52 protein-coding genes (2 of these 52 cut by a window edge) are annotated in these 57,671 nt (G+C 58.6%); 19 read left to right on the forward strand and 33 right to left on the reverse strand.

Annotated features, from left to right (window positions below; translation table 11 throughout):
• The 4 genes from OS242_RS14840 to OS242_RS14855 all read right to left on the reverse strand — a co-directional run.
• Window positions 1-1,241 carry the 5' portion of a DUF2157 domain-containing protein gene (locus OS242_RS14840; RefSeq protein WP_267152470.1) on the reverse strand. It extends 25 nt beyond the left edge of the window, so the window shows 1,241 of its 1,266 coding nt (coding positions 1-1,241); the start codon lies at window positions 1,239-1,241; its stop codon lies off the left edge, out of view.
• Window positions 1,242-1,322: 81 nt separating this feature from the next.
• Complete coding sequence (locus OS242_RS14845) at window positions 1,323-2,852, reverse strand: fumarate hydratase (RefSeq protein WP_267152471.1); 1,530 nt, start codon at window positions 2,850-2,852, stop codon at window positions 1,323-1,325.
• 65 nt (window positions 2,853-2,917) lie between these two features.
• Complete coding sequence (locus tag OS242_RS14850; RefSeq protein WP_267152472.1) at window positions 2,918-3,616, reverse strand: response regulator transcription factor; 699 nt, start codon at window positions 3,614-3,616, stop codon at window positions 2,918-2,920.
• Window positions 3,616-4,800 (reverse strand): sensor histidine kinase, encoded by a 1,185-nt coding sequence (locus OS242_RS14855; RefSeq protein ID WP_267152473.1) that lies wholly within the window; start codon window positions 4,798-4,800, stop codon window positions 3,616-3,618. Before OS242_RS14855 ends, OS242_RS14850 begins: the two co-directional genes overlap by 1 nt.
• Before the next feature lie 133 nt (window positions 4,801-4,933).
• Here OS242_RS14855 and OS242_RS14860 point away from each other — a divergent pair, with 133 nt between their 5' ends.
• Entirely contained in the window at window positions 4,934-5,854 is a 921-nt protein-coding gene (locus OS242_RS14860; RefSeq protein WP_267152474.1) for an ABC transporter ATP-binding protein, read from the forward strand.
• A complete protein-coding gene (locus tag OS242_RS14865; protein ID WP_267152475.1) occupies window positions 5,847-6,791 on the forward strand; it encodes an ABC transporter permease in 945 nt (314 codons plus the stop codon). The genes OS242_RS14860 and OS242_RS14865 overlap by 8 nt, the downstream gene beginning before the upstream one ends.
• Before the next feature lie 45 nt (window positions 6,792-6,836).
• On the opposite strand, the gene OS242_RS14870 is transcribed toward OS242_RS14865, so the two are convergent.
• The 7 genes from OS242_RS14870 to OS242_RS14900 form a co-directional block, all read right to left on the reverse strand.
• Window positions 6,837-8,018: a sensor histidine kinase gene (locus OS242_RS14870; RefSeq protein WP_267152476.1), complete on the reverse strand. Its 1,182-nt coding sequence runs from the start codon at window positions 8,016-8,018 to the stop codon at window positions 6,837-6,839.
• Between the two features lie 99 nt (window positions 8,019-8,117).
• Window positions 8,118-9,515: a hypothetical protein gene (locus tag OS242_RS14875; protein WP_267152477.1), complete on the reverse strand. Its 1,398-nt coding sequence runs from the start codon at window positions 9,513-9,515 to the stop codon at window positions 8,118-8,120.
• Complete coding sequence (locus tag OS242_RS14880) at window positions 9,490-10,044, reverse strand: RNA polymerase sigma factor (RefSeq protein WP_267152478.1); 555 nt, start codon at window positions 10,042-10,044, stop codon at window positions 9,490-9,492. The genes OS242_RS14875 and OS242_RS14880 overlap by 26 nt, the downstream gene beginning before the upstream one ends.
• Before the next feature lie 125 nt (window positions 10,045-10,169).
• Window positions 10,170-11,531 (reverse strand): UDP-N-acetylmuramate--L-alanine ligase, encoded by a 1,362-nt coding sequence (gene murC / locus OS242_RS14885; RefSeq protein ID WP_267152479.1) that lies wholly within the window; start codon window positions 11,529-11,531, stop codon window positions 10,170-10,172.
• Between the two features lie 113 nt (window positions 11,532-11,644).
• A complete protein-coding gene (locus OS242_RS14890) occupies window positions 11,645-12,763 on the reverse strand; it encodes an ATP-binding protein (RefSeq protein ID WP_267152480.1) in 1,119 nt (372 codons plus the stop codon).
• 102 nt (window positions 12,764-12,865) lie between these two features.
• On the reverse strand, window positions 12,866-13,819 hold the full coding sequence (locus tag OS242_RS14895) for a cation diffusion facilitator family transporter (protein ID WP_267152481.1): 954 nt from the start codon (window positions 13,817-13,819) through the stop codon (window positions 12,866-12,868).
• Entirely contained in the window at window positions 13,819-14,088 is a 270-nt protein-coding gene (locus tag OS242_RS14900) for a DUF6154 family protein (RefSeq protein ID WP_267152482.1), read from the reverse strand. Before OS242_RS14900 ends, OS242_RS14895 begins: the two co-directional genes overlap by 1 nt.
• Window positions 14,089-14,544: 456 nt before the next feature.
• Between OS242_RS14900 and OS242_RS14905 the strand changes: the two genes are divergently transcribed.
• The 6 genes from OS242_RS14905 to OS242_RS14930 all read left to right on the forward strand — a co-directional run bounded on the left by OS242_RS14905 (window position 14,545) and on the right by OS242_RS14930 (window position 19,793).
• On the forward strand, window positions 14,545-15,270 hold the full coding sequence (locus OS242_RS14905; RefSeq protein WP_267152483.1) for an amino acid ABC transporter ATP-binding protein: 726 nt from the start codon (window positions 14,545-14,547) through the stop codon (window positions 15,268-15,270).
• Window positions 15,271-15,291: 21 nt separating this feature from the next.
• Window positions 15,292-16,131, forward strand: coding sequence for a transporter substrate-binding domain-containing protein (locus tag OS242_RS14910; RefSeq protein WP_267152484.1), 840 nt, complete (start codon window positions 15,292-15,294; stop codon window positions 16,129-16,131).
• Window positions 16,132-16,181: 50 nt separating this feature from the next.
• Window positions 16,182-16,835, forward strand: a complete 654-nt coding sequence (locus OS242_RS14915; RefSeq protein WP_267152532.1) for an amino acid ABC transporter permease — start codon at window positions 16,182-16,184, stop codon at window positions 16,833-16,835.
• Between the two features lie 18 nt (window positions 16,836-16,853).
• The gene (locus OS242_RS14920) at window positions 16,854-17,510 is read left to right on the forward strand and encodes an amino acid ABC transporter permease (RefSeq protein ID WP_267152485.1); all 657 of its coding nucleotides are present in this window, start codon (window positions 16,854-16,856) and stop codon (window positions 17,508-17,510) included.
• An 88-nt stretch (window positions 17,511-17,598) separates the two neighbouring features.
• The gene (locus OS242_RS14925; RefSeq protein ID WP_267152486.1) at window positions 17,599-18,879 is read left to right on the forward strand and encodes a sensor histidine kinase; all 1,281 of its coding nucleotides are present in this window, start codon (window positions 17,599-17,601) and stop codon (window positions 18,877-18,879) included.
• Window positions 18,879-19,793, forward strand: a complete 915-nt coding sequence (locus tag OS242_RS14930; RefSeq protein WP_267152487.1) for a response regulator — start codon at window positions 18,879-18,881, stop codon at window positions 19,791-19,793. Before OS242_RS14925 ends, OS242_RS14930 begins: the two co-directional genes overlap by 1 nt.
• A gap of 93 nt (window positions 19,794-19,886) precedes the next feature.
• Here the strand turns inward: OS242_RS14930 and OS242_RS14935 are convergent, their stop codons facing one another.
• The 7 genes from OS242_RS14935 to trmB all read right to left on the reverse strand — a co-directional run bounded on the left by OS242_RS14935 (window position 19,887) and on the right by trmB (window position 28,140).
• Window positions 19,887-20,513, reverse strand: a complete 627-nt coding sequence (locus OS242_RS14935) for a hypothetical protein (protein WP_267152488.1) — start codon at window positions 20,511-20,513, stop codon at window positions 19,887-19,889.
• Window positions 20,514-20,632: 119 nt separating this feature from the next.
• Window positions 20,633-21,826, reverse strand: a complete 1,194-nt coding sequence (locus OS242_RS14940) for a S8 family serine peptidase (RefSeq protein ID WP_267152489.1) — start codon at window positions 21,824-21,826, stop codon at window positions 20,633-20,635.
• A 227-nt stretch (window positions 21,827-22,053) separates the two neighbouring features.
• Window positions 22,054-23,244 (reverse strand): S8 family serine peptidase, encoded by a 1,191-nt coding sequence (locus tag OS242_RS14945; protein ID WP_267152490.1) that lies wholly within the window; start codon window positions 23,242-23,244, stop codon window positions 22,054-22,056.
• Between the two features lie 320 nt (window positions 23,245-23,564).
• Entirely contained in the window at window positions 23,565-24,773 is a 1,209-nt protein-coding gene (locus OS242_RS14950; RefSeq protein ID WP_267152491.1) for a S8 family peptidase, read from the reverse strand.
• A 30-nt stretch (window positions 24,774-24,803) separates the two neighbouring features.
• Window positions 24,804-25,985 carry a S8 family peptidase gene (locus tag OS242_RS14955; RefSeq protein WP_267152492.1) on the reverse strand — a complete coding sequence of 394 codons (1,182 nt, stop codon included), beginning with the start codon at window positions 25,983-25,985 and terminating at the stop codon, window positions 24,804-24,806.
• Between the two features lie 104 nt (window positions 25,986-26,089).
• Entirely contained in the window at window positions 26,090-27,286 is a 1,197-nt protein-coding gene (locus OS242_RS14960) for a S8 family peptidase (protein WP_267152493.1), read from the reverse strand.
• A gap of 188 nt (window positions 27,287-27,474) precedes the next feature.
• Entirely contained in the window at window positions 27,475-28,140 is a 666-nt protein-coding gene (gene trmB, locus OS242_RS14965; protein WP_267152494.1) for a tRNA (guanosine(46)-N7)-methyltransferase TrmB, read from the reverse strand.
• Between the two features lie 136 nt (window positions 28,141-28,276).
• Between trmB and OS242_RS14970 the strand changes: the two genes are divergently transcribed.
• The 3 genes from OS242_RS14970 to OS242_RS14980 are packed head-to-tail and all read left to right on the forward strand — an operon-like array spanning window position 28,277 to window position 30,920.
• Window positions 28,277-28,675, forward strand: coding sequence for a hypothetical protein (locus OS242_RS14970; RefSeq protein ID WP_267152495.1), 399 nt, complete (start codon window positions 28,277-28,279; stop codon window positions 28,673-28,675).
• A gap of 5 nt (window positions 28,676-28,680) precedes the next feature.
• Window positions 28,681-29,298 carry a gluconate 2-dehydrogenase subunit 3 family protein gene (locus OS242_RS14975; RefSeq protein WP_267152496.1) on the forward strand — a complete coding sequence of 206 codons (618 nt, stop codon included), beginning with the start codon at window positions 28,681-28,683 and terminating at the stop codon, window positions 29,296-29,298.
• A complete protein-coding gene (locus tag OS242_RS14980; protein ID WP_267152497.1) occupies window positions 29,295-30,920 on the forward strand; it encodes a GMC family oxidoreductase in 1,626 nt (541 codons plus the stop codon). The genes OS242_RS14975 and OS242_RS14980 overlap by 4 nt, the downstream gene beginning before the upstream one ends.
• 281 nt (window positions 30,921-31,201) lie before the next feature.
• Here the strand turns inward: OS242_RS14980 and OS242_RS14985 are convergent, their stop codons facing one another.
• The 3 genes from OS242_RS14985 to OS242_RS14995 form a co-directional block, all read right to left on the reverse strand.
• Window positions 31,202-32,149, reverse strand: coding sequence for an aldo/keto reductase family protein (locus OS242_RS14985; RefSeq protein ID WP_267152533.1), 948 nt, complete (start codon window positions 32,147-32,149; stop codon window positions 31,202-31,204).
• Between the two features lie 134 nt (window positions 32,150-32,283).
• The gene (locus tag OS242_RS14990; RefSeq protein WP_267152498.1) at window positions 32,284-33,936 is read right to left on the reverse strand and encodes an MDR family MFS transporter; all 1,653 of its coding nucleotides are present in this window, start codon (window positions 33,934-33,936) and stop codon (window positions 32,284-32,286) included.
• A gap of 15 nt (window positions 33,937-33,951) precedes the next feature.
• The gene (locus OS242_RS14995) at window positions 33,952-34,386 is read right to left on the reverse strand and encodes a MarR family winged helix-turn-helix transcriptional regulator (RefSeq protein WP_267152499.1); all 435 of its coding nucleotides are present in this window, start codon (window positions 34,384-34,386) and stop codon (window positions 33,952-33,954) included.
• Between the two features lie 170 nt (window positions 34,387-34,556).
• Between OS242_RS14995 and OS242_RS15000 the strand changes: the two genes are divergently transcribed.
• Window positions 34,557-34,943 carry a globin domain-containing protein gene (locus tag OS242_RS15000; protein ID WP_267152500.1) on the forward strand — a complete coding sequence of 129 codons (387 nt, stop codon included), beginning with the start codon at window positions 34,557-34,559 and terminating at the stop codon, window positions 34,941-34,943.
• A gap of 125 nt (window positions 34,944-35,068) precedes the next feature.
• Here the strand turns inward: OS242_RS15000 and OS242_RS15005 are convergent, their stop codons facing one another.
• Genes OS242_RS15005 through OS242_RS15020 form a run of 4 tightly spaced genes read right to left on the reverse strand, consistent with a single transcriptional unit; the run spans window position 35,069 to window position 36,777 of the window.
• A complete protein-coding gene (locus OS242_RS15005; protein WP_267152501.1) occupies window positions 35,069-35,254 on the reverse strand; it encodes a hypothetical protein in 186 nt (61 codons plus the stop codon).
• 42 nt (window positions 35,255-35,296) lie between these two features.
• A complete protein-coding gene (locus OS242_RS15010; RefSeq protein ID WP_267152502.1) occupies window positions 35,297-35,686 on the reverse strand; it encodes a hypothetical protein in 390 nt (129 codons plus the stop codon).
• Window positions 35,687-35,737: 51 nt separating this feature from the next.
• On the reverse strand, window positions 35,738-35,917 hold the full coding sequence (locus tag OS242_RS15015; RefSeq protein ID WP_267152503.1) for an Arc family DNA-binding protein: 180 nt from the start codon (window positions 35,915-35,917) through the stop codon (window positions 35,738-35,740).
• 17 nt (window positions 35,918-35,934) lie between these two features.
• Complete coding sequence (locus OS242_RS15020) at window positions 35,935-36,777, reverse strand: SPFH domain-containing protein (protein ID WP_267152504.1); 843 nt, start codon at window positions 36,775-36,777, stop codon at window positions 35,935-35,937.
• Window positions 36,778-36,996: 219 nt separating this feature from the next.
• On the opposite strand from OS242_RS15020, the gene OS242_RS15025 reads away from it, so the two are divergent.
• Window positions 36,997-37,797, forward strand: coding sequence for a polysaccharide deacetylase family protein (locus OS242_RS15025; protein WP_267152505.1), 801 nt, complete (start codon window positions 36,997-36,999; stop codon window positions 37,795-37,797).
• A 48-nt stretch (window positions 37,798-37,845) separates the two neighbouring features.
• Here the strand turns inward: OS242_RS15025 and OS242_RS15030 are convergent, their stop codons facing one another.
• Together OS242_RS15030 and OS242_RS15035 are read right to left on the reverse strand one after the other, a co-directional pair.
• The gene (locus OS242_RS15030; RefSeq protein ID WP_267152506.1) at window positions 37,846-39,822 is read right to left on the reverse strand and encodes a dynamin family protein; all 1,977 of its coding nucleotides are present in this window, start codon (window positions 39,820-39,822) and stop codon (window positions 37,846-37,848) included.
• Window position 39,823: 1 nt separating this feature from the next.
• Window positions 39,824-41,473 carry a dynamin family protein gene (locus tag OS242_RS15035; RefSeq protein WP_267152507.1) on the reverse strand — a complete coding sequence of 550 codons (1,650 nt, stop codon included), beginning with the start codon at window positions 41,471-41,473 and terminating at the stop codon, window positions 39,824-39,826.
• Between the two features lie 184 nt (window positions 41,474-41,657).
• On the opposite strand from OS242_RS15035, the gene OS242_RS15040 reads away from it, so the two are divergent.
• Window positions 41,658-42,152, forward strand: coding sequence for a hypothetical protein (locus OS242_RS15040; RefSeq protein ID WP_267152508.1), 495 nt, complete (start codon window positions 41,658-41,660; stop codon window positions 42,150-42,152).
• A 145-nt stretch (window positions 42,153-42,297) separates the two neighbouring features.
• Here the strand turns inward: OS242_RS15040 and OS242_RS15045 are convergent, their stop codons facing one another.
• Window positions 42,298-43,275, reverse strand: a complete 978-nt coding sequence (locus OS242_RS15045) for an ABC transporter substrate-binding protein (protein WP_267152509.1) — start codon at window positions 43,273-43,275, stop codon at window positions 42,298-42,300.
• A gap of 121 nt (window positions 43,276-43,396) precedes the next feature.
• Here OS242_RS15045 and OS242_RS15050 point away from each other — a divergent pair, with 121 nt between their 5' ends.
• From OS242_RS15050 to OS242_RS15070, 5 genes are all read left to right on the forward strand, one after another.
• Complete coding sequence (locus tag OS242_RS15050; RefSeq protein WP_267152510.1) at window positions 43,397-44,407, forward strand: FecCD family ABC transporter permease; 1,011 nt, start codon at window positions 43,397-43,399, stop codon at window positions 44,405-44,407.
• Window positions 44,404-45,441 carry a FecCD family ABC transporter permease gene (locus tag OS242_RS15055; RefSeq protein WP_267152511.1) on the forward strand — a complete coding sequence of 346 codons (1,038 nt, stop codon included), beginning with the start codon at window positions 44,404-44,406 and terminating at the stop codon, window positions 45,439-45,441. Before OS242_RS15050 ends, OS242_RS15055 begins: the two co-directional genes overlap by 4 nt.
• Window positions 45,442-45,469: 28 nt before the next feature.
• The gene (locus OS242_RS15060; RefSeq protein WP_267152512.1) at window positions 45,470-46,273 is read left to right on the forward strand and encodes an ABC transporter ATP-binding protein; all 804 of its coding nucleotides are present in this window, start codon (window positions 45,470-45,472) and stop codon (window positions 46,271-46,273) included.
• A gap of 188 nt (window positions 46,274-46,461) precedes the next feature.
• Window positions 46,462-47,301 (forward strand): IucA/IucC family C-terminal-domain containing protein, encoded by an 840-nt coding sequence (locus OS242_RS15065; RefSeq protein ID WP_267152513.1) that lies wholly within the window; start codon window positions 46,462-46,464, stop codon window positions 47,299-47,301.
• A 119-nt stretch (window positions 47,302-47,420) separates the two neighbouring features.
• Window positions 47,421-48,257, forward strand: coding sequence for an STAS domain-containing protein (locus OS242_RS15070; protein ID WP_267152514.1), 837 nt, complete (start codon window positions 47,421-47,423; stop codon window positions 48,255-48,257).
• 53 nt (window positions 48,258-48,310) lie between these two features.
• Here OS242_RS15070 and OS242_RS15075 read toward each other — a convergent pair whose 3' ends face one another.
• From OS242_RS15075 to OS242_RS15095, 5 genes are all read right to left on the reverse strand, one after another.
• Window positions 48,311-52,792 (reverse strand): coiled-coil domain-containing protein, encoded by a 4,482-nt coding sequence (locus OS242_RS15075; protein WP_267152515.1) that lies wholly within the window; start codon window positions 52,790-52,792, stop codon window positions 48,311-48,313.
• A complete protein-coding gene (locus tag OS242_RS15080) occupies window positions 52,785-53,525 on the reverse strand; it encodes a DUF6063 family protein (RefSeq protein ID WP_267152516.1) in 741 nt (246 codons plus the stop codon). The genes OS242_RS15075 and OS242_RS15080 overlap by 8 nt, the downstream gene beginning before the upstream one ends.
• Entirely contained in the window at window positions 53,518-55,074 is a 1,557-nt protein-coding gene (locus tag OS242_RS15085; protein ID WP_267152517.1) for a hypothetical protein, read from the reverse strand. The genes OS242_RS15080 and OS242_RS15085 overlap by 8 nt, the downstream gene beginning before the upstream one ends.
• Window positions 55,075-55,182: 108 nt before the next feature.
• Window positions 55,183-56,385, reverse strand: a complete 1,203-nt coding sequence (locus tag OS242_RS15090; protein ID WP_267152518.1) for an MFS transporter — start codon at window positions 56,383-56,385, stop codon at window positions 55,183-55,185.
• Window positions 56,386-56,475: 90 nt separating this feature from the next.
• Window positions 56,476-57,671 carry the 3' portion of a DEAD/DEAH box helicase gene (locus tag OS242_RS15095; protein ID WP_267152519.1) on the reverse strand. 19 nt of this gene lie beyond the right edge of the window, so only the last 1,196 of its 1,215 coding nucleotides appear in the window; its start codon lies beyond the right edge, outside the window; the stop codon is at window positions 56,476-56,478.

Below are 57,671 nucleotides of genomic sequence, written 5' to 3' on the forward strand. Positions count from 1 at the left end.
GCCCGCCGACGGTTGCGCTCCAGCAGAAATGCGACCGCAAACAGCACGATCCCGCCGACGAGGAACCCGGCCGCGCCTTGCAGCAGTTCGCTCGCCACCGCCACATACAGGCCAAACACCGCGAGGCCAAACAGCACCGAACCGTTGTTCAACCGGTAGCGCTCCCCGTTCATCGCGCCGCCCTGCAGGATCCAGAACAGCGCCGCCACCGCCAGCAGCAAGCCTTCCAGCAGCGGCAAGCCCCCGCCGCCGTACCACGCCGTCAGCACGACCGGTACAAAGTACAGCCCGTCAAGCAACTCCCCGTGCGGCCGCTTCCACTTCAATTGCAACCCCCACGTCAGCACGTACAGCCCGGCAAACACACCGGTCGCCACCAGATCGCCCGGCACGACGCGTGTCGAGATCGTGTCGGTCAGCTCGCCCTGCGAGACGAGGTCGGCCAGTACAAACAAAGTCGAGACCCGCACACCGACCAGTTGCAGCCAGATCCCCTCCGCTTCCGATCTGCGCCGCACGAGCAGCCCGATGAAATACAGCAACAGCGCATACGCGGGCACGCCGATGATCGCCGCTTCATACCGAGCGAGCAGGTCGATCACGCCGACCGTCAAGATCACCATGTACGCCGTCAACACCCACTGACGACGACCTTGGAGCCCGCGCAGGAACGGCACGGCGAGCAACATCACGACGAGGAAGATCCAACCGCTGTTGTGATACTCCCACGTGTTGACCAGATCGTATGCCAGCAGTTCACTGAGCGCTGCGACAAACACCAGTCTGGATCGAGTCAGATAAGCGACGAACAGCGTCACCGCCGCCCACGTCAGCAGCGCGTTCGCGTTGAACGCCACCAGATGATACATCTGCCCGATCAAAAAGATCGCCGCCCCGAACGTCAGCGACCCCAGCAACGCAAATGCCGCCCCGCTGCTCTCCCGGCCGCGCCGATACGCCTGCCAACTTCCTGCATAGGCAGCCAACATCACCACATTCAGCAGCACGACTTTGACCACGTTGCTCATCTGCGCCCAGTTCGACGCCACGAACAGCAGCAGCCCGATCCCGACCAGCCCCGCCGCAAATCCCATCAACAGCTTTGGCACCAGCGATCCGGTACCGCTCTCGGTCTCCGCCGGGTATCGTTCCACGATCTGATCCCGCTGCTCGGCGCTGATCAATCCGTCTGTCACCCACGACTGTGACTCTTGTCGCAACCAGCTGTTTTTTTCAGACATCCCCATCCCCCTTTTTCTATTCAGTCTATGGGCGGATCGAAAAAAAAGGAGCTTTCTCGCGAAAGCTCCCTCTCCTTTTCCTTAAAACACTTTTTCTGCAAAATCGGACAGCTTGTTCAGCGAGTGCTCGTCGATCTCCGCATGCAGTGAATTGCCGTGCGAGTCCATCGTGACGATGGCAGCGAAGCCTTCGACTTCGAGGTGCCACATCGCCTCCGGTACGCCAAACTCCATCAGGTCGACGCCTTTGACTTTCTTCACGCAGCGCGCGTAGTACTGCGCAGCGCCGCCGATGGCGTTCAGATAGACCGCGCCGTGCTCTTGCAGGCCTTTCAGCGTCTTCGGACCCATGCCGCCTTTGCCGATGACCGCGCGCAGGCCGAACTTTTTGATGATGTCCGCTTGGTACGGCTCTTCGCGGGAGGACGTGGTCGGGCCTGCCGCTTTCACGTGCCATTCGCCCGCGTCATCTTTGAGCATGACCGGACCGCAGTGGTAGATGACGCCGCCGTTCAGATCGACCGGGGACGTGTGCTCCGGCTCGATCATGTATTTGTGGAACGCGTCCCGTCCGGTGTGCATCTCGCCGTTGATGATGACGACGTCGCCCACTTTCAGGTCGCGCACTTGCTCTTCCGTGATCGGAGCTTGCAGCACGACGGTGCGGGTGCCGGACTCGTTGCCCGCGCTGCGCTTGGTCGTGTCGATCTTCTCCACGTCTTCGCGATACTGCCACTCGGTGATCGCGCCGGTGCCGTCGAGGATGACGCCGAGGCGGCGATACGCCCAGCAGTTGTACGCGACCGAGACGTAGAAGGAAGCCGGGAGACGGTTCATCACGCCGACTTTGCAGCCGAGCAGCGACACTTTGCCGCCAAAGCCCATCGTGCCGACGCCCAGGTGGTTGGCCGTCTCCATGATGTACGCTTCCAGTTTCGCCAGATCCGGGTTCGGGTTGACGTCGTCGGTGCGGCGGAACAGCTGTTCCTTCGCCAGCGTGTAGCCGGAGGTGCGGTCGCCGCCGATGCCGACGCCGATAAAGCCTGCCGAGCAGCCTTGACCTTGCGCTTGGTACACCGCGTGCAGGATGCACTTGCGGATGCCGTCAAGATCGCGGCCGGCCTTGCCGAGGCCTTCCAGTTCGGTCGGCAGGGAGTACTGAATGTTTTTGTTCTCGCAGCCGCCGCCCTTGAGGATCAGCTTGACCTCCACCTCATCGCGCTCCCACTGTTCAAAGTGGATGACCGGGGTGCCCGGGCCGAGGTTGTTGCCGGAGTTTTCACCGGTCAGCGAGTCGACCGAGTTCGGACGCAGCTTGCCAAGTTTCGTCGCTTCGGCGATCGCTTCGTGGATCTCGCGCTTCATCACGATCTGGTTCGCCCCGACCGGCACATGGATGTGGAACGTCGGCATGCCGGTGTCTTGGCAGATCGGCGATACTTCTTCTTGCGCCATCACGATGTTTTCGGCAATCGTGTCCAGCGCCAGCGAGGAGCGGTTGCCGAGCTCCTCTTCCAGACGAGCTTTCATCACCGATTTGCGCACGTCGGACGGCAGGTTGGTCGACGTTTCGATGATCAGTTTGAGCATGCTCTCTTTGAAATGTTGCATGAGTATCTATCTCCTTTTGCACGCAGGATCCGTATGAATTCAACGATGCTATTATAGCACAAAATCTAGATCATGCCCTCTTCCTGCGCCTTCTTGGCGGCATGGATGCGGTCGCGCACGTCCAGCTTGGAATAGATCGAGGAGATATAATTTTTCACCGTGCCCTCCGACAGAAACAACTGCTTGGCGATCTCTTTGTTGCTCAGGCCGTCCGACAGGCACTGGAGCACTTGCAGTTCCCGTTCGCTGAGGCCGTATTGCCCATGCTTGGGTTCCACCGACACACCGCCGGACACGCCCGCCGTGCCCGCCGCTGAAGAAGCGTCGGACGACGCCGTCTGCCCGATCAACTGGGCGACCATCAGCTTGGCGAGGTCTTGCGGGATCAGCGTGCCGCCGCGATGGACCAGACGGATGCCGGCTGCGAGATCCTTCGGGTGGATCGCTTTGAGCAGATAGCCTTCCGCGCCCGCTCCCAACGCTTCCACCACGTAGTTGATGTCTTGGAACGTGGTCAGGATGATCACCTTCACGTCCGGCCAGCGCTCTTTGATCAGGCGGGATGCTTCCACCCCGTCCATCTCCGGCATGTGTATGTCCATCAGCACCACGTTCGGCTGCAGCGACTCGCACAGTTCAATCGCCACCCGGCCGTTCTCCGCCATGCCGACCACTTCGAGGTCCGCCTCCATGTCGAGCACGATGTGCAGGCTCTCGCGGATCAATTCTTGGTCGTCGACCAGCAACAAGCGAATGTCTTTCATCAGAGCTCTCCTCCAGTCGGTATTGTGCACGTCACCACCGCGCCCTCTCCGGCGCGCGACACCACATCCAGCGTCCCCTGATGGGCCGCGATCCGCTCTTGCATCGTCCGCAGGCCAAACCCGAACAGGCTGTCAGCCATCCCGATCCCGTCATCCTCGATGCGCAGTTGCACAGAGTCGGGCCCATAGCAGAGCCGGATCAGCACCGTCATCGCCCGCCCGTGCCGCTTGGCGTTGGTCAGCGACTCCTGCAGACAGCGAATCAAGGTCAGCCGGACCGGCGTCGCCACCTCGTACTCCTCGCCCTCCGTATACAGCGAGATCTTCGTGGCCGTATGCACCGCAAACTCCCCGGCGATCGCCGCCAGCGTATGCCCGAGACGCTCTTCCTCCGTCGGCGCGATCTGGTGGATGTTGCGACGTACCTCATCCAGCCCGCCCCGCGTCACATCGCGGAGCACCTCCAGTTTTTCCTTGGCCTTTTCCGGGACGCTGTCGACCAGATACATCACCGCGTCCATCCCCATGATCACCGAGGTCAGCGTGTGCCCCACCGTGTCATGCAACTCGCGCGCCATCCGGTTGCGCTCCTCCAGCAACGTGACCTGCTCGACCTGCTGGGCGTACTGCATCAACGCTTGGTTCTGCTCTTCGATCAACTGGTACTGCCGCTGATTTTCATGCAGCAGCGTGCGCATCTGCTCGTGCGACGAGAGCACGCGGGAAAACGCATACCCGATCAAAAACGCGACCTGCCCGCCGACCATCATCTCCCACACGCCGTGCCAGGACTGCAACCCGAGCAAAGGCCCCAAGGCAGGCAAGACGAGCACAAACAGCGGCGCCACCCACCAGACCATCCGCTGCACGCTCAAAAATCCGACCAACGTCAACGGCAGGATCAAAAACGTGGAGTGAGCGTCGAGCACCCCGTTCACGTACACGGCAAACAGCCCGCTGGTCAGCGCCTCTGTCCACACAAACAACGTGCGGTGCGTCGCTCCCGGTCGCCAGAACAACAGCGGCAACAAAAAGCAGAGCACCTGCGCCAAACGAAACAGCGCGCCAGACGACACCTGCGGCAACAACTCCGTAAAGATCACCCAATGCCCGAGAAACCAGGACAGGCGAATCATATAAAAAAGCCAATTGGACCAATGCCAATCTCGCAAATTTGTGAGCATGTTCTCAGACTCCTGAACAGTCTTTTCCTTTATACTGCTATTGTACGACAAATGATCCGGAAAGTCGTAGTGTCATTCCTCACCCTGTTCATATGACAGTCATATGACTTTTTCCAAAATAAAGGAGGCCTCTATGACTCAGCCTGCCGTTCAGATCCGTCATCTCACCAAACGGATCGGCTCCAAAACTCTCGTCGAAGATCTGACGTTTGACGTGCCCCAAGGTCAGGTCTTCGGTTTTCTCGGTCCAAACGGTGCCGGCAAAACGACGACGATCCGCATGATCATGGGCTTGATCTCGATCACAGAAGGTCAGGTGCTCGTCCAAGGGCTCGACGTGTCCCGCCAGTTCGAAGAAGCGATGCGCCACATCGGCGCCATCGTGGAAAACCCGGAGATGTACAAATTTTTAACCGGCTGGCAAAATCTCGTCCACTTTGCCCGCATGTCGCAAGGCGTGCCAGAGTCGCGCATCCGCGAAGTGGTCGAACTCGTCGGCCTCGAACAGCGCATCCATGACAAAGTCAAAACGTACTCGCTCGGCATGCGTCAACGCCTCGGTCTCGCCCAAGCTCTGCTCCACCGCCCGTCGGTGCTGATCCTGGACGAGCCGACCAACGGGCTCGACCCGGCCGGCATCCGCGAACTGCGCGACCACCTGCGCCGACTGGCGGAGCAGGAAGGCATCGCCGTGATCGTCTCCTCGCACCTGCTCACCGAGATGGAGTTGATGTGCGATCAAGTCGCGATCATCCAAAACGGCCGCCTCGTCTCGATCAAAGACCTGCGCGAGATGATCGGCGACGGCGACGAATTGACATTGCGCATCGAGACCTCCCGGCTCGCCGAGGCGGAGGCGTTGCTGCGCGAGACCTGCCAACGCCAGGTCCTTCGCGACGGACAAGCTCTGTCGATCACCGTCACGCGCGCGATGATCCCGGAGATCAACCGCACGCTGGTCCAAAACGGCTATGACGTCTACAGCCTGCACACGGTCTCCCAAACGTTGGAAGACCGATTCCTGGAAGTGACGGGGAGGGGTCCGATTGCTTAATCTCGTTCGCAATGAAAACATGAAAATCTACCGCCGTGCCCGCACATGGGTCTTTTTCGGCCTGATCCTGTTCGCCCTGCTGATCCAAGCGGCGTTCACCCTGCGGACCGCCCAAGGCACCGAGCACCGCGACTGGCAGCAAGAGATCGCCCGGGAGACGCAGATCATCGAAGAGCGGCTGCAAAATCCCGAGCTTCAGATGCCGCCGGAACAACGCCGCGAGCAAGAGCTCCAGCTCGCCGTCAACCGCTATCATCTCGATCACGAGATCTCACCGTTCGCGCACAACGCGTGGAAATTTACCAAAAACTCCGCCGCCATCGTCGCGTTGATCACCTTGTTCACCATCGTCGTCGCAGGCGATATCGTCGCAGCCGAGTTTGGCTGGGGCACGATCAAACTGCTGCTGATCCGCCCTGCCTCGCGAACCAAGATCCTCTTCGCGAAATATCTCGCCGTCCTGCTTTTCGCCTTCCTGATGCTGATCATGCTGCTCGGATGCTCCTTCCTGATCGGCGGCGCACTGTTCGGCTTTGCGGGGGGTGACCAGCCCTACCTGTCCCTGCGCGACACCGGGATCACCGAGACCACCGTGGCCAAAAACGCGCTGCTCACCTTCGCCTTGGAGCCTGTCTCGCTGGTGATGTTCGCCACCGTCGCCTTCGTGATCTCCGCCGCGTTCCGCTCGTCGTCGATGGCGATCGGCGTGTCGATGCTGACGATGTTCCTCGGCCAGATGATCGTCGGCCTGCTCGCCCGCTTCGACTGGGTGCAGTACCTGTTGTTCGCCAACCTCAACCTGATGCAGTACTTCGAAGGAGCCCCCGTCGTTCCGACGATGACGTTGCCGTTCTCACTGGGAATCAACCTGCTCTACTTCGTCGTCCTGCACGGGATCGGCTGGCTCTTGTTCACCAAACGCGACGTCGCCGCTTAAAAAAAGACCAACGGGCTCCTTCCAAGCCGGTTGGTCTTTTTCACATCAAGACACGGTCGGCACCGCGCACGTCACGACCAGCCCGCCGCCGTCCTCGCACCACAGCCGAAGTTCGCCTCGCAACGATTGCAGCCGCTCCTCGACCGACCGGATCGTCAGCCCGGTCGTGCCTTCCGGGTACGTGCCGTTGTCCCGCACGGTCAGCCGGACGCCGTTCTGCTCAAACTCCAGCGCGACCGACACACGGGTCGCATGTCCCATCCGCTTGGCATGGGTCAGTGACTCCTGCAGACAGCGGATCAGCGTCAGTTGCAACTGGGCCGGCAGCATCCGCTCTTCGCCGACCGTGTCGACGTGCACCTGCGTCGCCGTGTGCAAGGCAAACTCCGACGCGATCTTGGCAAAGTGGCACGACAGCGTCACGTCCACCGCATCAGGCGCCATCTGGTGGATGTTGCGACGCACCTCTTCCAGCCCGTTTCGCGTCACGCCGCGCAGCACGTCCAGCTTGGTTTTCGCCTGCTCGGGTGCCACATCGATCAGACAGATCACCGCGTCGAGCCCGACCGTGACCGAGGTGTACGTATGTCCGATCGTATCGTGCAGCTCGCGGGCGATCCGGTTGCGCTCCTCGTGCAGAGTCATGTCTTCGATCTGTTGCGCATACTCGACCAACGCCTCGTTTTGCCGCTGGATCAACGCCGTCTGCCGCCTGTTTTCGTCGAGCAGCTTTTTCGTGCGCCCGTACGCATCAAACGCGCGGTTCAACGAGATGCCAAGACCGTAGAGCAACGCGTTGTTGAACACGTAAAACACGCCCTCGATCACCGGGAGCCCCGCGAGCAGCGCGCCTGAAAACGGCAGCACCACCACGAACGCCAACACCGACCACAACAGCGTTTTGCGGTGAAAATAATACCCGGCCACCAACGCCGGCACCACCAGCAGGGAGTTTCCTTCCCCCATCGCGTGCGCCGCATAGAGGGAGAGGCCACCGGTGATCACCATCTCCGCCAGCGGATAGCGCCACAGATGCACATAGCCCGGCCGCCAAAACAAATGCGGCAACAGAATCGCGACCGCCGTCAGCCAAAACAGATGCTCGGGCTGATCGGCGTGCTTGGGCTCCACTTTCAAATCGATGGCATGAATGCTTAACCAGATCGAGCGGATGATCATCATCAGCGTCGCAATCCCGGTCCATCGACCGATCCAACTCTCGCTCATCCCAGATTGTCTCCTATTCCGATACACAGATTCCTCGTCTCTATTGTACTGGAAACGGCGACCGGGAAAAGCCCCCTTTTAAAAAAAGGGGGCTGGACATTAAGGATTTTCCGAATAGGGCGTGACTTCTTCAACCGTGCCGTTCGGCACATGATAACGCAATTGCCATTTTTGATTGGTCCGCGTGCCGATGTAGATGTCTTTCTCAACCACACCTTCGGCAAACGTCTGCCGCAACAGCAACGAGTCGCGGTAAAGCACGCCTTGCTTTTGGAAAATTTGCTTCGGCTCCTCCCCGATCGCCACCCGCCACAGCGTGACCGTGCCTCTTGAGTCGGTCCCCGGCTGTTCGCCCGGCTCCATCACAAACGAGGAGATCACAAACTCCTGAAGGCCCTCGCTCTGCAGATCCATCACCAGCGTTTGATTGCCTTCGACGCCCGGCAACATCGGCTTGTTCTGCCCGGTGGCCAGATCATAGCGATACAATTTCATCGAGCCGTTGTTGTACGTTCCCGGCCCAGGCTCAATGCCGTTCAGCCCGGCACCGGTCGCATAGAGGATCTGATCGCGCGACTGCATCACGATCTCAACGCCGCCGCTCTCCGACTGCGCGACAGTCCGCCACTCGTCGCCGCTGCGCAGGAGCACCTTGTACCAGTTGCTGATCGTCAACTGCCCTCCGACCGACGAGACCTTGTTGAACATCATATCTTGGTTTGCCAAGATGACCCTCGACTCACCCGACTGCAGATCATAGCTGTACACCATTTGTTCCTTCGAACCAGAGTTGTAGCCGAGATAGATCAGCGCAGACCGGCCCTGCTCCTCCCAGATCGTCAACCCGCTCGACCAGTTGCCTTCCAACATCAGCTCTTTGACAGACAGATCCTCCGCGTTGACCAGCCAGACCGGCTTTTGCTCCTCGTACTGCACCGCACCGATGTATTGGAACACCAGGTACGTGTCTTGGACTTCGACCAGATTGATATCGCGAGTCGGCGCATCGAACAGCCGATGCTTTTCCTCGCCGTCGCGCGCCAGATAAAACGCATCTCCGTCGCGGACGACATCATAGCTCAACTCTGGATGGTAATAGACCAACTCGTACCCTTGCTCGCGATACAGCTTATCTTTCATCTCGCGGACATAATACTCATTGACGACGTCCTGCTGCGGTGCCCCCACCGCATCCTTGCCCTCCTCCTGCTCCGGCTGCGACAACGACGGGAGACCCTGTTGTGACCCGTCCGAGGGAGCTCCCTCCTTCACCGAACCGCCCCAGTTCGGGACCAAGATCAGAGCTGCCACTGCCGCACTCGCCAGCACGCCCGCCATCGGCATCCGGCGTCCAAACCGCCGCTTGCGTTTCGCCTGCCGCATCAGCTTCTCCCAGCCTCGCGCTCTTTTTTGCGCCAGTTCATAGTCGGACGGGCTGTATTTGCTCGCTTCAAACGCTTGTTCCAACGACTCAGGTACCGGAAGTCGATCCGACATAGAGAAATTCTCCTCCCTCTTCCCAATTTTCACGCAACTTCAGAATCGCTCGATGAGCCAACAGCCGCACGCGCCCTTCGTTCGTGCCGAGGATCGTCGCCGTATCGGCCACGGAAAACTCGTGGATATACCGCAGCAACACCACGTTCCGATAATGCTCCGGCAGCCGCTGCAGTTCGCTCATCAACTGCTCGTGCAACACTTTGCGCTCCCACTCGCCGTCGAGGGTATACGCGCCCTGTTCGACGGTGCGCACCTCTTGCTCGTACTGCTCATAGATCTTTTTGCGCCGGAAAAACTTCCGCCACATCGAGTTGAGATGATGATGCGCGATGGCAAACAACCACGTCTTGTACCCGCACTCGCCTCGAAACTTGCCAAAGGAGCGATAGGCTTGCAAAAAGATATCCTGCACAAGATCTTCCACTTCGTCTGTATTTCGAACCGATTGCCAAATGTATCGGTACATGTCGCCGTAGTACGTATGATAGAGCTCGCGAAACACGTCTTCCTGACTCTGATTCCCCACACCCGTGCCCCCTTTCTGACAGAGTAGTGGTCACGACTTCACTCTGCGTTTCAATTTTATACCAAAAAAGACACAAAAAAGAGACCGGAACCACTCTCCCGGTCTCTTTTTGGCCGTCCCTGCTCTTAATACGCTTTGATCTTCAACAGGTGCTCGCCCAAAGAGCGCACGTCGCCCGCACCCATCGTCAGGACCAGTCCGCTGCGGCGACTGAGTTCGCCTTGCAAACGCTCCGTGCCTTCGTCGAGCGTGTTGACAACATGCACCTTCGTGCCGAGCTCCTCGATGCGGCGTGCCAGCGTCCACGTCAGCTCTTCCGCACGGTCGCCCGTCTCGCGGGCCGATTGGAAGACCTTGACCAGCATCACTTCATCAGACAGCGTCAACGCCTCTGCAAACTCCTCCAGGAACGCCAGCGTGCGCGATACGGTGTGCGGTTGGAAGACGGTGAGCAAATGATCGGTCGGGAACGACTTTTTCACCGCTGCGAGCGTGGTTTCGATCTCGCTCGGATGGTGCGCATAGTCGTCATAGACCTCCACGCCTTCCACTTCGCCCAAGTAATCAAATCGGCGATAAACACCGCCAAAATTGCCAAACGCCGCCTGCACGTCCGCGAACGGAACGCCCTGCAGACGGGACAGCGCGATCGTCGCCAGCGCGTTGAGCACGTTGTGCGTGCCGAGCGCCCGCATCGAGACGGTGCCGAGTGCCACGCCTTGCTCCCACACGGTAAACGTCAGGTGGCCGCGGTGCTCGGTGACATCGGTGGCATAGATGTCGTTCGTCGCTTCCAGACCAAAGTACACCGTCCGGCCCTTGGTCACGAGACGACGGCAGAGCTCTTGATCGCCCCAGGTGATCAACGCCCCGTCCTCCGGCACTTTATCCACAAACGTTTGGAACGCGTCAAACACATCGTCGATCCCCTTGAAATAGTCCGGGTGATCAAAATCGATGTTGTTGACGATGGCGATATACGGCTGATAATTCAAGAAACTGCGGCGGTATTCACACGCCTCCGCCACCATCGGACCTTCACCAAAGCGAGCGTTGGAGCCGATGTTGTAGTTTTTGCTGCCGATGATCGCCAGCGGGTCGAGCTGCGCGTGCAACAGCAGCGTGGAGATCATCGACGTCGTGGTCGTCTTGCCGTGCGTGCCGGAGACGAGCACCGCGCGACGCCCATCCATCAGCGTCCCGAGCATCTCCGGATACGTGAGCACCGGAATGCCTTGCTCCTTGGCGGTTTTGATCTCGATATGGTCATCCCCGTAGGCGGGGGAGTGGCAAACGATTTCGACGCCGGTCAGATTGGCTTCTGACGGCGACACGATGCGGGTGATTCCGGCTTCGCGGAGAAGGCCGTCCGTGAAGAAGACAGCATCGGTATCGGAGCCTGTCACTTCATAGCCCATGCGCGCAAACACTTGGGCCAACGCGCTGGTGCCCGAGCCCTTGATCCCCACAAAGTGGATTTTTTGCATGAGGTGAACCTCCCTTAAGAATCTAGGCAATCTCTGTCCAATCTAGCAACATGGACAACAGTACTAGTATGGGGAAAAGTGCGGCAAATTGCAAATGACGAATTCTTACATCCTTATAATGAAAACGTAAAGCGGAACCGCGTGCCCTTCATCGGTTCGCTCTCCACCGTAACCTGCGCATAGTGCTCATGCATCGTGCGGTAGACCATCGTCAGGCCCAGTCCCACGCCGTTGTCTTTCATCGTGAAAAACGGCGTGCCGAGCAGAGGGAGCTTTTCTTTCGAGATGCCTCTCCCGCTGTCCTCCACCTCGACGATCACCTGATCTCCCGCCCGCTTGTGGCGCAAGATCAACCGGCGCTCCTCCCGGTCTTGCATCGCCTCGATGGCGTTGAGGATCACGTTGAAAAACGCCTGCTTGAGCGTCTCTTCCCGCCCTTCGACGCGCGTCTCCAGATCGTCAAATTCATAGCGCAGTTCCACGCTGTACAGTTTGTCTTGGAACAGCTCCACCACGCCTTGCATCAGGTCGCACAGGGACACCTGCTTGAGCGGACCGAGCGGCGCGTTCGGCTTGGCGACGTCGAGCAGCGTGGCGATGGTGCGGATGCCCCGGTCGAGCTCCTGCATCGCGATCTCCAGAAAACGATGCGGCCGCTCCTCTGCCAGCAGTTGCAAAAAACCGCGCGTGGCCGTCAGCGGATTGCGCACCTCGTGCGCCACCCCGGCCGCCATTTCGCCGATCGAGGCCAGCCGTTCGATGTCGGAGCGCTTTTTCTGTTCGTCGAGATAATCCTGCTGAATGCTCATGTAGTGCGTCATAAACAACTGCATCGCCAGTTCGCACTGATTGGTCAGCATCTCGGCGATCCGCAGCGAGTCGACCGTGCCGAGGCGTTCGCGCTCGGCAAACAGGGTAAACGAATCGTGCAGCACGCGGCGGAACATCCGAAACCGCTCCACCGCTTCTTCGGCGGGCACTTCTTGCAAGGCTCGCTTGGCACTGCAACGCTTCGCCCACTCATCCATCCCCGTCCCGCGATCACCCAAGCAGGCGGCAAAGATCAACTCCAGCAACTCCGCTGCCTCCGCACGGAGTTCCTCTTCATAAAATGTATCATCAACATGACAGAAGAAATTTTGCTCCTCCAAAGAACGGTCGGTCCACCAGCGATAGGTGAACTCCTCTACTTGAGCGAGCAGTTCTTCACGAAAACGCTCCACGGTCACCATGCAATCCATACGACCCCTTCCATGTGACCAATATACAACATCTGCACGTCTTTGCAAGAGACGAAAATCCCCTTGGCGTAAAACTTCCAAGGGGAAGGAGCGTCAAGACACCGGCTCAACGTGGATATGGACATACTCAACCTTTTCCCGAACATACAATAAATGTTCGATTTCCTCCGTGATCGCATGGCTCTCCCCGACCGTCAACTGCGGGTCGACGCCGATCACCACATCGACAAACACGTTGCTGCCGTACGATCTCGCCTTGATATCTTTGATCGCCCGCACATCGTGGACGCTGAGGATCATCCCTTCCATCTTCTTCAGATGCACCTCGTCATAGCCGTCGGTCAGCGCGTGCGCCGCCTCGCGGAAAATCTCGTACGCCGTCTTTAAAATGATCACTCCGACCAAGAGCGCAGCCGCCGGGTCCAGCCAATACAGGCCAAACTGGGCCCCGAGGATGCCGGCAAACGCGCCGAGCGACACCATCGCATCGGAGCGGTTGTCTGCCGCCGCCGCCAGCAACGCCTGCGAGTTCAGCTGCTTGCCGAGCCGGGAGTTGTAGGCATACACCCCGAGCATCACACCGGCCGCAAACAAAGCGACCCACATCGAGATCGCGCTCGGCACCGCCCGCTCTCCCGCCCAAAAACTGCGCACCGCATCCCACAGCACATCAAAGCCGACGATCGACATGATGATCGCCGCCACAAACGTCGCCACCGTCTCGGCGCGGTAATGTCCGTATTTATGATCTTCATCGGGCGGTTTGCGAGCGATGCGCAGCCCGATCAGCACCGCGACCGATGCCACGATGTCTGTCGAGTTATTCAGCCCGTCGGCAAACAGCGCCTTGGAATTGGCCAGATACCCGACGGAGATCTTCAGCACCGAGAGCAGCAGATACACGCCGATGCTCACCCACGCGCCCTTCTCCGCCGCCTTCAGCCGCTGCTGCTTGTCGAGATTGCCCCTCGCGCCCAAGTCCCGTGCCGCATCGGCCGGAGCACCGCCCTGCAGGCGACCGGCTCCCTTCTCCTTTGCGCTCGCCATCAGTGCAGGACCCCGTCGCCTGCAGGCGGGACGGCCGTGTCGCCGTCATCGCGCCCGACGCCTTCCTGCGCCATTTTTTGCCGCAGCCTGTAGACCAGGTAGTTGCCGAGCATCTCATACAGATCATGCTCGCTCATCTCGCCGATCCATTCCAAAAAATGCTCGCGGTCCAGTTCAGCCAAGATCCCCGACACGATGATCAAAGCGTCCTCCTCGTCGCCGACGAGCTGGTCTTTATACAGGTCGTAGAGTTGATCCACCAGCTTCACAGAGCCTGCCTCCCTCCTGAACATTGCGATTCTGCCCCTAGTGTACCCAGCGCGCACAAAAAAAGACCTGCCACAACATGTGTGGCAGGCAATCGAGAAGAGAACCTCACGAGGTCAAAAGGGAGGTCAAGCAAAAACCTCGCGGGTTAAAAAAGAAATTGCAAGTGACTCCTCGTTGCAATTATATCATTCACAAAAAGTAAAATCAACAACAACTTAGTAAGTTTCCCCAAACTTAACAGTTTCACAAAAAAACATTCACTTTACAGAAAGGGGAACTTATCTGTGAACGACTCAACTATAACGATGCAGACTCTCAGAAAAAAGTTTCGCGGAAACACGATTTTTACAAAAAAATTTTCGAAAAAAGATTTTCTGTAGGTTCGTGTGAGTTGGCGTGGGATTCAGATTAGTATGAACAGACAGGCGACATTCAAGTAAAGGGGGTGTCTGTCCATGATCCGTTTTCATCATGTGAACAAACACTACGGCCAGTTTCACGTCCTCAAAGACATCAACCTCGAGATCCAATCGGGCGAGGTGGTCGTCATCATCGGTCCGTCCGGCTCCGGCAAATCGACGTTGCTGCGCTGCATCAACCGGCTGGAGACGATCACCGACGGCGAATTGACCGTCGACGGCGTCAGCGTAGGCGACCGCAAGACGAACATCAACGAACTGCGCCGCGACATCGGGATGGTGTTCCAACACTTCAATCTCTACCCGCACATGTCGGTCTTGAAAAACATCACGCTCGCTCCCATCCGCGTCTCCAAAGCATCTCCCAAAGAAGCGAGCGAGACGGCCATGTACTACCTGCAAAAAGTCGGCATCCCGGACAAGGCGGACGCCTACCCGTCGCAGCTCTCCGGCGGCCAGCAACAGCGCGTGGCGATCGCCCGCGGCCTTGCGATGAAGCCGAAGATCATGCTGTTTGACGAGCCTACCTCAGCTCTTGACCCGGAGATGGTCGGCGAAGTGCTCGACGTCATGAAATCGCTTGCCAAAGAAGGCATGACGATGGTCGTCGTCACGCACGAGATGGGGTTTGCCCGCGAAGTGGCCGACCGCGTGATCTTCATGGACCACGGTCAGATCGTCGAAGAAGGCGATCCGGCCACTTTCTTCACCCAGCCGAAGGAAGAGCGCGCGCGCCAATTCCTCTCTCGGCTCAATCACTAACCATAAACAGGGGGTATTCAAATGAAATCGTGGAAAAAAGCAATGTCCGTTCTCGTCATCTCCTCGATGGCGACGTTTGCGCTCGTCGGTTGCGGCTCGTCCGACTCCGGTACGAAAGACGGCGGCTCCGGCTCGAAAACGGAAGCGGCCGGCACGCTCGACGCGATCAAAAAGCGTGACAAACTGATCGCCGGCGTACGCTACGACGCCAACCTGTTCGGCCTGAAAAATCCGGGCACCGGCAACGTCGAAGGCTTTGACATCGACATCGCCAAAGCGGTCGCCAAAGACATCCTCGGCGACGAGAGCAAGATCGAACTGAAAGAAGTCACCTCCAAGACCCGCATCCCGATGCTGGACAAAGGCGACATCGACATGATCGTTGCGACGATGACCATCAACGAAGAGCGCAAAAAGCAAGTCAACTTCTCCGACGTCTACTTCAAAGCGGGCCAATCGCTGCTCGTCAAAAAAGGCTCCGCGATCAAATCGATCGACGACCTGAAAAAAGGCACGAAAGTCGTCGCCGTCAAAGGCTCCACCTCCGCAAAGAACATCAAAGAAAAAGCGCCGGAGACCGAAGTGCTCGAGTTTGAAAACTACGCAGAAGCGTTCACCGCGCTCAAATCGGGCAAAGGCGACACCCTGACCACCGACAACGCGATCCTGATGGGCATGGCGGCACAAGATGCGGACTACGTCCTGACCGGCGGCGAATTTACCGACGAGCCGTACGGCATCGCGGTGAAAAAAGACGACAAAGCGATGACCGACGCTGTCAACGCTGCGCTCAAAAAGCTCAAAGACAACGGCGAATACAACAAAATCTACAAGAAGTGGTTCAAAGAGGATCCGAAGTAAGCTCCTCTTTCTTCACCCTTTCGGAAAAGAGGTGAGATCCCATGTCTGATCTGCTCGACATCTCGATCCTGATCGACTACCAGGACGTCTACTGGAAAGGCTTTTTCATCACGCTCAAAGCGAGCGTGTTCGCCCTGATCCTGAGCTTCATCCTCGGTGTGATCATCGCTGTGTTCCGCATCTCGACCGTCAAATCGCTACGCTGGTTTGGCACCGCCTATGTGGAATACATCCGGAACATCCCGCTCCTGATCCTCGTCTTCGTCTTCTACAACGGGCTGCCGTCCATCGGGGTCAACCTCGACAGCTTCATGGCCGGCGGACTTGGACTTGGGATCTACACCAGCGCGTTCATCGCCGAGGCGATCCGCGCCGGCATTCAGTCAGTCCCGAAGGGGCATGTGGAAGCAGCCCGCTCCTCCGGTCTGACCTATCTGCAGACGATGCGCTTCGTGGTCTTGCCGCAAGCGATTAAGATCGTTCTGCCGCCGCTTGGCAACCAATTTATCAACTTGGTCAAAAACTCGTCGATCTTCGGCGTGATCGCCGGCGGCGACCTGATGTATCAGGCGGACATCATCAACTCCGAGACGTTCCAAACGGTCTCCGTCTACCTGTTCGTCGCGCTGTTCTATCTGCTGTTGACCATCCCGCTCTCGCTGTTCGTGAACTATCTCGAACGGCGGCTGGCTCGGGCCTACTAAGAAAGGAGGCGCTCGGTTATGGACTTTGTCGGTGCCTACTCACCGGAAAACCTCGGCTTCCTGATGGAAGGTCTGATGATCACGCTGCGGGTGGCTGTCATCTCGATCGTCTTCTCCTTTGCGATCGGCCTGATCATCGCGGTGCTGCGCTATGCGCGGATCCCCGTGCTCTCCCAGTTGCTGTTCCTCTGGGTCGAGCTGATCCGCAACCTGCCGCTGCTCCTGATCATGTTCTTCACCTTCTTCGCCTTGCCGGAGATCATCCGCATCGATCTCAGCGCCGAAGAAGCGGTCATCCTCGCGCTCGTGCTCTTCGAGTCCGCCCTGATCTCCGAGATCATCCGCGGCGGTCTCGCCTCGATCCCGAAAGGCCAGCTCGAAGCGGCCCGCTCCTCGGGTCTTGGCTACGTGCAGACCTTGCGCTTCGTCGTCGTGCCGCAAGCGTTGCGCCGAATGATCCCGCCCTTGGTCTCGCAGTTTATCTCGCTGCTCAAAGACACGTCGCTCGGCATCATCGTCGCCCTCGACGACCTGATGCACAACGGCCAGATCATCTACAACCACGACTTCGGCTACGTCTTCCCGACGCTGATCCTCGTGGCGACGATCTACTTTGTCATCAACTACTCCTTGTCGCTGCTCGCCGGCCGTTTGGAAAAGAAACTCTCTGTCTAAATCTTTCAAAGCATCTGCCTTTCCGTGGTATCATGGAGAAGGCAGATGCTTATTTATTTACTGTATAAAAGGAGGTGGACGAAAGCAGATGTTCAACCGTTTCGTCCTGCTCTTTCTGATCATGATCGCCACATCCTTTTTCGGCGAACTGAAAATGAACCCGTTCGGTGAAGAGTTTCGCTTTTCGCTCGGCACCGCCTGCTATTTCTTCGGCCTGATCTGGTTTCGCACCCTGCGCCCGCTGGAGACCGGGGTGCTGGTCGGCCTCTTCCTGCTCCTGTTCCGGACCAGCCTGACCGTCTACCAAGGCGGTATCGCCTGGCCCGACGCCATGCTCACCCACGTGCCGTCCGTCGTCTACTACCTCGTCTTTGCCACTCTACTGACGGCGACCCGGCTGCGCAAACGGCTCGACCGGCCGTGGCTGGTCGGACTGATCGGCACGCTCGGCGACTTCGCCGGCAACATCGGCGAGCTCTGCACCCGCAACGCCTTGGGCGCGTCGTATGCGCTCGACGGCGACACGTTGCTGATCCTGCTCACCTTTGGCACCTTGCGCTCGTTCTTTGTCGTCGGCCTCTACAACATGCTGATGATCCGCCAAGTCCGGCTGCTCGGCGAACAGCAGCAGAGCCAGATCGAGCGGCTGACTCTGATCAACTCCTCGCTGTACGAAGAAGGCTTTTACCTGCAAAAGTCGATGCGCCAGATCGAAGAGATCACCCGGGCCTCCTACGATCTCTACAAACAGCTCAAGACCGAACAGCGGCAAGGCACGCTCGCCGCCGACCTGTCCCGCTCCGCCCTGTCGATCGCCGAAGAGATCCACGAGTTGAAAAAAGACTCGCAGCGCATCTTCGCGGGCCTCGACAAACTGATCCGTCAAGAGACGCTCGGCACCCGTCTCACGCTGCGCTCGCTGGTCGACCTCGTGCTCAACGCCAACCGCAACTACGCCTTGATGCTCGGCAAAGAGATCGTCTTTCACGGTTATGTTGACGTCAATCTGACCACCGACCGCATCTACCCGCTGGTCTCGATCCTCAACAACCTCGTCGCCAACGCCGTCGAGGCGATCCACGAGCAGGGTACCGTCGGCGTCGAAGTCCACCTCTCCAAAGGGCTGATCGAATGGCACGTCTGGGACAACGGTCCCGGCGTCGCCCCGGAAGACCGCGACTACATCTTCCAGCCCGGCTACACCACCAAATACGACCCGGAAGGCAACTCTTCGACCGGCATCGGCCTCACCCACTGCCATGACCTCGCCGCCCTGTTCCAAGGTCGGCTGGAACTGGTGACCGGATTGCCCACCCGCTTTGTGATGCGCATGCCGTTGACCGAATTGTTGCAAAAGGAGGGATTGTGATGAGCCTGCAATTTTACTTGATCGAAGACGACCCGGCCACTCGCCGGATGCTGGAGCGCATCGTCCACGACGGAAACCTCGGCCAAGTGATCGGGGCCGCCGCATCGGGCAGCGAAGTTGACGTCGCCGACGTGCTCGCAGCAGACATCATCCTGATCGACCTCTTGATGCCCGGCCGCGACGGCATCGAGACGATCCGCGACCTGCGCGACCGCGGCTACAACGGCCGCTTCGTCATGATCTCCCAAGTCGAGAACAAAGAGATGGTCGGCGAGGCCTACCTCGCGGGCGTGGAATATTTCATTCACAAGCCGATCAATCGCTTCGAGGTGCTCGGCGTGTTGCAGCGCGTCTCCGAACATCTGACGTTGACCCAGTCGCTCTCGTCGATCCGCCGCTCGCTTTCCATGTTGGATGAATTTTCCGCGCCGCGCCCGCATACATCTAGTACGGGCAGAATACAGGACGACTCCTCGTTTGAATCGCACGCGCTCGACCTGCTCGCTCGCCTTGGCATCGCCGGCGAGTCGGGCGCCACCGATCTCGTGCGCCTGCTGACCTGGCTGTCCCGCCAGTCCCATCCGGCACACGGCGAACTGCCGATGCTCAAAGATCTGTACCAGTCGTTCCTCCACTCGGAAAATCCGTCCCTGCAAGGCGACCAGTTGCAGCGCGAGATCAAAGCGCTCGAACAACGCCTGCGCCGCACCATCCTGCAGGCGCTCGGGCACCTCGCCTCGATCGGACTGACCGACTTTGCCAATCCGACCTTTGAACACTTCGCACCGCGCCTGTTCGATTTTCAAGAAGTGCGGCTGCGAATGCAGGAGATCCAAGCCGGCGAGAAAAACACCAAGTGCCGCCTGAACATCAAAAAATTCATCTCCGCGCTGTACGCGGAAGGGCAAAAATAAACATCAAAAATAGGCGGCGGTCGCTCCCCTGATCCATTCAGAAGATACGTCCGCCGCCTGTGGCAGTGGGTGTCGGTTATCGTCTCCATCGCGTCAATTCAAAACCTCCGGCTGTTTGTATGAGAACACTTCCAGCATCATCAACTCGCGGCGCAGTTCCTCAAGGCGCGCCTTCACGCGGATGATCTCGGCTTCCAGCCCCGCTTTCATCGCGTCGGTCAGCGAGACCAGTTCATAGTCCAGTTCGAGACGCAACGCCGGGATGCGCTGTTCGATCTCGCGGTTTTTCAATGCTCGGATCACATCGTCACCGGTGACGCGCACCTGTTTTTCATACACGACTTTTTTACGCGGTCCATGCAGTTCCATAATCTGATACGCCTCCCCGTCTTTGAATCGGAATATGACAATCGGTCCTTCTGAAAACTGTTTCACCACCGCTGTGCCCTTCGTGCGGATCAAGGTGTATTGCAACGCGTTGACCAATCGTTTGTCTTGCAAGACCACGTTGCCCGTCAGCACGAAGCGGTCAGATTCCTGAGTGAAAGTGAACTCCTGCCGCTCGCTGCCCGTCGCGGCCACCAGCACCACGCGGTTTTCGCGTCCTTTCCAATGCAGCGAGACGCCCTCCGCCGCCAACCGGCGAATGAACTGCTCCAGGTCGGTTCGAGCCAAGACGAGCTTCATGTCGCAGTACTCCGCTTCGTGATAACTCTGCATCCTATCCCCTCCTGTATACTCTGATTATACTCAATATTCAGTTATTTCGCTATCTATTCCTGCAAATTTGTCATAAAAAAAGACGACCCCCCAAGCGAGGGATCGTCTTTCTTCTTATATTAGAAGCCGTTGACTGCTTTGTATGCGTTGACTTTACCGTTCAGCCAGTAGGTGCCGGTGCCGGAGATTGCGTCAGCGGTCGACAGGACACGGTTGACTACGGTCGAGTTGGAGTACGCGGTGTTTTTCGACCAAGCGAGGGACATCACGCCCGCGACTACCGGGGTAGCCATCGAGGTGCCCGACATGGTGGTGGTGGTGCCGTTATTTTGCAGGGACAGGATGTTGGAGCCCGGAGCTGCGATGTCAACCCAGGTGCCGTAGTTGGAGAAGGAAGAACGGGTGTTGGTAGAAGTCGTGGAAGCGACCGCTACAACGTTTGCGTACGCTGCCGGGTAGGACTTCGCAGAGGTGTTGGAGTTACCAGCAGCCGCTACGATGATCTTGCCAGCGTTCCAAGCGGAGGTGATCGCGTCTTGGGAAGCTTGGGAGTACGCGCCGCCGCCCAGCGACATGCTCAGAACGTGAGCGCCGTTGTTTTTCGCGTAGTTGATGCCGGAGATGATCGCCGAGTCATAACCCGAACCTTGAGCGTTCAGAACTTTGATCGGCATGATCTTCGCGTTCCAGTCCACACCTGCGACTGCATAGCTGTTGTTGGTTACAGCAGCTGTGATGCCAGCGCAGTGGGTGCCGTGGCCATGATCGTCGTCTGCAACGGAGTCGTTGTTGACATAGTCATAGCCGCCGACCAGCTTAGAAGCGATATCGGAGTGGGAGAAGTCAACACCGGTGTCGATGATCGCGACAACGCGGGTAGTCGAACCCGTGGTGATGTCCCAAGCGAGGTTCGCTTGAATGTTGGTGTGGTGCCATTGGGACCCGTAGGACGGATCGTTCGGGGTAGCGGTCAGCGTGCGGACATAGTCCAGCTCGACGTTTTCAACGTCAGCGTCTGCCAGCAGGGTGTCCATGAAGTCAGCCGCTTTTTTGCCGTTCGGCACGTTGACGAGTTTCCACTCGTTGCCGAGGTCTTTGTCAAGTTTCGCGCCGTGCTTCTCGGATGCAGCTTTTGCATCTTTGCCCGCTTTGAATTTGACCAGAACGCGGTCTTCAGCGTGCTTCGAGACTTTGTCTTTTTTTACTTCCTTGGTCACTGCCGGAGCTTCGACCGTTGCAGCCGATGCGCCTACCGGAGCGAGAGAGACGAGCAGCGCAGCCGCTGCCAGGGTACCGATGAACTTCTTGTTCATTTTGGATAGACCTCCTAAATGTTTCTATATGTTTTGTAAGCTTTGCCACTTACAGCTTTAGTATATACGCAGCTATTAACCATACACAAACGTCATAAATTGACCTAAAATCGTTACTTTTGCCAGTAAATTCATTACTATCTTCTATTATCTCTAAATTTCGCGACTTTTTAAACAAAATATAAAAAGCACCCTGTAAGAAATTACAGGGTGCTTGATAACAGCTATTAGAAGCCGTTGACTGCTTTGTATGCGTTTACTTTGCCGTTCATCCAGTAGGTGCCGGTGCCGGAGATTGCGTCAGCAGTCGACAGTACGCGGTTGATAACGGTGGTGTTGGAGTAGCCGGTGTTTTTCGACCAAGCCAGGGACAGGACGCCTGCGACTACCGGGGTAGCCATCGAGGTGCCGGACATGGTGGTCATGCCGCCGCCGTTAGCGGTTGCGTAGATGCTGGAGCCCGGAGCTGCGATGTCAACCCAGGTGCCGTAGTTGGAGAAGGAAGAACGGGTGTTGGAGGAAGTCGTCGATGCGACTGCGATAACGTTGTTGTATGCAGCCGGGTAGGATTTAGCAGAGGTGTTGGAGTTGCCCGCTGCTGCTACCACGATCTTGCCTCTGCTGTGCGCGTAGTCGATCGCGCTTTGGAATGCGGAAGTAGCGCCGCCGCCGCCCAGGGACATGCTCAGTACGTGTGCGCCGTTGTCAGCTGCATAGTACACGCCGTCGATGATGTCGGAGGTGTAGCCCGAACCTTGAGAGTTCAGTACCTTAACCGGCATGATGCGAGCGTTCATGTCAACGCCGGTGCCTTGGTAGGAGTTCATGCCGATCGCAGCCGCGATGCCTGCGCAGTGCGTGCCGTGGCCTTGGTCGTCGTCAGCGTTGGTGTCGTTGTTGACGAAGTCGTAGCCAGCTACGATCTTGCTCGACAGGTCGCCGTGTTGGATGTCAACGCCGGTGTCGATGATCGCGATGGTGCGAGCCGAGGTGCCGCGGGTGATGTCCCACGCCAGGTTCGCTTGGATGTTCGGGTGGTGCCATTGGGACCCGTAGGACGGATCGTTCGGGGTCAGTTGAACGGTGTGGATATAGTCAGGTTCCGCGAGTTCGACGTCAGCGTCCGCGTTGAATTTCTCCAACATTTCAGCCGCTTTGCCGTTCGGAACTTTTACGAGCTTCCATTCGGATTTGCCGTTGCCCAGCGATTTTGCTTCTTCTGCGCCGAGCTTCTTCGATACTGCTTTGGAGTCTTTGCCCGCTTTGAATTTGACCAGGATACGGTCTTGAGCGTGCGCTTTCTCCTCTTTCTTCACAGCCGGAGCTGCGTCAGCGGTTACTGCTGCGGATGCGCCAACCGGTGCCAGGGATACGAGCAGGGCTGCAGCCGCGAGGGTGCCGATGAACTTCTTGTTCATGTGTGATGACCTCCATCTAATCTGTATTTTTTTGTAAGTTGTTCACTTACAGGTTCAGTATATTCTAAATTTTTACGAATTACAAATCACACTAATTGTCCAAAAATTGCGTTTTGAGCGGATTTTCCGTGATTAGAAGTGAAAAGCTCTGTTTTTAATAAAATATTTAGGTTTTATGGGTTGCAAGTGAAAATAACCGCGAAAAACCCCCATGTCTCGACAAGAGACACAGGGGTTTTCACAGGAAAAGACTCTTATCCGGTGCGGTATGCGCTCAGATGCTACAAGCGTGAATAGGGTTGATTTACCTATCTCAACGTTTAGAACCCGTTGACGGCGCGGTACGCATTGACCTTGCCGCATCGCCAGTAGGTGCCGGTGCCGGAGATCGCGTCTGCCGTCGAGCAGAGGCGGTTGACGACCGACGAGTTGCTGTAGCCGATGTTTTTCGACCAAGCGAGCGTCGTCACGCCGGAGACGAGAGCGGCCGCCATCGAGGCACCGGACAGCGTCGTCGTGCCGCCGGTGTGGCTGAGCGTCAGCAGGCTGGAACCGGGAGCGGCGATGTCCACCCACGTGCCGTAGTCAGAGAACGACGCTTTGGTGTTGCTCGACGTGGTCGCCGCCACGGAGAACACGTTGGAGTAGTTGGCCGGATACGAGGGGGTCGAAGTGTTGCTGCTGCCGACGGCCGCCACGATCACCCGGTTTTTATTCCACGCGTAGTTGATCGCGTCTTGGAAGGCTGTCGAATAGCTGCCTCCGCCAAGGCCCATCACCATCACGTTCGAATTGTCGGCTGCATAGTACACCCCGTCGATGATGTCCGAGACATACCCGGATCCGTTTGCGGAGAGCACTTTGACCGGCAACACTCTTACCTTCCAGTCTACACCTGCGATGCCGATGCCGTTGTTGCCGATCGCCGCTGCGAGGCCGGCCATCGCCGTGCCTTGACCTTGGTCGTCGTCGGCCACGGTGTCGTTGTTCACAAAGTCATAGCCGCCGACGATCTTGCTCGCCAGATCCGGGTGCTGGATGTCTACCCCCGTCGAGATCACGCCGAGCGTCAGCGACGTCGAGCCGGTGGTGATGTCCCACGCATACGGGACTTGGATGTTGTTGAGATACCACTGAGACGGGTAGCCCGGATCGTTCGGCGTCAACTCCGGCGCAATCACACCTTGCACGCTGGAGATCTCTTCCGGGGTCATGCTGTAGACCTGGTCCAGTTCAGCCACCTCCACATCAGCGTCTCCCTGCAGGTTCGCGAGGAAGTCCGCCGCTTTGCCGTTCGGGACTTTGACCAGTTTCCATTGGCTCTTGCCGAGCGTGCGGAACTCTTTCAGGCCGTGCTTTTCCAGCACAGTGCTCGCTTGCTTGCCCTGTTTCAATTTGACCAGCACGCGGTCGACGGCATGCTTGTCCGCTTTCACCGCTTGTACGTCCTGTGCTGCTTGTACATGGCTCGGTGCCAGCGCAGTCAACAGCGCAGCAGCCGTCATCAGAGAAATCATCGTCTTTTTCATGTTTGTGGTAGCCTCCCGATTTGTTTGTTTTTAGTAACCTCTTACCGCTCGAAACGCGTTGATCTTGCCGCAGGACCAGTACGTGCCCGTGCCGGTGATCCGATCCGCCGTGTTGCAGATCCGGTCGATCACCGCCTGATTGGTCGCGCCGGGCATGACCGAACGAACGAGCGTGACCAGACCTGCCACCTGCGGGGCCGCCATCGAGGTGCCGGACATGGTCGACGTGCCGCCGCCGTTTGCCGTCGACAGGATGTTGGTGCCAGGGGCCGCCACCTCCACCCAGGTGCCGTAGTTGGAAAACGACGCCTTCGTGTTGCTGGTCGTGGTGGCTGCCACGGCGACGACGTTGTTGTACGCTGCCGGATAAGAATACCCGGACGTGCTGCTGCTGCCCGCCGCTGCGACCAAGATGCCGCCTCTGCCCCACAGATAGTTGATCGCGTCTTGGAACGCCTGCGAATAGCCGCCGCCTCCCAGCGACATGTTTACGGCATGTGCGCCGTTGTCGGCCGCAAAGTAGAGACCGTCGATGATGTCGGACGTATAGCCCGACCCGCTCGCGTTCAAGACTTTGACCGGGAGGAGACGCGCATTCCAGTCGAGACCTGCGACTTGATTGGCATTGTTGGTGAGCGCCGACGCAGTCCCCGCCACGTGCGTGCCATGCCCCTGATCGTCGTCCGCATCGCTGTCGTTGTTGGCAAAGTCATAGCCGGGCAGGAGCTTGCCGGCGAGATCCGGATGCTGGTAGTCGATGCCGGTGTCGATGATCGCGATCTTGTACATCGAATTGCCTGTGGTGATGTCCCACGCTTGCGGGGCGTAGATGTTCGGCCAATGCCATTGCGACGAGTATTGCGGATCATTCGGCGTGCGGAACATCGTGTGGACGCTGTCCAACTCCGCCGCTTCCACATCGGCGTCCCCTTGCAGTTTCGTATGGAACTCCTCCGCTTGTCCCTTCGGGACTTTGACCAGTTTCCACTCGCCTTTGCCGAGCGTGCGGAACTCCTTCAGGCCGTGCTTGTCCAGCGCTTGCTCCACTTGCTTGCCTTGCTTGAACTTGACCAGCACGCGGTCGTCCGCATGCTTGGCCGCTTGTACCGACTGAGCCGTGTCCGCAGCCGAACTGCCCGCTTGCACCCCGACCGGTGCCAGCGCGGTTAAGAGCGCAGCGGCGGTCAGCAGTGAAATCATCGTTTTTTTCATGTTTCCTTCAGCCTCCCTATTTTTATGAAAATACAAAATTATTATAAAATAATAAAAACACCCCGCCAAGTGACGGGATGCATATTTTCGAAAAAATGAAACTCTTAGAACCCGTTTACCGCTTTGTACGCATTGACTTTGCCGTAGATCCATTGCTTGCCGGTGCCGGAGATCGCATCGGTCGTGTTGAAAATGCGGTCGCGGACGGTCACGTTGGAGTAGGACAGATTTTTCGACCAAGTCAGGGAAACCAGACCTGCCACCAGCGGAGTGGCCATTGAGGTGCCGGACATGGTGGTGGTGCCGCCACCGTTTTTGGTCGACAGGATGCTGCTGCCCGGTGCCGCTACGTCTACCCACGTGCCGTAAGAGGAGAAGGAAGCCTTCACGTTGGACGAAGTGGTCGCAGCAACGGAGATGACGTTGTTGTACGCGCCCGGATAGACTCTCGTGGAGGTGCCGTTGTTGCCTGCAGCTGCGACAACCACGCGGCCGTTGTTCCATGCGTAGTCGATCGCCGCTTGGAAGGAAGCGTTTTTCGAACCGCCGCCCAGCGACATGCTCAGAACGTGCGCACCGTTGTCGACCGCCCAGTACACGCCGTCGATGATGTCGGAGGTGTAGCCGGAGCCGGATGCGGAGAGGACTTTGACCGGCATGATGCGCGCGTTCCAGTCCATGCCTGCCACGTTGGTGGCATTGTTGGACAGAGCTGCTGCGATGCCTGCGCAGTGCGTGCCGTGGCCTTGGTCGTCGTCTGCGTTTGTGTCGTTGTTGACAAAGTCGTAGCCTGCGACGATCTTGCTCGCGAGGTCCGGATGTTGGAGGTCGACGCCGGTGTCGATAATCGCGACCGTGCGGGAGGTCGAACCTTGGGTGATATCCCACGCTTGCGGACCTTGCACGTTCGGATACTGCCATTGCGAACCGTAGGACGGGTCGTTCGGGGTGACCAGTGCCGTGAGGATATGATCCAACTCAGCTTCTGCCACTTCGGAGTCCGCTTGGAACTTTGCGAGGAATTCGGCCGCTTTGCCGTTCGGGACTTTTACCACTTTCCACTCCGATTTGCCGTTGCCGAGGGTACGGTCAGCTTTCGCGCCATGCTTGGAAGCGACTGCGTCCGCTTTCGACTTGTCTTTGAAACGGACCAAGATGCGGTCGGTCGCCGCTGCGGTTTGCACTTTTGCCGCTTTCACTTCTGCCGGAGCAACCGGAGCAGCCGGTGCTGCGGATGCCATCGGTGCGAGAGATGCGAGCAGCGCTGTTGCTGCGAGGGTGGAGATCACTTTCTTGTTCATTCTGGAATTGCCTCCCTTTAACTTCTCTTTTTTTAATTGGTGTAAGCATTTTGTCACTCACACAATCAGCTTATGGGAATCCTGTAACAATATGACGAATCCAAATAAACAGAAAATTAAAACAAAAAACTCACCTCTGATAATCAGAAGTGAGCCTTCATTCCCTGTTCAATTCCGCTTAGTACCCGCTACTCCGAACGCTTCGGCCAAGGACGCGCTTCCACGCGATAGATCGGCATGCCCTGCCCGGAGAACTTCTCTTCGTACTCGGTCATGATGTTGCCTTCGTTCCACGGCGAGTTGTGCAGATCGAACGTGATCTTCTGCATCTTCCAATCATCGGCGGCAAACATATTCAAGGAAAACTCGAACAGATCGCGGTTGTCCGTCTTCTGATGCAGTTCGCCGTCCGGCTTGAGCACAGCCCGGTAGAGCTGCAGGAAGTCGGTATAGGTCAGTCGGCGCTTGGCATGGCGCGACTTCGGCCACGGATCGGAGAAGTTCAGGTAGATGCGCGACACCTCGCCCGGCGCGAAAAAGTCATTCAGACGAATCGCGTCGGCCGGCGTCAAGATCAAATTTTTCCCGACCCCTAGCTCCATCGCCTTGTTGCCCACGCGGCCGAGAAGTTCATGCTCCAGTTCGATGCCCACGTAGTTGATCTCCGGGTTTTGCTGAGCCAGCGTGGAAATAAACCGGCCACGCCCGGTGCCGATCTCGATATGTATCGGATTGTCGTTGCCAAACAACTCGTGCCACTTGCCTTTGTGGTTGCTCGGCAGTTCCAGGATCCGTCCCGCTTCTTTGTAGATATTGTACTGCTTTTGCAGTTTCTCTTTTCCGCGAATACGCATGTGCTCTCGTCTCACCTTTCTTTTTCTAAAGAGAATTATAGAGATAATAGGTAGTGTGCGCAAGATACACGCTGTATAGAAGGAGCTTCCTGCGGAAAAATATGCCTACGACTATCCAGGAGGTGCCTTTGTCCGCATGGTGATTCCTTGGCACGGCTGGCCGCTCGACCGGATCGTGATCCTGTTGCTCGGCTTCATGTACCTGTTGATCTTTCTGCAAGTGACCCTGTACCATTACCGCCAAAACTTCCGCCACTGGTCGATGTGGATCCCCGTGATCGCAACGCCCGTCGACGGTCTGCTGCTCGTCTGGCTGTCCTTCCACAACGCCGGGTGGCTGCGCGCGACTTCGATCCTCTTGATCGCCGTCTCGATGCTGGCCGGCGTGTTCGGCTCCTACATGCACTGGCGGGGCATCGGCGAGCGAGTCGGCGGCTACACGATGCGCAACTTCCTCGTTGGCCCGCCAGCCGCACTGCCAGGGCTGATCACCGGCACCAGCTTGCTCGGGCTGATCGCGCTCTACTGGAGGTGACCGGCATGGAGCGCATCAAGAGCTATTATCAGGACTTCAACGTCTTCGCAAACGAGGACCACTGGGACGACCATACCCGCGAGATCGTCAGAAAGCGCCTGGAACCGACCGGCAGCCTTCAAAAATTGACCGGCGAACAAGTCGACATGCTCCGAAATATCGCCTCCCTGCTGCTCGACGACGGCCGCTCCTCCCTGCTCGACTGGGTGATCAAACACATCGACAACAAACTGCAAAGCGACATCGGCGAAGCGCAGCGCAAAGTGGGCGTCCCCCCCTTTGCCACGCTGCTCAAAGGCGGTCTCTACGCCCTGAACGAACTGGCACAAGGCGAAAACGGCAGCCCGTTCACCGCCCTGACACCGGAGCAACAGACCTCCCTGCTCGTCGCTTTGGAAAATAACACGGTCACCCTCACCGCCGAGGACGGACAGCCGATCCCGCCGAAAGACTTTTTCAACAATCTGCTCAGCGAAGTCGTCTCCGCCCATTACTCGCATCCGCAGGTCTGGTCGGAGATCGGCTACGCGGGACCGGCCTATCCCCGCGGCTACGTGCGGCTGGAGGTCGGGCTGAGCGACCCGTGGGAAGCGCGCATGAGCAAGGAGGGGCCGGAGCGATGAGCCAAGACCCGATCCAACACAACATCTGCCACTACGACGGCCACCGCTACGACGACCTCGACCACCGCAAATACGCCACCGACGCCGACGTCGTGATCGTGGGCGCAGGCACGGCCGGCGGCATCATAGCGTATGAACTGGCCCGCTCGGGGTTGAAAGTGGTCGTCATCGAAGCGGGACCGTTCTGGAATCCGCAGTCCGACTTTGCCTCCGACGAACTGGCGATGGCGACGCTCGGCTGGCAGGACACCCGCCTCACCGACGGCCAAAATCCGCTGCGCATGGGTCACAACAACTCCGGTCGCGGCATCGGCGGCGGCTCGGCGCACTGGACCGGGGTGTGCCTGCGGTTTCACGAGAGCGACTTTGAGATGAGATCGCGCGACGGCATCGGCGAGGACTGGCCGATCTCCTACGCCGATCTTGAGCCGTACTACCGCTACATCGAAAAACAGATCGGTGTCTCCGGTCCGAAGCACTTCCCGTGGGGCTCCTTCCAAGGCCCCTACCCGATGCCGGAGCGCGACCCGATCTCCGCCAACTCGGAAGTGTTTCGCATCGGCTGCGAACGGCTGGGACTCAAATCGGTCGTCACGCCGTTGGCGATCAACTCCGCTCCGTTCGACGGTCGGCCGCCCTGTACCAACCGGGGCTTTTGCAACCAAGGCTGCATGCCGAACGCCAAATACTCCGGCCTCGTCCATCACGTGCCCAAAGCGATCGAGGCCGGGGCGGAATTTCTCACCGACTGCATGGTCACACAGATCGAACTGGACGAAAAAGGCCGCGCGAAAAGCGTCATTTTCAACTACAAAGGGGTCGAATACCGCCAGCGCGGCCGCGTGATCGTGCTCGCCTCCTTCGTCGTCGAAACGCCGCGCCTGCTGCTGGCCTCCGCGCAAAACGGCCACCCCGACGGTCTGTGCAACTCTTCCGGCACGGTCGGCCGCTACATCATGCCGCACTCGTCCCACGATGTCTACGGCCGATTTGAACACGAGATCCGGCTGTACAAAGGCACCCCGGTCATGGCGACCACCCAAGAATTTTACGAGACCCGCCACGACCGCGGCTTCCTGCGCGGCTACACCCTGCACGCGCACGGCTCCCGTCCTGTCGCGATGGCCAAAGGGCTCGCCGTGCAAGCGGGCGTCTGGGGCAGGCGACTGCGCGACGCGATGGTGCACTACAACCACTACGGGCGGATCACCCTCGTCGGCGAAGTGCTGCCCGACGCGGCCAACCGCGTCACGCTCAGCGACGAGCGGGACGAGTACGGACTGCCGGTGCCAAAGGTCACCTTCTCCTACGGCGACAACGACCGGAAATTGATCGACCACGCCGTCCACATGATGAAAGAGATCCTGACAGCTGCGGGCGGCACACCGGAATTTGTCGTGCCCGACACCGCCCACCTGTCGGGCGGCGCGCGGATGGGCGACGACCCGGAGACGTCTGTCGTCAATCACCACTGCCAGACGCATGACATCCCCAATCTGTTCATCTGCTCGGCCGCCGTCTTCGTCACCTCCGGCGGCGGCAACCCGACCCACACCGTGATGGCGCTGGCCGCCCGCACGGCCGACACGATCCAAGACTTGCTGAAACGGCAAGATCTCTAGCCCCCGAGTCAATGGGGGTTCTTTTCCGTTCGAAAATAGTTGAATATTCTGCTAATTCGTGATACACTTTTCCTAAGACAAGATCGTTGACCCTCCCCAAGCAGGCGAAACGACATGGAGGTGAGGTACGACACCGTAGCATGAACACACATAGAGAGAATCAGAAACACCACCAGCGCGCACACACAGTCTCACACGCAAAACGGCAGGCGTCCCACCCCTTAGGACACCTGCCGTTTTTGTGTGCGATTCCACGACGTTTTCGCGCTTCCTTGCCCGACCTACACCAGCGCCGCTTCGATGTCGGCGAGGTCTTCCGGTGTCAGGACAACGTCGAGCGCCTTGACGTTTTCGTCGATCTGATCCGGGCGGGACGCGCCGATGATCGCCGAAGACACGTTCGGCTGGCGGAGCACCCAGGCCAGCGACAGCGCAGCCAGCGTCGTCTCTTTGCGCTCGGCGATCACGCGCAGTCTCTCCACGCGGTCGAGGTTTTTGTCGGTCAACAGGCGTTGCAGGAACGTGCTGCCAGACGGGTCGGTGGCGCGGGAGCCTTCCGGATACGCCTCGCCTTTTTTGTATTTGCCGGTCAGCACGCCTTGGCCGAGCGGCGAGAACACCACTTGGCCGACGCCTTCGCGCTCGGACAGCGGGATCACTTCTTTTTCGATGTGGCGGTACAGCATCGAATACTGCGGCTGGTTGGACACGATGCGGTCGAGCAGATACTTGTCGGCCGTGTGCAGCGCGTCCTGGATCTGAGCGGCCGTCCACTCCGACACGCCCGCGTAGAGGATCTTGCCCTGCGAGATCATATCGTCAATCGCCCGCAGCGTCTCGTCGATCGGCGTCTCCGGATCATAGCGGTGGCACTGCCACAGATCGATGTAGTCGACGTTCAGCCGCTTCAGCGAATGGTTGACCTGCTCGATGATGTGCTTGCGGGACAACCCGCGGTCGTTCGGACCATCGCCCATCGGGAAAAAGCCTTTCGTCGCCAAAACATACGAATCACGCTCATATTTCGCCAGCGCTTTGCCGACCACGACCTCCGCGTCACCGCGACGGTACACGTTCGCCGTGTCAAAGAAATTGATCCCCAGTTCATACGCGCGGTCGATGCACGCGGTCGCCGTCTGATCTTCCACCGACCCGCCATAGGTCAGCCACGAGCCGAGCGCGATCTCCGACACCTTCAGGCCGGAGCGGCCCAGTCTTCTGTATTTCATCTGCGTCATAGAAAACACCTCCGAAAATATGTATCTGTGCAGACACTTCGCCTTTTTGCCTGCGATTTCCTTTCTGCACCTTTTTCAATGATTTTCTAAAAAAGACCACCGGATACGCTCCGGTGGTCTTCGTCTTACGGTTGGTGCTGCGGCTCCGCATTGACTTTGGTCGCATCCGCACCGTCCGCCGCTTCCTTGTTGCTCGTGCGCAGCGGAATTTCCTTCAGCAGGAACGTCAGCGCGAGGCCGACCAACGCGATGTAGAAACCAAAGTGGAACACCGCATCAAGCCCTGACGTAAGCGCAAACTTCAACGCTTCGATCAACTGGTCGAAGATCGGCTGCACCTGTGCCGGCATGGCAGCACGGATCTCCCCGAGTTTATCCTGATTGATCAGGATCTGCGGGTTCATCAGGTTTTTCGACTGCTCCGCCACGCCCGGCTGGGCGAGGAACTGCTTCACAGCGCCCGGCAGATGGGCCGTCATCTCTTCGTTGATCTTGTTGGTCATGATCGTGCCCATGATCGCCACACCGACCGTGCCGCCGACCGAACGGAACAACTGCACCGCCGACGACGTGACGCCAAGCAGCGACGGCGGCAGTGCATTTTGCACCGCCAGCATGAAGATCGGCATCGTAAAGCCAAGGCCTGCACCGAGGATGATCATATAGAACGTTGCCGTCAGATTGGCCGTGTCGACCGTCATCGTCGAGAGCAGATACATCCCGACGACGAGGATCGCGTTCCCCATGATCGCCACCCATTTGTAGCGGCCCGTGCGGGTCGTCAGCTGCCCGGCGAGCGCCGAAGCGATGACCAGCGACACCGTCATCGGCATCATGACGAGGCCGGACTGCGTCGCCGACGTCCCGATGACGCCCTGCACAAACAGCGGAATGTACATGATCGCCCCAAACATCGCAAAGCCGGTCAAGAAACCGACGATGTTCGAGATGTTGAAAATGCTGTTCGTAAACAGCCCGAGCGGCAAAATCGGCGAGGTCGCACGCGACTCGGCGAGCAAGAACAGCAGCAGCGAAACGGCCGATGCGACGAACAGCCCGACGATCTGCGCAGAGCCCCACTCGTACTTGCTGCCCGCCCAAGAGAACGCGAGCAGCAGCGTGACGATCACGACGGTGACCAGCACCGCGCCGAGATAGTCGATCTTGCCTTCTTGCCGTGCCGTCTGCGGGAACAGGCGGAGGATCATGAAGAACGCGATCACCCCGATCGGCAAATTGACCCAGAACACCCATTCCCAGTTGAAGTAATCGACGATATAACCGCCGAGGAACGGCCCGATCACCGAGGCGAGACCAAAGACCGCGCCGAGCACCCCTTGCCATTTTCCCCGTTCACGGGGTGAGAACAGATCCCCGACCGCCGCCATCGACGTCGTCATGATGATCCCGGCCCCGAGGCCTTGAATCCCGCGGTGAACGATCAACTGAATGATCGTTCCCGCCGTGCCCGCCAAAAAGGCGCCGACCATAAACACGGCCATCCCGATCAGCAGAAACACCTTGCGTCCGTACATATCGGACAGTTTGCCCGCCAGCAGCATCGTGACGCTGGACGTGAGCATGTAACTGGTAAAGACCCATGAGTAATATTCCATGCCGCCCAGATCGGCGATGATCCGGGGCAGCGCCGTGCCGACGATCGTTTGATTGAGCGCGGAGAACAGCATCCCCGCGAGGATCGCGATCATGATCGTCACTTTTGTGCGCGGGTCGAGATCTTCCATCCCCTTCGCCGTGAGCGTGCCAGATTGCGCCATGCCAGATAACCTCCCTTACTCCTGCGTACTTTTCTCTGAGGCCGCCAGCATCTTTTCGATCAGGCGGCCGAAATGCTCCAATTCCTCCGGGTTGAGCGCCCCAAAATAGCGGGAGAACACCCGGTTGCGGATCGCCCGCGTCCGTTCCACCAGCGCGTCTCCCTCGGCCGTCAGCGACAACAGCACCACCCTGCGGTCCGTTTCCGACCGTTCCCGTTCGATCAGATGCGCTTTGTGCAGCCGGTCGGCGAGCAGCGTGACATTGCCTACGGTGACATACATGTGCTCCGCGAGCGCGGAGGTCTTTTGCGGACCGCGCGACCTGAGCAGTTCCAGCAACACCAGTTGCGGACCCGAGATATCCTGATCCACCATCAACGCCCGGTACTCGCCGCTGATCTGCCGCAACAGCCGGAAAAAAGACTCGTGCGCCTGCGTTTTTTGATACACGTTGGATGTCCACCTCCCAGATACATTATATAGCGTCTAAAACATTTAGTCACTAAAACTTTCGCATCTCGTGCCGAAAAGTTTGTGTCGTCTCTTTGAGTTTTCGCGTTTCCGGCGTGTGTATGCGAATCGTTGTGCTACAATAAATGTCGAAAGGAGTTGTCCACTCAATGTTTGATCCGCAAAAAACCATCTACGACATGATCGGCGGCGGCGACACCCTCCGCAAACTGGTCGACGCTTTTTACAAGCGCGTCGGCGAGCACCCGGACCTCGCCCCGATCTTCCCGGACGATCTCACCGAGACGGCCGATAAACAGCTGCTCTTCCTCACCCAATTCTTCGGCGGCCCGACCCTCTACTCCGACCAGTACGGCCACCCGATGCTCCGCGCAAGACATATGCCCTTCGAGATCACCCCGACCCGCGCCAAAGCCTGGCTCGCCTGCATGGCCGAAGCGATGGACGAGATCGGCCTCGAAGGCCCGGTCCGCAACTATATGTACGAGCGATTTATTCAGACCGGGAATCATATGGTGAATACGGCGGATTCATAAGACACCAAAAACAGCACCCTCGTCAGGTGCTGTTTTTGTACATCTTAATTCCTCCGACTTCTTCGGCACACGCCCCTCTTCGCAATATGCTCTGGCGTAATGCGGTTCATCACACATCGTGCTGTCTACTTTTTATACTTTTCCAGAACTTCCTTCTTCACTTTCATGAACTTTTCTGCGGAATGTTTGTCACCCATAAATTCCACATGGGGATCTGCGTACGCGTTTTTCATTCCTTGTTGTGAGTCAGGGTGCACGGGCACTTCCTTTTCGATGTTGAGGTCATACTTCCCTTGATAAGCACCCAGCATCACGTAGGCATCGTCGACGTTGTTGGTTCTGAGGAAGAGCAGCTAGCGGCCGCGCTCATTCATCAGCTTGTAGCCTTCTGAATGGTGATACCGGTCACCTTTGATGTACGCTTCCTCGTAGACGGTCGTCTTCTCCTTGTTGGACAGCGTGCCCTTATGTATCTTCAGCACATCGACCGCAGATTTGGAGAGCGTGCCGATGACAAAACCGCTCTGCTTGACTTCGATGTTCTCCCGCTCGCCTGTGAATTTGACTTCGAGAATCACTTCAGCGTCCTTCTCCAAGTCCGCAAGAGTGGTGTATTGCGGATAGTTCGCTTGGCCCGCTACGAACTCCAGTTTGCTTGCCTGTTTTGTTTTCGTGGAATCATAAATCATGAACCCACCCAGAGCCAATGCCAAGGCAACAACAACTGCCAGTGTCTTTCTCATCGTTTCGCCCTCCGATCAAAAAAACCTCACCGATCACCGGTGAGGTTTTTCCTATTCCTCTCCTCGCTCCCCCTCCGCCTTCTTCGGCACACGCCCCGCGCGTTTGAGCGCGTCGCGCAGGAGAAACTCGATATGGGAATTCACACTCCGAAACTCATCCCCCGCCCACTTTTCCAACGCTTCGTACACGGCCGGATCGAGCCGCAGCGGGAACTGCTTCTTCTTTGCCATTCTGTATCGCCGCCCGTCTAATACAGCGAGCCGGCGTTGACGATCGGCTGGGTGCCGCGATCCGAGACGATGGCGACCAGCAGGTTGTTGATCATCGCGGCTTTCCGTTCTTCATCCAATTCCACCACGTCGTCCGCCTGGATCTTCGAGATCGCCTCCTGCACGAGACCGACTGCGCCTTCGATGATGATCGAGCGGGCGGCGAGGATCGCAGCCGCTTGCTGGCGTTGGAGCATCGCCTGGGCAATCTCCGGGGAGTACGCCAGATGGGTCAAGCGCGCCTCGATCACTTCCACGCCGGCGACAGACAGACGACGTTGCAGGTCTTGTTGCAGCACGTCGGCCACTTCGTCGGAGTTGCCGCGCAGAGACATGCCGTCGTTGCCGTGCGAATCGTACGGATAGTACGTCGTGATATGACGCAGGGCCGTCTCGCTCTGGATCTCGACGAACTGCTCGTAGTTGTCAACTTCCAGCAGTGCCTTGACCGAATCGGTGACTTTGAACACGACGACGGCGGCGATCTCAATCGGGTTGCCGTCAACGTCGTTGACTTTCAGTTGCTTCGAATTAAAGTTGCGCACGCGCAGCGACACTTTCTGGCGCATCGTCAGCGGCACCGTCCACCACAGTCCCGCCTCGCGGATCGAGCCGAGATAGCGGCCGAACAGCGTGATCACATACGCTTGGTTCGGTTGCACGACGACGATCCCGCTCGCGGCGACCAGACCGATCACCGCCAGCGCACCCCCGATCACCAACTGCTCACTCAGCACCATCAGCCCGCCGCCTGCGAGCAATGCCAACACGACCAAGATGCCGACAAATCCATTGATTGCCCATACTTTTTTCTCTTGCATCCCTGACCCCTCCTCATTTCGTTTCAGTATCAAAAGTATATCATAGTGATATCACTTTTTACAACATCTGACTTTCGAAATAATACTCCCCGAGCATGATTCCACTTCCGGCAACAGATGCTAACCTGAAAGTGAGCCTCCCGCTTCCCCAATCCGCACGGCTGATTCTGCAAAGGCAACTGCAAATGGTTCAAATAACACCTAAAAGGACGTGATCTTTTGAAACGATCCTTCACGCTCGCCGGGCTCACCGGCGTTCTGCTCCTGACCACCTGCGTCGCACACGGTCAAACTCCGGGCCTCGCCGAGAGCGACCTCGCCTACAAACAGCAACTGATCAAAAAACACCAAACCCCGCAGGAGTGGGGCGAGTCGGTCACCGGCGTCAAGACCCGGCTCCAGACCGACGAAAAGATCATCGCCCTCACCTTCGACGCATGCGGCGGCACCGGCGGCAGCGGTTACGACGCGGAGCTGATCTACTTCCTGCGCCAACAGCAGATCCCGGCCACGCTGTTCATCAACTCGCGCTGGCTCGACGCCAACTACTGGACGTTTCTGGCGCTGTCCAAGATCCCGCTGTTCGAGATCGAAAACCACGGCACCGAGCATCGTCCGCTCTCGATGAACGGCCGTGAAGCATGGGGGATCAAAGGCACCGCCAACGTCGGCGAGATCGTCGACGAAGTGCTGATCAACCACCGCAAGATCGAAAAGCTCACCGGCCGCGCCCCGAAGTTTTTCCGCTCGGGCACCGCATTCTACGATGAAGTCGGCGTCCGGGTCGCCAACGACCTCGGCGAGCACGTCGCCGGGTACAACTTGCTCGGCGACGCCGGAGCGTCCTTTACCACCGACCAAGTCTACAACGCCTTGATCAACGCCAAGCCCGGCTCCATCGCCCTCCTGCACATGAACCACCCGGAGAAATGGACGTCGGAAGGCGTGAAAAAAGCGATCCCCGAGCTGAAGCGGCGCGGCTACCGTTTTGTCAAACTGGAAGACATGCCCTTGATGTAAAAAAGCCCACGGTCCGCCTCCCGGACCGTGGGCTTTCTCTTGTTTCCGTTACCCGACCAACTTCTCCAACTCATCACGCACAGCGATCCACTTCTCCACATCGACCTGCGCGGACAGAGCCTCGATCAGCCCGGCAAAATACTCCTCCACCTGCGCCGTCGACTCCCGCTGCAGATCCTCGACGAGGCGGACAAACGCCGCGCCGTACGCGTCATGCAGCGTCGAGCCTGCCTGCGCCAGATAGCCGTCGACCGGTGCGTGCAAGCCTTTCTCCAGCGCATCTTGCATCGCCTGCTTGCCGTTTTTCTCAAAGAAGTCCTTCGCCGACTTGAACAGCGACAGCGAGCTGCTCAGTTCCGACGCGCTGCCCGGCAGCGACTCGGCAAACTCCGGCGTGTCAAACTCCCGCGCCTGATACGTTTCCAGTTGCAGTTTCGGCGCTGCCTGTCCTACCGTGTCGGCGAGGCGGTCGGCGGTGCGCTTGCCGCTCTGGTTGACGTATTTCTCCACGCGCAGAGCGGTCGCCCGCATCTCTTGCCCAAGGTCGTAGCCTAGGAAGCGAACCAGTTCCTCCAACGAACCGCGCAGAGCCTGTTTCATGTCGCGGCCGTCCTCTTGCAGCACCGCCGGGTTGAACGACTCCTTGAACATGTCGCCAAATCGGAAGAACACCCGCTGCTTGACATAGTACAGCAACTCGTCGATCTCCTTGGCGATCGCCTTGCTCTCCGCCGACGCGTCGAGCCCGGCCACGCCTTCTTTGGCCCGGCGCAACGTCTCGTCGGTCACCTTCAGCTTTTCGGCGCGTGCCGACTCGTCTGCCGTCGCCGTCTGGATCAGGTCATCGAGCGTCGCCACGCCGCGCTTAATCTCCGCGACGGCCGCTTGCACGGCGATCTCGGTCAGCTCCTGGATCGTGAAGGAGATAAAGTCCTTTTCAAACGCGCTCATCCCGGCCAGTTCGAGCGCCTCTTGCGCCGGCATCAGGTCGCCCTCCGCGCGTCCCGTGCGCTGGCGGTACACCTTCTCCGCCGAGCCTTGCAGCTGGCCCTTTTCATGCAGGCGGGCGAGCAAGGCCGTCTGGGAAGACACCGGATAGATGCGCGGCATCGAGATCCGGCATTGCACGAGGTTTTTGCGGACGTGTTCCACCACGCCGCGCAGCTCTTCTTCATCCTTCGCGAGGTCGGCCGCGTTGACGAGGAAGAACATTTTATCCATCTCAAACGTATCCTTCACCCGGCCGAGTTGGATCAGAAACTCGCGGTCGGCATTGGAAAACGCGTGGTTGTAGTACGTCACAAACAGCACCGCATCGGCGTTCTTGATGTAGTTGAACGCAACGCCGGTATGACGGGCGTTGATCGAGTCCGCCCCCGGCGTGTCGACCAGCGTGATGCCTTGTCTCGTCAGCGGGCAGTCATAGTACAGCTCCACCCACTCGGCAAAGCACGCCTTTTCCTCTTTCGCGACAAACGCCTTAAACTCTTTCAAATCGACGAGCAGCTCGTGGCCGAGGTGTTCGCGGATCGGAGCGAGACCTTTGGCGACCGCTTTCAGGAAGGAGAAATGCGGTTTGGCATTCGGTTGCACCTGCGTGACATCCAGCTTCGCGATCTCGTCGAGCGCTGCGTCGAGGTCGCCCGCGCTGTGCCCGAACACGCCGAGCGACTGCTGCACGTCCAGCGTGATGTCCGCGACCGACTTGATCTTGACGCGAACAGAGCCGTGCGCGTACGTCTCGGTCGGCGGCAGGATCTTGTTGATCGCCGCCGTCGTCGGATTGGGCGACACCGGCAGGACCATCTCGCCCATCAGCGCGTTGGCAAACGAAGACTTGCCCGCCGAAAACGCGCCAAAGAGCGCGACGGTGAACAGATTTTTCTCCAAGCGTTCCGCACGCCCGGTCATCGCCTGCGACAGCCCTTTCAGACCGGTCACTTCCTGCACCGCACGGGCCGCTTGCCGCAGACGAACGGCCGTCTCGCCCAATTTCCCTTTAAAATCGCCTTGATACGCTTCCATCCTACTTTTCCTCCCCGATCAACAGGCCGAGTAGCTCAGCCAGATACTTCTCTTCTCTCTCGGCCAGCCCGGCCAACGCCGCCTGTGCCTCGATGATCTCCTGTGCAGCCGCCACTTGGGCGCGCAGTTCTTCGCCTTGACTCGACTCCTTGGCGCGCACCGCCTCCACCGCTTTCGTGACAAAGCGCATCGCTTCGTGGCGGTACAGCTCTTTCACGGCGGCGGAGAGGTCTTTGGCAAATTGGTACATATATTCCTCGGACGACAGCCCGCCCTCTTTCACGACGCCCGCGATGAACGCCTCGTCGTAGGACACGGCATATCCGTCATACACAGCCTTCGCATACGCTTCGTCGCGCACGCCCGCCTCTTCCGGGATTTTGACGAGGAGTTCGCGGATGTGCCAGTCGATGTTGGCCTGCACCTTGTCGCGCAGATCGGCCGCCAGCGCAGCCAGTCGAGCAGCCCGCTCCTCTTCCGTCTTTTTCGTCGAGCCAAACAAGAAGCCGACCTTAAACCCAGGCTTTCGGCTCTGCAAATACGCTCCGGCCAGTTCGGTCGTCTGGAATGGCGTGATCTTGGCATTGTCGAGCAACGACTGGATCTCTTTTCGCATCCGCTGCTCCAGTTCGGCCGGTGCCGCCGCATAGCGGTCGAGCTTCTCCTGCGCCGTGCGGGCTGCCTCCAGCAGGTCCTCCACGTTGTCAGCCGCGTCGATCACCGCCTCATAGCGGCGGCGATGCTCGGCGTTTTCCTTCGCCTGCGTCTTGCGATGCTCGTCGATCAGATAGGCGGCCGACGAGACGACGCTTTTGACGAGCAGTTCGTCTTTCTCGGCAAACAAAGCGCCGATCTTTTCCTGCAACGCTTCGAACATATTTTCCTCATGATCCGGCTCAAACAGCGACGTGAAATACAGGCCGTCCGGCTCGATCCCCCACGTTGCAAATCCTTCGATCACCGACTCGCGATAGTCGTCAAACGACAGCTCGAAGTCCATATGCTTGTCGATCATGTTGACGACGAGATAGACCGGTTTCCCACGGTCCTTCAGCGTCTTCGTAAAGGAGAAATTGAGCTCCGACTGCACGTGGTTGTAGTCCATCACATAGAGCACCACGTCCGCGAGGTGGAGCGCCGACTCGGTCGCGACTTTGTGCGCGTCGTCGGTCGAGTCGATCCCCGGCGTATCCATCACCGACACGTTCGGCGTCAGCAGGTCGGTCGGATGCGCGATGTCGATTCGCTCGACGAGATTGCCGTCGGCCGCGTAGTTTTTGATCTTCTCCAGGTCTTTCGCCACATCGAAGTCGATCGTCTCGCCGTTGGTCAGATAAGCGGTCGCCTTCGACACCTCGCCGCCCCGGATCGCGACGACGTTGGCAGACGTCGGGATCGGCGAAGACGGCAGGATCTCGCTGCCGAGCAGCGCGTTGATCATCGAAGATTTGCCTGCGGAGAAGTGACCGCAGAAGCCGATGGCAAACTGCCCGCCGTCGAGCTTTTGGATCAACTCCCGCATCTTCGCCGCGTTCCCGTCATCGCCCGCCCCGTCAAACGTGACGGCGAGCTGGTTCAAACGCTGTTGCAGGTTGTCATGGCGCACCTGCACCTGAATCGTATCTATTTGTTCTTTGGTAAGAGTTGTCATGTCGGAATACCCCGTTTTCCAGAAATTCATCCTTACAATTTTAGCATTCGCGGGACAAAAAAAACAGACACTCTTACAATATGATGTCTGCCCAATTTTGGGTTCATAATGGTTCATTCACAAATCATGGGGCTTTTCTTTCCTTGTGTTCTCCACTATCATAGGAGGACAAGGAGTGATAGAGATGGCTACGACGAAAGATGTATTGGAATCGGCCAAAGCGGAACTGAACAAAGCAATCCGAGGCGAGATCGACACCGAAGACGTGCCGGAAGCGGTCGGCCGCAAAAAGCTGGAGCTTGAAGACAAGATCCTGCGCTACTTCCAGAACAAAGAGATCGAGCGCGAACGCAAAGAGGAGAACAAGATCCTCTTTGAAGAGATCGAAGCATTCTTCCAAGACCTCGAAACGGACGAAGACCTCGTCCTCCAACTCCCGAACGGCGAATACGCCGTGCTCGCCTTGAAAGCATACGTCAAAGACATCTTTGACAAAGACTCGCTCGCCCAAGAGCTGCTGATCGCCAAAGACGAACTGAAAACCCCGTTCGACTACTCGATCCTCACCTCCCAAGGCAAGCTCACCCCGGACATGATCTCCAAACACACGCAAACGGAAACGGTCGTCAAAGTGCGCCTCTCCAAGCGCAAGACCAAACCGAAAGCGAAGAAGAAATAATCACAAAAGACCCCCGGACCTCGATCCGGTGGTCTTTTTTTGACTGCGACCCCTGTAATTTAGACACAAATCCTTTAAAAACAAACAAAAAGAGACGCAGGATAGCGCCTCTTTTGCATCCAAATATTAACGTGTTGTGCCTGTCTTATTTGCCGAGCAGTTTCTTCTCAAGGTCGTCGACCAGCAGGTTCGCCGCTTTGACACCGCCTGCGGTGTTCCAGATCACGTCATCGACTTTGTAAGACTTGCCCGCTTTGACGACGTTGAGGTTTTGCCACAGTGCGTCGCCGGTCCACTCTTTTTCCGCTTTGCTCGCATCGCCGTTGCCGGTCTCATAGGTGAAGTAGAACATCACGTCGCCGTCCATATCCGGAATGCGCTCTTTGGTCACATCGTCAGAGAACTTGTCGAGGTTTTGCTTCTCCGGACGCTTCAGGCCCAGTTCTTTGAAGATGATGCCGGAGAACGTTTGGTTGTAGTAGATGCGGGTCTTGCCCGGCATGAAGCGAACGACCGAGATCTCGGTGCTCAGCTTGTCGCCTGCGTTCTTTTTGAACTCCGCCACGCGGGTGTCCCAAGCAGCCAGCACTTTGTCGCCTTCTGCCTTTTTGTTCAGAGCTTCCGAGTAAAACTTAAAGTTGTTTTTCCACTCGCCGCGCAGAGTCTCAGACATGACGGTCGGCGCGATGGCGTTCAGTTGTTCGTAGACTTTTTCTTGACGCATCTTGTTGCCGATGATCAGGTCCGGCTTGAGAGCGGCGATCGCTTCGAGGTTCGGCTGCGATTCATCGCCGATGTCCTTAACGCCTTCCATCTCCGACTTGATATGCGGGTACCACGGGTCGCCGGTCCACGACTTGACCGCGCCGACCGGTTTGACACCCATTTCGAGCAGTGCTTCGGTGCCTTCGTTGGTCAGGATGACCACGCGCTTCGGCTCAGCCGGCACTTTCGTTTCGCCCATCGCATGTTTGATGACGCGATCTTCTTGCTTTTGCGGTTCAGCAGCCGGAGTTTTTGCTTCCTCACCGGAGCCGCAACCCACCAAACCAACGGTGACAGTCAGAGCCAGAGCCAACAGAGAAACGGCCTTTTTCATCGAGCCGTATGTACGATTCAACATTTTTGCTACACCCTTTCGCGATGCTGATAATGATTATCATTTACATCTCGAATTCTATCCTGCATAATGGAGAGTGTCAACCACGATTTTTTAGAACGCAGGGGGAAAAGGAGCTCTTTAGATGAAGGTCTTATTTTCAAATTCATGGTCAAAATCACTCGGTCTGCTGGTCGCTTTGCTGCTGGTGATCGCCAGCATCCTGTCGAGCATCGTCTTCGGTGTTCTCGATACGACCTGGCAGACCGCCATCGATGCGTATACAAATTTCTCCGGCACCAATGAAGAGATCGTCATCCGCGACGTCCGCGTGCCGCGCGCGCTGATCGCCGCTGTCGTCGGGGCCAGCCTCGGCCTCTCCGGGGTGCTGATGCAAGTCCTGACCCGCAACCCGCTCGCCGATCCCGGCATCTTTGGCATCAACGCGGGCGCGTCGTTCGCCGTCGTGGCAGCGGTCAATCTGTTCTCGATCTCCTCCCTGACCGCGTTTACGTGGATCGCCTTTGCCGGGGCTGCTCTCAGCGGCGTCGTCGTCTACGTGCTCGGCTCGCTCGGGCGCAACGGTCTGACGCCTGTCTCGATCACGCTGGCCGGAGCGGCGATCACCGCGCTGTGCTCGTCCTTCACCAACGGCCTGATGCTGCTCAACGAACGCGCGTTGGAAGAAGTCCTGTTCTGGCTGGCAGGCTCCGTCTCCGGCCGCTCCTTGGAAATGCTCTGGACGGTGCTCCCCTACGCCCTGATCGGCTGGGTCGGAGCGGTCATCCTCGCCCGTCCCCTGCAAACGCTCCAACTGGGCGAAGACGTCGCCAAAGGACTTGGTCAAAAGACCTGGCTGGTCAAAATCGCCACCGGCGTCGTGATCATCCTGCTCGCCGGCAGCGCCGTCGCCGTCGCCGGCCCGATCGCCTTCGTCGGTCTGGTCATCCCGCATCTGGTCCGCCCGCTCGTCGGCAACGACCTGCGCTGGACGATGCTGTTCTCCGCCGCGCTCGGTGCGATCCTGCTGCTGACCGCCGATATCGGGGCCCGCTTCATCGCGGAGCCCAAAGAGATGCCGCTCGGTGTGATGACCGCGCTGATCGGCACGCCGTTCTTTGTGTATGTCGCACGAAAGGGGATCTCCCGCAAGTGAAAAAGTACATCACCTATCGTTCCCATAGATGGCCCGTCTCCTTTCTCCTCGACCGCCGTTCGCTGGCGGTCACGATCCTGCTCGCCATGCTCACCTTCTTTGTCGTCGTGGTCTCCACCGGCATCGGCGAGTTGAAGATCGCGCCTGTCGACGTGCTGAGATCGTTCTTTGGCGCAGGCGACCCGGCCCATTCGATCATCATCCAAACGTTCCGCCTCCCGCGCATCTTCACCGCCCTCCTCGTCGGTGCCGCCCTCGGCGTCGCAGGCGCGATCATGCAAGGCATCATCCGCAACCCGCTCGCATCTCCCGACATGGTCGGCGTCACCGGCGGCGCGTCGGTGGCGGCCGTCGCGTTCATCACCTACGTGCCGACGGCGAGCATCCACTGGCTGCCGGTCGCCGCGTTTGTCGGAGCCGGGCTGATCACGCTGCTGATCTACTGGCTCTCCTGGAAAGACGGCGTCACCCCGCTGCGGCTCGTCCTGATCGGCGTCGGCCTTGGAGCCGGACTCAGCGCGCTGACCAACCTGATGATCGTCCTCTCGCCGATCTACCTGACATCAAAAGCGGTGATCTGGATGACTGGCAGCGTCTACGGGTCCAACTGGACCAACGTCTTCACCCTGCTGCCGTGGCTCGCCGTCCTGCTGCCGCTGGCCTTCATCATGGCCCGCGACGTCAACGTCCAACAGCTCGGCGACGACATCGCGCACGGCGTCGGCTCGCGCGTTGAGAAGCAGCGCTTCCTGCTGCTCCTGATCTCCGTCGGCCTCGCAGGCAGCGGCGTCGCCATCGGCGGTGCGATCGGCTTTGTCGGTCTGCTCGCACCGCACATCGCCCGCCTGCTGGTCGGTCCCGCGTTCGGTGCCCTGCTGCCCGTCACCGCCTGCATCGGCGGCCTGATGGTCCTGCTCGCCGACCTCGTCGCCCGTACCGCGTTCTCGCCGCTCGACCTGCCCGTCGGCATCTTCACCTCGGCCGTCGGCGCCCCGTTCTTCATCTACCTGCTCTACAAGCAGCGGAAAGCATAGATCCCGAGAGAAGGAGTTGTCCAGCACGATGGAGGCATTGGAAACCAGAGACCTGACGCTGTCCTACGGCGCAGACCCGATCATCGAACATTTGAACCTCACCATCCCGCAAGGCAAGATCACCGTCTTCCTCGGCAGCAACGGCTGCGGCAAATCGACCCTGTTGCGGTCGATGGCCCGCCTGATGAAGCCGATGGGCGGCAGCATCCTGCTCGACGGCGAAGCGATTGCCAAACAGTCCACCAAAGAGATCGCCAAACGCCTCGCGATCCTGCCGCAGTCGCCCTCCGCACCGGAAGGGCTCACCGTCCTGCAACTGGTCAAACAAGGCCGCTACCCGTACCAAAATTGGCTCAAGCAATGGACGGAAGAAGACGAGCGGATGGTCACCACCGCCCTGCAACAGACTGGCATGATGGAGTTTGCCGAGCGTCCGGTCGACTCGCTGTCCGGCGGCCAACGCCAACGGGCCTGGATCGCGATGACGCTCGCCCAAGGCACGCCGACCCTGCTGCTCGACGAGCCGACCACCTATCTCGACGTGACGCACCAGATCGAAGTGCTCGACATCCTGTTCGAACTGAACGCCATCGAGCAGCGCACCATCGTCATGGTCCTGCACGATCTCAACCTCGCCTGCCGCTACGCCCACCACATCGTCGCCTTGCAAGGCCGCACGATCCGCGCCCAAGGCGCGCCGGAGGAGATCATCACCCCGGAGTTGGTGCGCAACGTGTTTGGCCTCGAGAGCCAGATCATTCCCGACCCGATCTTTGGCACGCCGATGTGCATCCCGCACGGCAAAGGACGCACCGTCCGCCCCGCTCGGTGAAAAAGTTTCTCAATGATAATGAGTTTCATTGACAAGACGAGCCGGAGCGTCTAGACTGGAATTAAGAGAGAAAGGTTCTCATTTGCATTCATTTACCATGATATAGATCCAGATCCACAGTGGAATTCAGAAAGAGAGGGAGAGAGATGAACGTTTTGCTCGATCGTGAACAAGGGGGTCAATTGCACATGTTGGAACTGCAACGCCTGTGCGACAAACTGCACGAGCGAGACATGTATCTCCCGCTCTATCTGCAGCACGCGCCTGCGGGCATGGAGTCGATCCCGGTCGCGACGCTTCTGACCGAGGAAGGCCTGACCGCGATGATCGACCGCGTCGCAGCGCGGCTTGGCACTGACAACCGGATCGCAGCCGCCTCCCTGTTCCAAAAGCGCTACGCTTCCAAGCTGCTCGCTTCGATCCTCACGCTGATGACCTCGGTGGGCGTGGGACTGCTCGCCGACAGCGACTCGACGGAGCTCGTGTTGGAAGACGGGCTGCCTGCGGGCATTCTGCTGCGTCAGAGCGACGTGCCGCTGGTCTACACGGAGCGGCTGCTCGCGATCTTCCCGGAGATCGACACGACCGGCTGGACGCAGGTCAAAGACACCCGCCAGTTGCGCAAATACGTCTTTGAAGCGATGTTCGAGCACAACATGTTCCAGTTGATCTACCACATCACCTCGACCGTCGGCCTCTCGCCGAAGGTCATGTGGGGCAACATCGGCAACTTCTGCGCTTGGCTCTACGACGAAGAGCTGATCGGTCGCCCGCACATGCGCGCCTTTGCGCTGAGCGACCGGCACGCCGTGATGAACTCCATCGGCTACGGCGCGGCCCTGTCCAACACGTACGACATGGTCGCCCTCCCCGAGGTCGGCGAGGACACCTGCGTGCGCGTCCGTCACACCTGTTGCCTCTGGAATCAGATGCCCGGTCAAGAAAAAAGCTCTTGCGTCACCTGCCCTCGCCTCACCCGTGAAGAGCGTGTCGCCCGACTTAAAAACCAAGGCCCCCTGCACAAGTAGGGAGCCTTTTTTATTTATTTGAACTGGACGTTGTGTAAACTCGCGTGTTTTAATTGAGGTTGGACTGTAATACGCTAGATACCAGCAGGCTTTTTATTGTCGAGGAGGAGGAGACTGATTTGAGTCCCATTGAGAACGTATCGGCCTACCTGATCCGGGAAAAAGAGCGGGTCGGTGCTGAGATCACCCATAAGATCTTGACCGACCTTCAAGTAGACATCGAAACGCTGGTCCAGGAAGAAATCGACCGCAGCACGCACACATTCGGTATCTTGGTCGAACTGATGGGCAAGGCGCTCATCCACCCGACGAGCGAGATCTTTGACGAGGTCGTGAGCTGGAGCTCCGCCCTGGGCGAGGACGCGGCCAACCGCGGCGAGAAACTGGACGAGACACTGCAGGTGCTCCCGAGCATCCGTTCCGCTTTTATCCGATACATCGGAGACCTCTCCATCCAACATGACCTGCCGCTGCATGAGGTCCTGACGATCAACGAGCGGATCAACTACACGCTCGACATCGCGATCAATCAGACGGTCAAGGCACACGATTATTATAAAGAGAAAAAGATACAAGAAGCGTACGAAGAAGCCACCTCCCTGTCGGCGCCGATCGTCCCGATCCACAAAGGCATTGCGATCCTGCCGTTGATCGGCTCCATCGACTCCTACCGGGCGGCGCACATCCATAAAAATGTGATCCCGCGCATCTCCGAGTTGCATCTCAATACGTTGATCATCGATCTGTCCGGCATTCAGGTGATCGACTCCTACGTCACCGACCACCTGTTCAAGATCTACAACGTCCTGCGCTTGATCGGCATCCACGTCGTCCTCACCGGCATCCGCCCCGAACTGGCCCAAACGGCCGTCGGCATCGGCTTGGACTTCTCCCGCATCGAGGCGTACCTGAACGTGCAACAAGCGTTGAAACGTTTGGCGATCCCGGCTGTGTAAACAAAAAAGTGCCGCCCCTCTATGGGGCTGGCACTTTTTCTTTTACCTGCTCACTATTCCAACAGCAACGACTTCTGCTCCGTTTCGACTTCTTGATCGAAGTCGATCTCGTAGAAGCCGGCCTCCATCACGCTCTCCGGGCGGCGTTCCGTGGATTGGATCACGGAGCGGCCGAGGGCCGGGACGAGCTTGAGGGAGTAGACCACTTCGAACAGGTCGTAGATCGACTGTTTGTTGTGGTCGGAGAGGCAGATCATCTGTACGCGGTTCGCCTGCGCCAGTTTGAAGATCACCTGCAGGAGATGCGGCGACGAGACCACGCCGAACGGGTTGTCGGCGAGCAGCACCTTGGAGGCGTTCTCGATGCCCGACATTTTGGCCCGCAGGTAGGACAGCACGGCGATGAACATCGCAAAGCAACCGGTGTATTGCTCGCCGCCCGACCACTTCATGATCTCCGACCAGTGGTCGTAGCGGGTCTTCTCACCTGGCACCTGCTGCGGCTTGAACACCTTGATCCGCGCTTCTCCGATGGGAGCGACGACGTTGAGCAGATGCTTCGAGGAGAGCTTCAACGTCAGCCACTTCTCGATCTCATCTTCATCCTCCTGTTTGCTCACCTTCGCCTGCAGTTCCTCCGTCAGCGCATGCAGATACTGGCTCATCATGCGCAGGCCGACCGGCGACTCCCATTTCTCCTTGAGCTGGATGTCGATCGCCTGCACCTTTTTGCCGCGATAGTCGATCTTGGTGTACTGCGCGATCGATTTCAGGTTGTCGTACACGCGCTCGGCATGTTGCAGGCAGCGGTGGACCAGCTCTTCCTTGGCCTCTTCCAGCTCCTCGCGTTCCAGATGCGCCTTTTCGATGTAGAGCTTCATCATCTCAAAGCACTTCTCAAACACCGGCCGCACCTGCTCGATGTCGTACATGTCGCCTTCCGTCTTCGAATCGATCACCGAGCGGATGAACTTCTGCACGATCTTCGACTCATATTTATCAATCGAACGCTCAAAGCGGTAAAACTCATCATCCAACTCACGGCGACGTTCCTCAGTCGCCTTCGTCGTCTTCGAGAGCGCCTTGTCGAGCTCCGTCACCACCGAGCCCGGCTCCTGACGCAGCTTTTTCAGGCGATCCTCGGGCAGCTCGAGCGGCTCGCACTCGATGGCAAACGCCGACAGAAGCGTCTCCACTTTCTGCAACTGCGTCTTGGCTTCGTCGTACGATTTCTTCGTCTCCGCCAACGCGCCCTCGTTTGATTTGCGCTGCGTCCAGAGATCGTGGAGCGTCTCTTTCAAACGCTCCTTCTCCGCCGCGAGATCGACCTCCGCGCCAAAGTCATACGCCGGACGGTCATAGTCTTTCTTGACCTTCTTCTCTTCCGTCTCGATCTTGCCTTCCGTCTTCTTCAGCTCGGACAACAGAGCGGTGCGCTCTTTCTCCACCGCCTTGCGCTCGTCTTTCGCCTCGGTGAGACGAGCTTCCCAGTAAGCCAGTTCGGACGCCGGAGGAGCGGCTTGGAACGCGCTCAGTTGCTCGTCCTCGATCTTCTGCTCGGCGATGTAGGCGCGATTTTCCCGGATCGACTCTTCATGCGTCTGGATCAGGCGCACCAGTTCATCGCGGCCGACCGACTTTTGGGACAGCAGATCGGTCAGCGACTCCAGTTTGCCCTGCACCGTGTCATAGGTCAGACCTTCGTCCGCCGGGATCGCCACGACCGCCTCCCCCGCCGCCGACGAGCCGATATACTGCTCATACTCCTTCTGCAACGCCGTCAGCTCGGCCTCCAGCGCAAACATCGCCGGCAACAGGCGATCTTCCTGCTCGCGGGCTTCCTGGCGGGACTTGGTCGCTTTCGTCTGCGCCGCTTTCAGCTCTTGCTCCAGTTCCTGCTGCTCGCGACGCTCCGCTTCCTTGTCCTTTTTCTCCGCAGCCAGCGTCGCAAACGGATCGAGCAGCCGCAGTTTTTCACGAAGGACTTCCAGCTCGTCCTGCCGCTCCTTGATCGCCTTCTTCGTCTCGACGATCTCCGCACGCAGTTCGGTGATGCGGGTCGCATACCCGGCGAGCTCCGCTTCCTTCTCTTTCCGCTTCAGCTCCAGCGCATCACGCTTCGTCTCCCAGCCGGCGAGCGGATCTTTCCCGTATTGCTCAAAATATCGGACCAGATCGTCGGCGACCTGCTCGATGTGACGTCGCGACTTTTCCACCACGTCCATCTTCTCCGCGATCTCCATCAGCTCGCGGTCGAGCGCTTCCCGGCGGCGGTCCAGCACCTCCGAGGACAGAAACGAGCGATACCCGCCGTGAAAGCCGACAAACGCCGCCCCGTCATTGCCGAGAGCCAGCAACTGCCCGCCAGCCTGCGCAGTTTCCACAGCCGACGTCGCCGCCACTTCCGCAGCCGCAACTCCAGCCGACGCAAACACAGCCAGCGGCAACAGCGGGATCAAGCTCTCGAGCTGCACGCCTTCCCAGTCCAATCGCGGATCGCGCAGTTTCATCAGATCCGCGTCTGTCAGCAGCAGCGCATACGGCAACTCCGGGTGCGACCGGACCCACGACTCGCGCTCTTCCGGCTCCCGCTCCTGCAACCACTGGGAACCGGGGACCGACTCGATGCCCCAGTCGGCCAACACCTGTTGGAAATGGAGCAGATCCCGGCTCGGCACATAATGATCGCTGTCGGCCAGCAGCTTGCGTTTTTCCTCCAACGCGCTCTTCTGCCCGGCATGGCGACCGTACTCCGCCGCATAGCCTTCCCGCTTTTCCGTCAGCCGCAGCTCCAGTTCCGCCCGCGAGCCGTGCAGGTCGGCGCGCTCCAGATCGAGCAGCGACAGCCGGGCCTGCATCTTCTCCTTCGCCTTGGCAAACTCCTCGATCTTACCTTCGAGCTTTTCCTTGTCCCGCTTCACGACGCGCAGAGCATCTTTCTCCTTCTCCGCGTCGCTCTGCACCTGCTCGATCTCTTGCTCGCGGGACTCGATGCCCTGCTCCGCCTCCCGGATCGCGTTCGTCGCTTCGATCTCTTGCCAGCGCAGGTTGTCCCGCTCCGGCACCGGATTGTCCACGATCTCATCGGCCGCCGAGCCGAGCGCGTCGCGAACCGCCTGTCTTTGTTTCTCATACTGCTTGAACCACGAGTTCAACTCGCCGCTCGTCGTGCTCAGCTCGTTCAAAGCGGCGGCGAGACGGCCGATCTCCTTCTCCGCCTGCGCCTCGACTTGCTTCCAGTTCAGGCTCTCCGTCTTTTTGCTCTCATGGTCGGCCTTGAGCACATCCTGCCGCTCCTGCCAGAGCGTGAGAAACTGCCCCTTCAACCGGTTCAGCTCGTCGATCAAGTCCTCGTTCTGCTTATCCAGCCCGGACAGCGTCTCGTTGTCGCGAGCCAGCCGCTTTTCGAGCTCCTTGATCTGCAGATACTTCGGCACCGCCCGGTACAGCCGCACGTTGGCCTCCGCTTCCACTTCCGCGTCGGCGAGCTCCTGCTCCTGCACCGCCATCGCCGAGGTCTTCTGCTCCCCCTCGCGCAGTTCCGCCTGCAGCACGTTCACGTCGAGCGACGCCTGCTTGTACTCCTCTTCGCGGATCTGCGAGAGGAGCACCTGCACGACCTCATCGAGCGCCGTCGCTTCCTCCTCGCGCTCCGTGACCATCTCCGCGAGCAAGCCCTTCAGCGCCGCCAACTGCCCTTCCAGCGCCGCCTTCTGCACCCGCGAGTCGGAGTACGCCGCCACGCGGTCGACCACCGAGCGGCCCGACTCTTCGATCAGGTGGAACTCCTCCAGATTTTTCTCGATCTGCGGGATGCGCAGCAGCTTGTCCTTGTATTTCAAAAATGAATGCGCCAGATCTTGCTTCTCCGCATCGTCTTGGAAGATCGCCTGATCCACCGTCGGGATCAGCAGGTTTTCCAGCAGGGTCTGCTCCGTCTTCGAGCGGGCGAAAAATCCGTCCATCCCGCCCTCCGACCCGTTCGTCGTGCGGATCGCCAGCCACTCTTTCTCATAGATGTGGTACTGAGCGATATGCTGGATATACTTGCGCCGGTCATGCTGCGAGAACGTCTGCACCTTCGACTCTTTGCGCAACATCTGATAAAAGTCCTGATACGAGATCACCCGTCCGTCGTTCACGAGCGGCATCTTGGCGATCCCGAGCTCATCGGCGATCTTGTAAGGATAGACGTAGGTGAAATATTTCAGCTCGCCTTCCTCATCGGCCGCCTTCGTAAAGCACATCCCGGTCAGCAAAAACTCCCGCTCGCCAAACGTATCGAGCTTCCATTCCACGAGGATATGCCCGGTGTACCGCTCATGAGCCAGCAGGTCGACCATCCGTCGCGACCCCATCACCGCGCCCGGCAACGCCGCCTGCATGACCAGTTGCAGCCACAGCGTCTTGCCGCCGCCGTTGGCGAGGTTCAGCAGCGAGTTTTTGCCGTGCAGACGAAACAGCTCGTCGGCGTACTGCTTGCCGCCTTTGTCATACTGGATATTGACCAGTCGGATTCGATTGATGCTAGGCATAGAAAATCTCCTTCTGCTGGATCAGGGACAACAGCTCGTCCTTGCGCTTTTGATGCGCGTAATACTTGCGCACCATATGGTCGAGCTTGTCGGTCGGGTGGATCTCCGCGTCGACGGCGACCTTCGCCAGCCCCTCTTCCTCCAGGAAGCCCCAGACTTTCAAGATATAGCTGACCCGCGCTTTGTGCCCGGCCCGCTGATTGGTCAGCGTCTCGTCAAACGCCGGCATCGAGTGCCAGTGCTCCGCCACCGTGGCAAAATTGAACTCATGCTCCGCCGACAGATACTGCCCGTAGTCGCCGGTGCCGAGCATGTGCAGTTTCTCCGTGATATACTGCTCCAGCTCCTCGATCGGCACATACTGGCGCACTTTCGTATTCATATCCTCCGAGTTGTAAAACATCGCCAGCGTTGCGAGGATCACAAAATAGCACAGATACAACTTCAACCCCATCGGCACATTGTCGCTTCGGAGGCCGAGTTTTACACGCAGTTCATCGTTCGTATACCCGAACACGCGATTGTCCAGATGCGGCGTGACGTACAATTTATCACCGACGCCGAGGATCTTGATCCCCGCCTCTTTCTCGATCATCTGCGCAACGATCTCCTGCGCGGCGGGGTCTTCTTTATAGGCAAATACGAGATCGCGATCCTTCTCATCCGTCTCGCCTTTCTCCAACAGGCGAATGAACAGTTGCAGGGCGCGCTCGACGCTCTCTTTGCTATACATACAGCCCCTCCTTATAGAATCGGAAGTTCGACACCGTCCAGCCTGCCTCGTCCGCCAGTTGCAGCGTCTGCGGCGGATCGCCGTGCGCCACCGAGATCTCGACCGTGCCGAGCACCTCCAGCTCCGGCATCTCGTTCAACAGTTGCACGAGCAGATAAGGCAGATTCGTCTCATCCGAGTCCAGAATCTTCGCCCGCGTCTCCTGATCCATCTGGAAATTGACCGGGCTCATCTGATGCAACTGCACGAGGAACGGATAGAAATCCCGCGCATTCACCACGTCATACAGCCGCTCCGGCGGCAAAGCTTGCAGCATCTCATGCAACGTCAGCGTCTGCTCGGACAGCATCGGCTCGAACACCATCTTGAGATAATCGGTAAATCGCCCATCGCGAATCTGTTTATATTTCACCTTCGGATCATCCGGCGACGTCTCCGTCTCCTCCGTCGGCAGGTCCGGCTCGACCTTTTCCGTCTCCTCCAGTTGCACCTGCACGACCTGCGGGGCAAACGCCCGGTGGATGTTAAACCGCTTGCGGATGTTCAGCGAGAACAGCGGCTCGATCAGCCGCTTCACATTGTCGAGCGACGTCTGCTCGCGAAGGACCGGGTCGAGAAACTCCCGCTCAAAATTGACCTTCGACCGGAATCCCGACACGATGCCTTCCTCCAGCGCCTCCAGCACCATCTCCTGCAGGTCGAGCTTGTCGGCCAGCAGTTTGTTGTGCAGGTTGATGACCGTGTTCAGCCGCTGCGCCAGTTCCACCAGTTGGTTCAACGCCCGCTGCTCCTGCTCGCCCTCGCGACGCGCTTCGTAGTTGTCGCGCGTCTCGCGCAGCAGATTGTTCAGCTCGTCGAACATCTGCTTTTCCTTTTGAAATTGCTCGCGGATCGCCGAGAGCATCGCTTCATATTTGGGCAACGAAAACTGCGACACGTCGCGCTTGATCGACATCTTCATCCGTTCGATCTCCTCGCGCAACTGGCGCACATCGAGGCCGAGCGCGGCGACGGTGCTCATCGCATCTTCGAACACGCCCTTCTCGATCTGCTGACGGAGCAGGATCTGCGAGATCGTGATCCGCAGTTCCTTGTACATCTCCCGCGTCTTGAACAGCAGATCCAGCCCGCCGTCCGACAGTTTAAAGCGGATCTGCCCGGAGGCGACGTGATAGGTGCCGTTTTCGATCAGATGAAACACGTGTCTGTCATCTTCATTGGTCTGCAAATTTTTATAGGTAAACTCAAACGCCCGTCCGTCGTTGCGCAGCGCAGCCAGCAGATACGCGGCCAGATCGCGCGCCTCCTCTTCGCCGAGGCGTTGACCGTAGCTCTCCTCAATCGTCTTTTGCAAAAACCGGGCGACGTCGTTGTGATCCGACTCCAGACGCCCGACCAGCATATGCTCCAAGATCAGCAGGAGGACGCCGACGCCGAGCGCGAGCAGATCGAACTCCTGATACTTCCGCAACTCGCGCAGCCGAAACAGCGGCCAGAACCCGGCGATATTTTTCATTCGCTCATGAAAATCATGCAAAGCATCCCGCACGGACACTTCCCTCCCATCCTCTCATACCCTACTGATTCTATCGTATTTCGACAGAAAAAAGTAAGGAAAAAGACGCCTTTTCAGCGTCTTTTCCCATTCACCAAATCTTCAGTTCGCCAACGTCCCCGTCGCTTGGAGCGGAGCCGGTTTCGAGGCCATGCCCGGCAGCCACCAGCCGAGCAACACGCCGAGCACAGGGAACAACGCCAGCCCTTCGATCACGCGCACGATGCCGAGCTGATCGGCAAACATCCCCATGAACGACGCACCGACGCCGCCTGCACCGACGGCAAAGCCGATCACGAGGCCGGAGACAAAGCCGATTTTGCCCGGCACGAGCTGTTGGGCGTACACCACCGTCACCGCAAAGGAGGACAGGGAGATCAGCCCGACGAGAAACACATCGACGTACAGCCACAGCCCGTCCAAGTGAGGCATCAACAGCGTGAACGGAATCGATCCCCACATCGCAAACAACACGATCTTTTTGCGCGACACATAGTCGGACATCATCCCGCCGACAAACGTGCCGATCACGCCTGCAAACAGAAACAGAAACGTGAAATACTGCGCCGTCTCCACGCTGTAGCCGAGGTCGTTGATCAGATAGAGCGGCAGAAAGCTCGCCACCCCGCTCTGAATCCACGAGCGCAGCACCACCACGACCACGAGCAGCGTCAACGCGCCGTACCTGGCAGGAGCGGCTGTGACAGCGGCTGCCATCTTCTTCGCCGCACGGGAGGCGGCTGTCGTCGCCAGGTACCAGCGGGCGATGACCAGCAAGGTCACGATGGCGAGCAGCGGCAACACGGCAAATCCCAGCGCACCTTGCTGGCCGAACGGGAGAAACACCCACGCGATCATCAGCGGGCCGATGGACTGACCAAAATTGCCCCCGATCTGAAAAATCGACTGCCCGAGCCCCTTCTTCGGCCCGGCCGCCATGCTCGCCGCCCGGGAGGCTTCCGGGTGAAACACAGCCGAGCCGATGCCGATGAGACCAGCCATCGTCAACAGCGACCCGTAGCTCTCCGTCACCGACAGCCCGACCACACCGACACAAGTCAGCGCCGCCCCGAACGGCAGAAGGTACGGCATCGGCTTCTGATCGGCGACGATCCCGATAAACGGCTGCAACAACGTCGCCGCAATCGTCGACACCAGCACGATCACGCCAAGCTGTGCGTAATTCAGATCCATCGACTCCTGAAACACCGGCAACAACCCCGGCACAATCGCCGTCACCGCATCATTGATCAGATGCGCGAGACAGATCAGCCAGAGCATTTTATAGGAAATGGCAGGATTCATCGAACCGAGTCTCCCATCTATTCGACACACGAAATAAAACTCTCCCTCTATTCTATCAAAAAAACGCCTCACAAGGAGGCGTTTCTTTTCCTACTTCTTCGGCTTCCCCTTCGACTTCGAGGACGCCTTTGCCTTTTGCTTCGACTTCGGCGCTTCCTTTGCGGTCGGGGACGGGATGCGCTTTTTCGTGATCTTGCCTTGGTCGATCTGCTTGGCCCAGATCTTGATGTCGAGCGCCTTTTCGAACTTGCGCAGGATAAACTTCTCCTCCGGCGCGACAATCGACACCGACGTGCCCGACTGCGTGCCGCGTCCCGTGCGGCCGGAGCGGTGCACATACGCATCCACATCGGCCGCCGGGTCGAAGTGGAACACGTGCGTCACGCCCTCCACATCGATGCCCCGTGCGGCCAGATCGCTTGCGATCAGCAGCTCAAACTTCCCGTCGCGAAATCCGTTCATCGCCTGTTCGCGCTGGATCTTCGCCGCTTCGCCGTGCAGCCCTTCCGCCGTCAGTCCGAGCTTGCGCATCTCATGCACCAGCCACCACACGCGATCCGGCTCATTCACAAACACAATCGCCTTCTTCGCGTCATACGCCCGCACCAGGCGGCGCAGCGTGTCCGCCTTGTCCTGCTTGCCCGTGCCGAACCACACGTGCTCGATCCGCCCGGAATGCTCGCCAAGGCCCGCCTTCACCTCGACCGGATGACGCATCCATTTCAGCGCGATCTTCTTCGCCTCCGCCGACACCGTCGCCGAGAAGAACAGCAACTGGCGGTCACGCAGCGTCGAGTTGATGATCGTCTCCACATCCTCGACAAAGCCGAGCTCGATCATCTGATCGACCTCATCGACCGTGATCGACTTCACCTCATGCACCTTGATCTTCTTGCGCTTGATGATCTCCAGCAGACGCCCTGGCGTCGCCACCACGAGATGGGGCTTTTCCCGCAGTTTCTCGATCTGACGGTCGATGTTCGCCCCGCCCGGCAACGCCTGCGTGCGGACCTCACTGCCTTCCGTATACCGGCGCGCCTCCGCCTCGATCTGCACCGCGAGCTCGCGGCTCGGTGCCAGGATCAACACTTGCAGATCCCGCTTGTCCGGGTCGATGCGCTGGATCAGCGGCAACAGATACGCGAGCGTCTTGCCCGACCCGGTCGGAGCCTGCGAGACCACGTCGCGGCCTTCCTGTATTTTCGGGATCGCCTGATCCTGCACCGGCGTCGGCGACGCGATGCCCGCCCGCTCCAGAGCGGCCAGTTGATAAGCAGGCAGATTAT

Origin of the sequence: Tumebacillus lacus, from assembly GCF_026410385.1 — a bacterium.
Lineage (GTDB): Bacteria > Bacillota > Bacilli > Tumebacillales > Tumebacillaceae > Tumebacillus > Tumebacillus lacus.

Coding starts and splice junctions, on each gene's coding strand:
- OS242_RS14845 (WP_267152471.1), bottom strand. CDS start 2,852: ATGCAACATTTCAAAGAGAGCATGCTCAAACTGATCATCGAAACGTCG.
- OS242_RS14850 (WP_267152472.1), bottom strand. CDS start 3,616: ATGAAAGACATTCGCTTGTTGCTGGTCGACGACCAAGAATTGATCCGC.
- OS242_RS14855 (WP_267152473.1), bottom strand. CDS start 4,800: ATGCTCACAAATTTGCGAGATTGGCATTGGTCCAATTGGCTTTTTTAT.
- OS242_RS14860 (WP_267152474.1), top strand. CDS start 4,934: ATGACTCAGCCTGCCGTTCAGATCCGTCATCTCACCAAACGGATCGGC.
- OS242_RS14870 (WP_267152476.1), bottom strand. CDS start 8,018: ATGAGCGAGAGTTGGATCGGTCGATGGACCGGGATTGCGACGCTGATG.
- OS242_RS14875 (WP_267152477.1), bottom strand. CDS start 9,515: ATGTCGGATCGACTTCCGGTACCTGAGTCGTTGGAACAAGCGTTTGAA.
- murC (WP_267152479.1), bottom strand. CDS start 11,531: ATGCAAAAAATCCACTTTGTGGGGATCAAGGGCTCGGGCACCAGCGCG.
- OS242_RS14890 (WP_267152480.1), bottom strand. CDS start 12,763: ATGGTGACCGTGGAGCGTTTTCGTGAAGAACTGCTCGCTCAAGTAGAG.
- OS242_RS14895 (WP_267152481.1), bottom strand. CDS start 13,819: ATGGCGAGCGCAAAGGAGAAGGGAGCCGGTCGCCTGCAGGGCGGTGCT.
- OS242_RS14905 (WP_267152483.1), top strand. CDS start 14,545: ATGATCCGTTTTCATCATGTGAACAAACACTACGGCCAGTTTCACGTC.
- OS242_RS14910 (WP_267152484.1), top strand. CDS start 15,292: ATGAAATCGTGGAAAAAAGCAATGTCCGTTCTCGTCATCTCCTCGATG.
- OS242_RS14920 (WP_267152485.1), top strand. CDS start 16,854: ATGGACTTTGTCGGTGCCTACTCACCGGAAAACCTCGGCTTCCTGATG.
- OS242_RS14925 (WP_267152486.1), top strand. CDS start 17,599: ATGTTCAACCGTTTCGTCCTGCTCTTTCTGATCATGATCGCCACATCC.
- OS242_RS14930 (WP_267152487.1), top strand. CDS start 18,879: ATGAGCCTGCAATTTTACTTGATCGAAGACGACCCGGCCACTCGCCGG.
- OS242_RS14935 (WP_267152488.1), bottom strand. CDS start 20,513: ATGCAGAGTTATCACGAAGCGGAGTACTGCGACATGAAGCTCGTCTTG.
- OS242_RS14940 (WP_267152489.1), bottom strand. CDS start 21,826: ATGAACAAGAAGTTCATCGGTACCCTGGCAGCGGCTGCGCTGCTCGTC.
- OS242_RS14945 (WP_267152490.1), bottom strand. CDS start 23,244: ATGAACAAGAAGTTCATCGGCACCCTCGCGGCTGCAGCCCTGCTCGTA.
- OS242_RS14950 (WP_267152491.1), bottom strand. CDS start 24,773: ATGAAAAAGACGATGATTTCTCTGATGACGGCTGCTGCGCTGTTGACT.
- OS242_RS14955 (WP_267152492.1), bottom strand. CDS start 25,985: ATGAAAAAAACGATGATTTCACTGCTGACCGCCGCTGCGCTCTTAACC.
- OS242_RS14960 (WP_267152493.1), bottom strand. CDS start 27,286: ATGAACAAGAAAGTGATCTCCACCCTCGCAGCAACAGCGCTGCTCGCA.
- trmB (WP_267152494.1), bottom strand. CDS start 28,140: ATGCGTATTCGCGGAAAAGAGAAACTGCAAAAGCAGTACAATATCTAC.
- OS242_RS14970 (WP_267152495.1), top strand. CDS start 28,277: ATGGTGATTCCTTGGCACGGCTGGCCGCTCGACCGGATCGTGATCCTG.
- OS242_RS14975 (WP_267152496.1), top strand. CDS start 28,681: ATGGAGCGCATCAAGAGCTATTATCAGGACTTCAACGTCTTCGCAAAC.
- OS242_RS14980 (WP_267152497.1), top strand. CDS start 29,295: ATGAGCCAAGACCCGATCCAACACAACATCTGCCACTACGACGGCCAC.
- OS242_RS14985 (WP_267152533.1), bottom strand. CDS start 32,149: ATGAAATACAGAAGACTGGGCCGCTCCGGCCTGAAGGTGTCGGAGATC.
- OS242_RS14990 (WP_267152498.1), bottom strand. CDS start 33,936: ATGGCGCAATCTGGCACGCTCACGGCGAAGGGGATGGAAGATCTCGAC.
- OS242_RS15000 (WP_267152500.1), top strand. CDS start 34,557: ATGTTTGATCCGCAAAAAACCATCTACGACATGATCGGCGGCGGCGAC.
- OS242_RS15005 (WP_267152501.1), bottom strand. CDS start 35,254: ATGCTGGGTGCTTATCAAGGGAAGTATGACCTCAACATCGAAAAGGAA.
- OS242_RS15010 (WP_267152502.1), bottom strand. CDS start 35,686: ATGAGAAAGACACTGGCAGTTGTTGTTGCCTTGGCATTGGCTCTGGGT.
- OS242_RS15015 (WP_267152503.1), bottom strand. CDS start 35,917: ATGGCAAAGAAGAAGCAGTTCCCGCTGCGGCTCGATCCGGCCGTGTAC.
- OS242_RS15020 (WP_267152504.1), bottom strand. CDS start 36,777: ATGCAAGAGAAAAAAGTATGGGCAATCAATGGATTTGTCGGCATCTTG.
- OS242_RS15030 (WP_267152506.1), bottom strand. CDS start 39,822: ATGGAAGCGTATCAAGGCGATTTTAAAGGGAAATTGGGCGAGACGGCC.
- OS242_RS15035 (WP_267152507.1), bottom strand. CDS start 41,473: ATGACAACTCTTACCAAAGAACAAATAGATACGATTCAGGTGCAGGTG.
- OS242_RS15040 (WP_267152508.1), top strand. CDS start 41,658: ATGGCTACGACGAAAGATGTATTGGAATCGGCCAAAGCGGAACTGAAC.
- OS242_RS15045 (WP_267152509.1), bottom strand. CDS start 43,275: ATGTTGAATCGTACATACGGCTCGATGAAAAAGGCCGTTTCTCTGTTG.
- OS242_RS15050 (WP_267152510.1), top strand. CDS start 43,397: ATGAAGGTCTTATTTTCAAATTCATGGTCAAAATCACTCGGTCTGCTG.
- OS242_RS15060 (WP_267152512.1), top strand. CDS start 45,470: ATGGAGGCATTGGAAACCAGAGACCTGACGCTGTCCTACGGCGCAGAC.
- OS242_RS15065 (WP_267152513.1), top strand. CDS start 46,462: ATGTTGGAACTGCAACGCCTGTGCGACAAACTGCACGAGCGAGACATG.
- OS242_RS15075 (WP_267152515.1), bottom strand. CDS start 52,792: ATGCCTAGCATCAATCGAATCCGACTGGTCAATATCCAGTATGACAAA.
- OS242_RS15080 (WP_267152516.1), bottom strand. CDS start 53,525: ATGTATAGCAAAGAGAGCGTCGAGCGCGCCCTGCAACTGTTCATTCGC.
- OS242_RS15090 (WP_267152518.1), bottom strand. CDS start 56,385: ATGAATCCTGCCATTTCCTATAAAATGCTCTGGCTGATCTGTCTCGCG.